At 59.6% G+C, this 57,671-nt stretch carries 46 protein-coding genes and 1 pseudogene (1 of these 47 running past the window's edge); 24 read left to right on the forward strand and 23 right to left on the reverse strand.

What is annotated here, in order from left to right:
• The 4 genes and pseudogenes from HX790_RS29485 to HX790_RS11360 all read left to right on the forward strand — a co-directional run.
• Positions 1–192 (forward strand): hypothetical protein (locus HX790_RS29485; protein WP_218174662.1); only part of this gene is annotated, 192 nt, incomplete at its 5' end.
• 1,095 nt (positions 193–1,287) lie between these two features.
• Positions 1,288–1,491 (forward strand): annotated as a pseudogene (locus HX790_RS29845) (HAMP domain-containing protein); the annotation flags it as partial.
• A gap of 153 nt (positions 1,492–1,644) precedes the next feature.
• Complete coding sequence (locus tag HX790_RS29850) at positions 1,645–2,349, forward strand: methyl-accepting chemotaxis protein (protein WP_370589494.1); 705 nt, start codon at positions 1,645–1,647, stop codon at positions 2,347–2,349.
• Positions 2,350–2,475: 126 nt separating this feature from the next.
• Positions 2,476–2,904 (forward strand): hypothetical protein, encoded by a 429-nt coding sequence (locus HX790_RS11360; protein WP_017138307.1) that lies wholly within the window; start codon positions 2,476–2,478, stop codon positions 2,902–2,904.
• Here HX790_RS11360 and HX790_RS11365 read toward each other — a convergent pair.
• Entirely contained in the window at positions 2,851–3,627 is a 777-nt protein-coding gene (locus tag HX790_RS11365; RefSeq protein ID WP_017138306.1) for a TatD family hydrolase, read from the reverse strand. The two genes, HX790_RS11360 and HX790_RS11365, sit on opposite strands and share 54 nt — an antisense overlap.
• 2 nt (positions 3,628–3,629) lie before the next feature.
• Positions 3,630–4,625, reverse strand: coding sequence for a catabolite repressor/activator (cra, locus tag HX790_RS11370; RefSeq protein WP_017138305.1), 996 nt, complete (start codon positions 4,623–4,625; stop codon positions 3,630–3,632).
• A gap of 294 nt (positions 4,626–4,919) precedes the next feature.
• Here cra and ptsP point away from each other — a divergent pair, with 294 nt between their 5' ends.
• The 4 genes from ptsP (at position 4,920) to HX790_RS11390 (ending at position 12,183) form a co-directional block, all read left to right on the forward strand.
• Positions 4,920–7,778, forward strand: a complete 2,859-nt coding sequence (gene ptsP, locus HX790_RS11375; RefSeq protein ID WP_176991548.1) for a phosphoenolpyruvate--protein phosphotransferase — start codon at positions 4,920–4,922, stop codon at positions 7,776–7,778.
• On the forward strand, positions 7,779–8,720 hold the full coding sequence (gene pfkB / locus HX790_RS11380) for a 1-phosphofructokinase (protein ID WP_017138303.1): 942 nt from the start codon (positions 7,779–7,781) through the stop codon (positions 8,718–8,720).
• Positions 8,721–8,731: 11 nt separating this feature from the next.
• Positions 8,732–10,450 (forward strand): PTS fructose-like transporter subunit IIB, encoded by a 1,719-nt coding sequence (locus HX790_RS11385; RefSeq protein WP_176991549.1) that lies wholly within the window; start codon positions 8,732–8,734, stop codon positions 10,448–10,450.
• Between the two features lie 191 nt (positions 10,451–10,641).
• Positions 10,642–12,183: an alkaline phosphatase gene (locus HX790_RS11390; protein ID WP_099548346.1), complete on the forward strand. Its 1,542-nt coding sequence runs from the start codon at positions 10,642–10,644 to the stop codon at positions 12,181–12,183.
• A gap of 128 nt (positions 12,184–12,311) precedes the next feature.
• On the opposite strand, the gene HX790_RS11395 is transcribed toward HX790_RS11390, so the two are convergent.
• Together HX790_RS11395 and HX790_RS11400 are read right to left on the reverse strand one after the other, a co-directional pair.
• Positions 12,312–14,837: a sulfite reductase flavoprotein subunit alpha gene (locus HX790_RS11395; protein WP_176991550.1), complete on the reverse strand. Its 2,526-nt coding sequence runs from the start codon at positions 14,835–14,837 to the stop codon at positions 12,312–12,314.
• A 136-nt stretch (positions 14,838–14,973) separates the two neighbouring features.
• The gene (locus HX790_RS11400; protein WP_176991551.1) at positions 14,974–17,259 is read right to left on the reverse strand and encodes a TonB-dependent siderophore receptor; all 2,286 of its coding nucleotides are present in this window, start codon (positions 17,257–17,259) and stop codon (positions 14,974–14,976) included.
• Between the two features lie 206 nt (positions 17,260–17,465).
• On the opposite strand from HX790_RS11400, the gene HX790_RS11405 reads away from it, so the two are divergent.
• From HX790_RS11405 to HX790_RS11420, 4 genes are all read left to right on the forward strand, one after another.
• Positions 17,466–18,146: a Fe2+-dependent dioxygenase gene (locus tag HX790_RS11405; protein ID WP_176991552.1), complete on the forward strand. Its 681-nt coding sequence runs from the start codon at positions 17,466–17,468 to the stop codon at positions 18,144–18,146.
• Between the two features lie 2 nt (positions 18,147–18,148).
• Positions 18,149–18,934, forward strand: coding sequence for a tetratricopeptide repeat protein (locus tag HX790_RS11410; protein WP_176991553.1), 786 nt, complete (start codon positions 18,149–18,151; stop codon positions 18,932–18,934).
• 65 nt (positions 18,935–18,999) lie between these two features.
• Positions 19,000–19,266 (forward strand): CopG family ribbon-helix-helix protein, encoded by a 267-nt coding sequence (locus HX790_RS11415; protein WP_017138296.1) that lies wholly within the window; start codon positions 19,000–19,002, stop codon positions 19,264–19,266.
• The gene (locus HX790_RS11420) at positions 19,266–19,541 is read left to right on the forward strand and encodes a type II toxin-antitoxin system RelE/ParE family toxin (RefSeq protein WP_080593787.1); all 276 of its coding nucleotides are present in this window, start codon (positions 19,266–19,268) and stop codon (positions 19,539–19,541) included. The genes HX790_RS11415 and HX790_RS11420 overlap by 1 nt, the downstream gene beginning before the upstream one ends.
• Positions 19,542–19,600: 59 nt before the next feature.
• Here HX790_RS11420 and HX790_RS11425 read toward each other — a convergent pair whose 3' ends face one another.
• From HX790_RS11425 to HX790_RS11445, 5 genes are all read right to left on the reverse strand, one after another.
• Entirely contained in the window at positions 19,601–20,764 is a 1,164-nt protein-coding gene (locus tag HX790_RS11425) for a type III PLP-dependent enzyme (RefSeq protein ID WP_017138295.1), read from the reverse strand.
• A 494-nt stretch (positions 20,765–21,258) separates the two neighbouring features.
• On the reverse strand, positions 21,259–22,416 hold the full coding sequence (locus tag HX790_RS11430; protein ID WP_017138294.1) for a betaine/proline/choline family ABC transporter ATP-binding protein: 1,158 nt from the start codon (positions 22,414–22,416) through the stop codon (positions 21,259–21,261).
• Entirely contained in the window at positions 22,413–23,066 is a 654-nt protein-coding gene (locus HX790_RS11435; protein WP_017138293.1) for an ABC transporter permease, read from the reverse strand. Before HX790_RS11435 ends, HX790_RS11430 begins: the two co-directional genes overlap by 4 nt.
• Before the next feature lie 11 nt (positions 23,067–23,077).
• Positions 23,078–23,974, reverse strand: coding sequence for a glycine betaine ABC transporter substrate-binding protein (locus HX790_RS11440; RefSeq protein ID WP_017138292.1), 897 nt, complete (start codon positions 23,972–23,974; stop codon positions 23,078–23,080).
• A 20-nt stretch (positions 23,975–23,994) separates the two neighbouring features.
• Positions 23,995–24,711, reverse strand: a complete 717-nt coding sequence (locus HX790_RS11445; protein WP_017138291.1) for an ABC transporter permease — start codon at positions 24,709–24,711, stop codon at positions 23,995–23,997.
• Positions 24,712–25,043: 332 nt separating this feature from the next.
• Between HX790_RS11445 and HX790_RS11450 the strand changes: the two genes are divergently transcribed.
• On the forward strand, positions 25,044–26,627 hold the full coding sequence (locus HX790_RS11450) for a peptide chain release factor 3 (RefSeq protein WP_017138290.1): 1,584 nt from the start codon (positions 25,044–25,046) through the stop codon (positions 26,625–26,627).
• 470 nt (positions 26,628–27,097) lie between these two features.
• Positions 27,098–27,361, forward strand: coding sequence for a hypothetical protein (locus HX790_RS11455; protein WP_017138289.1), 264 nt, complete (start codon positions 27,098–27,100; stop codon positions 27,359–27,361).
• A gap of 215 nt (positions 27,362–27,576) precedes the next feature.
• Here HX790_RS11455 and HX790_RS11460 read toward each other — a convergent pair whose 3' ends face one another.
• From HX790_RS11460 to HX790_RS11510, 11 genes are all read right to left on the reverse strand, one after another.
• Positions 27,577–28,548, reverse strand: a complete 972-nt coding sequence (locus tag HX790_RS11460) for a peptide ABC transporter ATP-binding protein (RefSeq protein ID WP_017138288.1) — start codon at positions 28,546–28,548, stop codon at positions 27,577–27,579.
• Positions 28,548–29,516 carry an ABC transporter ATP-binding protein gene (locus HX790_RS11465; protein ID WP_017138287.1) on the reverse strand — a complete coding sequence of 323 codons (969 nt, stop codon included), beginning with the start codon at positions 29,514–29,516 and terminating at the stop codon, positions 28,548–28,550. Before HX790_RS11465 ends, HX790_RS11460 begins: the two co-directional genes overlap by 1 nt.
• A 10-nt stretch (positions 29,517–29,526) precedes the next feature.
• Positions 29,527–30,438, reverse strand: coding sequence for an ABC transporter permease subunit (locus HX790_RS11470; RefSeq protein ID WP_017138286.1), 912 nt, complete (start codon positions 30,436–30,438; stop codon positions 29,527–29,529).
• 10 nt (positions 30,439–30,448) lie between these two features.
• Positions 30,449–31,459 (reverse strand): ABC transporter permease subunit, encoded by a 1,011-nt coding sequence (locus HX790_RS11475; RefSeq protein ID WP_026013789.1) that lies wholly within the window; start codon positions 31,457–31,459, stop codon positions 30,449–30,451.
• 77 nt (positions 31,460–31,536) lie between these two features.
• On the reverse strand, positions 31,537–33,135 hold the full coding sequence (locus HX790_RS11480; protein ID WP_017138284.1) for an ABC transporter substrate-binding protein: 1,599 nt from the start codon (positions 33,133–33,135) through the stop codon (positions 31,537–31,539).
• An 80-nt stretch (positions 33,136–33,215) separates the two neighbouring features.
• Entirely contained in the window at positions 33,216–34,610 is a 1,395-nt protein-coding gene (locus HX790_RS11485; RefSeq protein ID WP_017138283.1) for an OprD family porin, read from the reverse strand.
• A gap of 170 nt (positions 34,611–34,780) precedes the next feature.
• Positions 34,781–36,325 (reverse strand): ABC transporter substrate-binding protein, encoded by a 1,545-nt coding sequence (locus HX790_RS11490; protein ID WP_370589437.1) that lies wholly within the window; start codon positions 36,323–36,325, stop codon positions 34,781–34,783.
• Positions 36,326–36,689: 364 nt separating this feature from the next.
• Positions 36,690–38,318: an ABC transporter substrate-binding protein gene (locus tag HX790_RS11495; protein WP_017138281.1), complete on the reverse strand. Its 1,629-nt coding sequence runs from the start codon at positions 38,316–38,318 to the stop codon at positions 36,690–36,692.
• A gap of 258 nt (positions 38,319–38,576) precedes the next feature.
• The gene (locus tag HX790_RS11500; RefSeq protein ID WP_176991554.1) at positions 38,577–40,178 is read right to left on the reverse strand and encodes an ABC transporter substrate-binding protein; all 1,602 of its coding nucleotides are present in this window, start codon (positions 40,176–40,178) and stop codon (positions 38,577–38,579) included.
• A 142-nt stretch (positions 40,179–40,320) separates the two neighbouring features.
• Entirely contained in the window at positions 40,321–42,465 is a 2,145-nt protein-coding gene (locus HX790_RS11505; protein WP_176991555.1) for a hypothetical protein, read from the reverse strand.
• Positions 42,466–43,230: 765 nt separating this feature from the next.
• Positions 43,231–43,944, reverse strand: a complete 714-nt coding sequence (locus HX790_RS11510; RefSeq protein WP_017138278.1) for an SIMPL domain-containing protein — start codon at positions 43,942–43,944, stop codon at positions 43,231–43,233.
• Between the two features lie 205 nt (positions 43,945–44,149).
• Here HX790_RS11510 and HX790_RS11515 point away from each other — a divergent pair, with 205 nt between their 5' ends.
• The 3 genes from HX790_RS11515 (at position 44,150) to HX790_RS11525 (ending at position 47,789) form a co-directional block, all read left to right on the forward strand.
• Positions 44,150–45,412 (forward strand): ATP-binding protein, encoded by a 1,263-nt coding sequence (locus HX790_RS11515; protein WP_017138277.1) that lies wholly within the window; start codon positions 44,150–44,152, stop codon positions 45,410–45,412.
• Positions 45,405–45,965, forward strand: coding sequence for a response regulator transcription factor (locus tag HX790_RS11520; RefSeq protein WP_003171731.1), 561 nt, complete (start codon positions 45,405–45,407; stop codon positions 45,963–45,965). The genes HX790_RS11515 and HX790_RS11520 overlap by 8 nt, the downstream gene beginning before the upstream one ends.
• Positions 45,966–46,064: 99 nt before the next feature.
• Positions 46,065–47,789 (forward strand): ABC transporter ATP-binding protein/permease, encoded by a 1,725-nt coding sequence (locus tag HX790_RS11525; RefSeq protein ID WP_138449137.1) that lies wholly within the window; start codon positions 46,065–46,067, stop codon positions 47,787–47,789.
• Between the two features lie 193 nt (positions 47,790–47,982).
• Here the strand turns inward: HX790_RS11525 and HX790_RS11530 are convergent, their stop codons facing one another.
• The gene (locus HX790_RS11530) at positions 47,983–48,420 is read right to left on the reverse strand and encodes a YhcB family protein (protein WP_017138275.1); all 438 of its coding nucleotides are present in this window, start codon (positions 48,418–48,420) and stop codon (positions 47,983–47,985) included.
• A gap of 147 nt (positions 48,421–48,567) precedes the next feature.
• Between HX790_RS11530 and HX790_RS11535 the strand changes: the two genes are divergently transcribed.
• From HX790_RS11535 to zapE, 3 genes are all read left to right on the forward strand, one after another.
• Positions 48,568–49,197 carry an alpha/beta hydrolase gene (locus tag HX790_RS11535; RefSeq protein WP_099548364.1) on the forward strand — a complete coding sequence of 210 codons (630 nt, stop codon included), beginning with the start codon at positions 48,568–48,570 and terminating at the stop codon, positions 49,195–49,197.
• Between the two features lie 24 nt (positions 49,198–49,221).
• Positions 49,222–50,577: a tryptophan--tRNA ligase gene (locus HX790_RS11540; RefSeq protein ID WP_099548366.1), complete on the forward strand. Its 1,356-nt coding sequence runs from the start codon at positions 49,222–49,224 to the stop codon at positions 50,575–50,577.
• A 79-nt stretch (positions 50,578–50,656) separates the two neighbouring features.
• Positions 50,657–51,751 (forward strand): cell division protein ZapE, encoded by a 1,095-nt coding sequence (zapE, locus tag HX790_RS11545; protein ID WP_176991556.1) that lies wholly within the window; start codon positions 50,657–50,659, stop codon positions 51,749–51,751.
• Positions 51,752–52,463: 712 nt separating this feature from the next.
• Here the strand turns inward: zapE and HX790_RS11550 are convergent.
• Positions 52,464–53,384: a GlxA family transcriptional regulator gene (locus HX790_RS11550; protein WP_169986983.1), complete on the reverse strand. Its 921-nt coding sequence runs from the start codon at positions 53,382–53,384 to the stop codon at positions 52,464–52,466.
• 220 nt (positions 53,385–53,604) lie between these two features.
• Between HX790_RS11550 and HX790_RS11555 the strand changes: the two genes are divergently transcribed.
• The gene (locus HX790_RS11555) at positions 53,605–54,741 is read left to right on the forward strand and encodes an acyl-CoA dehydrogenase family protein (protein ID WP_169986876.1); all 1,137 of its coding nucleotides are present in this window, start codon (positions 53,605–53,607) and stop codon (positions 54,739–54,741) included.
• A gap of 134 nt (positions 54,742–54,875) precedes the next feature.
• Here the strand turns inward: HX790_RS11555 and HX790_RS11560 are convergent, their stop codons facing one another.
• The gene (locus HX790_RS11560) at positions 54,876–55,916 is read right to left on the reverse strand and encodes an NADP(H)-dependent aldo-keto reductase (protein ID WP_017138269.1); all 1,041 of its coding nucleotides are present in this window, start codon (positions 55,914–55,916) and stop codon (positions 54,876–54,878) included.
• Positions 55,917–56,164: 248 nt separating this feature from the next.
• Here HX790_RS11560 and rplM point away from each other — a divergent pair, with 248 nt between their 5' ends.
• From rplM to petA, 3 genes are all read left to right on the forward strand, one after another.
• Entirely contained in the window at positions 56,165–56,593 is a 429-nt protein-coding gene (gene rplM / locus HX790_RS11565; RefSeq protein ID WP_003171742.1) for a 50S ribosomal protein L13, read from the forward strand.
• Positions 56,594–56,607: 14 nt separating this feature from the next.
• Complete coding sequence (gene rpsI / locus HX790_RS11570; RefSeq protein ID WP_003216038.1) at positions 56,608–57,000, forward strand: 30S ribosomal protein S9; 393 nt, start codon at positions 56,608–56,610, stop codon at positions 56,998–57,000.
• Positions 57,001–57,265: 265 nt separating this feature from the next.
• Positions 57,266–57,671 carry the 5' portion of a ubiquinol-cytochrome c reductase iron-sulfur subunit gene (gene petA, locus HX790_RS11575; RefSeq protein ID WP_003216040.1) on the forward strand. Its footprint extends 191 nt past the window's final position, so only the first 406 of its 597 coding nucleotides appear in the window; it begins with the start codon at positions 57,266–57,268; its stop codon lies beyond the right edge, outside the window.

Here is a 57,671-nt window from a genome sequence, read left to right on the forward strand (position 1 = left end):
ATCAAGATCAAGATCAAAAGCGCAGATCAAAAGACCGCTGACTTCGTCATCGAAAAGGATGTAAGGGCCAGAGCAACAGCAACAGCAGAGCCATACTCGGTCAAATGTGGGAGCTGGCTTGCCTGCGATGGCATCAACTCGGTATGCCTGATACACCAAGGTGCCTGCATCCCCACATTGGGTCTGTGGTGAATTTCCAAGCCGTTAACCTTACGTTACAAAACTCCCTTTCAAATTGAGCTATACAGTCAGAGCGCCAAATAGTGGCTATCTGCCGCCGCCCTGCGCCTCAATAAAAATAAGAAAGGGAGCTCACCCGTGAAGCGCTTGCTCTATCCCGCTGTCGCCCTGATGAACCGCCTGAGTTTTGGCATGAAGTTCAGCCTGATCAGCGTGCTGTTCCTGCTGCCGATGCTGGCGACCAACTATTTTCTGGTGCGTGACTCCTGGTCGCAATTCCAGGGCACCCGCATTGAACTGCAAAGCCTCGATTTGCTCGGCAGCAGCCTGGCCCTGCGGCGCGATCTGGAGACCCTGAACAATCAGGTGCAGATCAACGCGGTGCTGGGGCAATCAGGTAAGGCCGGCGACCTCGAAGGCAAGATCAGTACCCTTGAGCAGAGCGTACTGAGCCGCCTGCAAAGCCTCAACGCCATGACCGTCGACCCTGAGCAAGCCAGCGCCTTCGAGGGCAAACGCGACGAGTTAATCGCCGCCTTCAAGGCTCAGCAGCAAGAAACCTCGCTGCTGAGCAAAAGCGCGCTGATCGGCAAATTACTCAACAAGGCGCAGATGTTGAGCCAGATCATCGCCAGCCAGTCCGGCTTGAGCCGCGACCCTCAGAGTGATTTGCGCCAGCTCAGTGAGCTGCTCACCAGCGTCACCGCGCAAGTCACCCAAACCCTCGGCGAGGGGCGGGCCATGGGCGCGTACTCCCTCGGCCAGGGCTTTCTCAATTCATCCTCCAGCACGCGCTTTGACGAACTGTTGCAACAGTTGGAAAAACTCCAGGCTGAATACGCCTTGAAGCTGCAGGATGCCCTGGGCGCCAGTACCGCCGCGCACACGGCGCTCGACAGCTTGGCCCAGGCCAGCAGTGCCAGCCTCAAACAAGGCAGCGAGTTGTTTGAAGAGCAGGTCGTCATGGCGCAAACCCTCGACGCGCCGTGGCAGGGGTTCTACGAAGATGTCAGCCGACTGATGGCCCAGACCTACCAGCTCAATGACACCACCCTGAGGTTCCTTGAGCAGCAACTGCAGCAGCGCCTGGCGCAAAACCGCACGCACATGGTGGTGCTGGTGTGTGCCCTGGTGGCGGTGTTCTTGCTGATCTTCTATTTGTATGCAGGCTTCTATGCCTCCACGCGCACCACCTTGCGCCGACTGGGCGCGATGATGGACAAGGTGGCGGCCGGCGACATGACCGTCACGTTTGTGGCCCACAGTCGCGATGAACTGGGCGACCTGGGCCAAGTGTTCAACGGCACTGTGGCCAAGATCCACGACTTGATCGAACGCGTGGGGCACACCGTTAGCCAGGTCGAGCTGCAAGCCGGCCAGGTGCAGGCCGTGTCTTCGCAAAGCAATCAGGCGGTGTCCGGCCAGCGCAGCCAGATTGAACAGGTGGCGACGGCGATGAACCAGATGTCTTCCACCGCCCAGGAAGTGGCACGCAGCGCGGCGGCGGCGGTCAACAGCGCCCATAGCGTCAACCACGAAACCGTCACCGGCCGTGGCCTGGTGCAATCCCAGCAGGGCAGCATTGCGCGCCTGGCGTCGGAGATTGATGAATCGGTGCGGGTGATCAATCAACTGGCCGCCGACAGCCAGTCCATCAGCAGCGTGCTGGAAGTGATCAAAAGCATCGCCGAGCAAACCAACCTGCTGGCGCTCAATGCGGCGATCGAGGCGGCGCGCGCCGGTGAGCAGGGGCGTGGTTTTGCGGTGGTGGCCGATGAGGTGCGCACCCTGGCCCGGCGCACGCAGCATTCCACCGAAGAAATCGAACAGATGATCAGCCGTTTGCACAGCGGTGTAGGCGCAGCGGTGAAGGCCATGGGCACCAGCCATACCATGGCCGATGGTACCGTGGCTCAGTCGGAAAAGGTCCAGCAGGCCCTGGAAAATATCCTTGGCGCCGTGGGCATGATCGTCGATCAGAACCAGCAGATCGCCGCCGCCGTCGAGCAGCAAACCGCAGTCGCGCAGGATATCGACCAAAACATCGTCGAAATCAATCGAGCCGGCGAACATGCGGCCCAGGGCGCGCAGCAGACCGAGGCCGCCAGCCGGCAGCTGTCGTTGCAGGTCATTGAACTGAAGCACTTGATCGGGGCGTTTCGTGTGTAAGACCTGCGCGTAGGAATAGGCTTGATGGTTTGTGGTGCCTGTCCTTATTTTTCGGTGTGCCTGTTTTGATCATGTGATTGGGTGAGAATTTGTTTCACCCAATCCGGGTACTCGGGAGGCAACGCGATGACGGCGGTTATCGGCATCAAAGGGCACTGCGCCCATTGCGACATCACCTTCGAACTCAAGCCCTGGCAATTGAACGCCATTGCCATCCGTGAGCCGTTTGATTGCCCGTATTGTCAGCGGGTCCTGGAGTTGAACTGCCCCAGGCAACTGCGCCAGTTCAAATCCTTGGACCACTGGGCCATGGTGCACCCCAGCATGATGGTACTGACCAGCGCGGTGCTGATCGTGGCGATGGTGGCCGAGTGGCTCGGCCTGATCAGTATGGTCGGGCAGCTCAACGTTTCATTGATAGTGGTACTTATGCACTTTCTGACGCTGCGTTACGTGCGCCACCGGCAGCGACTGACCTTGGATTTGCAGGTGGTCAACGTGCTACCAGTTGAACAGCTCGCACGCGTTGCGTGTGCTCGTTTCGGCCAGCACTGAAGGGCTGATGCCCATGCGTTCGGCCAAGGCGTCGCAGATAGCCGGCAGGTGTTGCGGGCTGTTGCGCTGGCCGGGGTACATGGCCGGCGCCATGTCCGGCGAATCGGTTTCCAGCACCAGCGCCTCAAGCGGCAGCTGGGTCAGCACCTTGTGCATACGCAGCGCCTGGGGCCAAGTGGCCGCGCCGCCCAGGCCCAGTTTAAAGCCGAGTTTGATGTATTCGCGGGCCTCCTCAACGCTGCCGGCAAACGCATGAATGATGCCGCCGCGCGGCAGGCGGATGCGTTTGAGGGTGGCGATCACTGCCGCGTGGCTGCGGCGCACGTGCAGCAGGGCTGGAAGCTGGAAATCCACAGCCAGTTTCAGCTGCGCTTCAAACAGGCTTTGCTGACGTTCGCGGTCCAACTGTTCGAGGAAGTAATCCAGCCCGATCTCACCGACGGCGCACAGTTGCCGATGGCCCTGTAGACGGGTCAGCCAATCACCCAACTCGATCAGGTCGGCGGGGCGATGATCCTCCAGATACACCGGGTGCAGGCCGAAGGCGGCAAATAAACTTTCATCGTCCTGCACCAGATCCCACAGCCGTTGCCAGTTCTGCTGATACACACCCAGCACCACCATGCGCTGCACGCCGAGTTGGCGGCTGTGGGCGAGGACTGCCCGGCGATCCGTGTCGAAATCCGGGAAGTCCAGGTGGGTGTGGGTGTCGATCAGCTCCACGCTCAAGCCTCGTGAATGCGCTGCTTGAAGGTCCGGCCGATGGCATGCACGCCGGGCTCATACTGTTCTTCTTCGATGGCCGCCAGGGCCAGGCGCAGGGCGGTGTCGGCGATCAGTTGATGTTGCTGGGCCATGGCGTTGACCGGCAAGGGCAGGAAGTCGAGCAGTTGGGTGTCGCCGAACGTGCCCAGGCGCAACGGCCGGGACTTGAGCGGGAAGTCATGCAACGCGTCGAACACACCTTGCAGCAGCACGTAGGAAGTCGTCACCAGCGCGTCAGGCAAATGCCCCAGGCGTTGCAGGAGTTCTTCCATCAGTTGGCGGCCACAGTCACGGCTGAAGGCTTCACCCTGCTCGATCAGCACGTCGCCCTTGAAGTCTCTCAAGGCTTCACGGAAACCGGCAGCGCGTTCCTGGCTGATGCTCAGTTCGGGGTGTGCGCCGATCAGCGCGATCTGCTTGGGCAGCGGCTGCAACAGGCTGCTGGTGAGTTGCTGGCAGGCCTGGCGGTCGTCGCTGACCACCGAGCAGAACTGCCCGGGTTCCATCACCCGGTCGATGGCGATCACCGGCAGGCCCTTGGCTTGCAGCTCACGGTAGCTGTCATCGCTGGCCGGCAAACAACTGGCCACGAACAGTGCATCGCAGCGCCGCGCGCGGAACAGTTGCAGCAGTTGGCGTTCGCTGTCGGCTTCATCATCGGAGCTGGCGATCAGCAGTTGGTAGCCGCGCGCCCGCGCGCCTTGTTCCAACAGCTTGGCGATGCGTGCGTAGCTGGGGTTTTCCAGGTCGGGCAAGATAAAGCCCAAGGTGCGCGTGTGCCGACTGCGCAGCCCGGCGGCCTGAGGGTTGGGCGTAAAGCCATGGGCTTCGACCACAGCACGCACACGCTCGACGGTGGCGCTGCTGATGCGTTGCTGTTCGGCCTTGCCGTTGATGACATAGCTGGCGGTGGTAACGGACACACCGGCCAGACGTGCGATATCACTGAGTTTCAAACCGGGATTTCCTTGTTTTTTAGAGCTTGCCCCGACATTTTGTCCAATCGTAACCGATTCCTGCACACGACTATTGTCTGAGCTCAAGTGCCGAGTGGTCCTTCAAGCTTGCATAATTAGCGCATAATCTGCCATAAATTCTAGATTAAACGTTTCAGCAAGCGTATTTTTACGATGTTCGCCACTGAGTGACTACTGCCAATTGACCACTCAGTCAGTTATTTATGAACGCGCCTGCGCTGATTTATTCAAAACAATACCTAGTGCCCACAGTGCACTAACTAGGAGAACGGCATGCTTGAGCTCACTGTAGAGCAGATTTCCATGGGCCAGGTGGCTGTGGATAAATCTGCTGCCTTGCACCTGCTCGCGGAAAAACTGGTGGCCGATGGCCTGGTCGCCGAGGGTTATCTGAGCGGCTTGCAAGCCCGTGAAGCCCAAGGCTCGACTTTTCTCGGCCAAGGTATTGCCATCCCCCACGGTACGCCGGAAACCCGTGACCAAGTGTTTTCCACGGGCGTACGCCTGCTGCAATTTCCCGAAGGGGTGGATTGGGGCGACGGCCAGATCGTCTACCTGGCGATCGGCATCGCGGCCAAATCCGATGAACACCTGCGCCTGCTGCAACTGCTCACCCGCGCCCTCGGAGAAACCGACCTGGGCCAGGCGCTGCGGCGTGCCGGCTCCGCCGAAGCCTTGCTGAAACTGCTGCAAGGCGCACCACAGGAACTGGCGCTGGACGCGCAGATGATCAGCCTGGGCGTATCGGCCGACGATTTTGAAGAGCTGGTCTGGCGTGGCGCACGCCTGTTGCGTCAGGCCGATTGTGTCAGTAATGGTTTCGCCGCCGTGTTGCAGCAAGTCGACGCGCTGCCGTTGGGCGATGGCCTGTGGTGGCTGCACAGCGAGCAGACGGTGAAGCGCCCAGGCCTTGCGTTCGTGACGCCGGACAAACCGATGCGTTACCTCGGCCAGCCCCTGAACGGCCTGTTCTGCCTGGCCAGCCTGGGTGAGGCGCATCAAACCTTGCTCGAACGCCTGTGCGCCTTGTTGATTGAAGGTCGCGGCCAGGAATTGGGCCGCGCTACCAGCAGCCGGGCGGTGCTTGAAGTATTGGGCGGTGAACTGCCGCCGGACTGGCCGAATGCGCGCATCACCCTGGCCAATGCCCATGGTTTGCATGCGCGGCCGGCGAAGATCCTCGCGCAATTGGCGAAAAGTTTTGACGGCGATATCCGCGTGCGCATCGTTGATGGCCCGGTGGGTGCCGTCTCGGTGAAAAGCCTGAGCAAGTTGCTGAGCCTCGGCGCCCGTCGCGGCCAGGTGCTGGAGTTTGTCGCTGAACCTGCGATTGCCGGTGATGCATTGCCCGCGCTGCTGGCAGCGGTGGAGCAAGGGCTTGGCGAAGAAGTCGAGCCGCTGCCGACCGTGAGTGCCCAACCTGCCATCCTTGATATTGAACCGGCGATCAGCGCGCCTGTGTCCGGCAGCCAGGTCCAGGCCATCGCCGCCGCGCCCGGCATTGCCATTGGCCCGGCGCATATCCAGACCCAGCAGGTCTTCGATTACCCGCTGCGCGGCGAATCTGCGGCCATTGAGCGCCAGCGCCTGCACGCCGCGCTCACCGACGTGCGCGCTGATATCCAGGGCTTGATCGAGCGCAGCCAATCCAAGGCGATCCGCGAGATTTTCATCACCCACCAGGAAATGCTCGACGACCCGGAGCTGACCGACGAGGTCGACACGCGCCTCAAGCAGGGCGAAAGCGCCGAAGCTGCGTGGATGAGCGTGATCGAAGCCGCGGCCAAACAGCAAGAGTCGCTGCAGGATGCCTTGCTCGCTGAGCGCGCCGCCGACCTGCGCGACATTGGCCGCCGGGTGCTGGCGCAATTGTGCGGCCTGGAAACCGCCCAGGAGCCAAGCGAGCCTTACATTCTGGTGATGGACGAAGTCGGCCCCTCTGACGTTGCCCGCCTGGACCCAACCCGCGTCGCCGGCATCCTCACCGCCCGTGGCGGCGCCACGGCCCACAGTGCCATCGTTGCGCGTGCCTTGGGCATTCCTGCTTTGGTAGGCGCCGGCGCGGCGGTGTTGTTGCTGGCCGCTGGCACACAGCTATTGCTCGACGGCCAGCGCGGCCGCCTGCATGTCGACCCCGACGCGGCCACCCTGCAACGCGCCACGGTCGAGCGCGACACTCGCGAACAGCGCCTGCAAGCGGCCTCGGCCCAGCGTCACGAACCGGCCATGACCCGCGATGGCCATGCCGTGGAAGTGTTCGCCAATATCGGTGAAAGCGCAGGCGTTGCGGCGGCGGTGGAGCAGGGCGCCGAAGGCATCGGGCTGCTGCGCACCGAGCTGATTTTCATGGCCCACCCGCAAGCACCGGATGAAGCCACCCAGGAAGCCGAATACCGCCGCGTGCTCGACGGCCTTGGCGGTCGCCCGCTGGTGGTGCGCACCCTGGATGTGGGCGGCGACAAACCGCTGCCGTATTGGCCGATTGCCGAGGAAGAAAACCCTTTCCTCGGTGTGCGCGGCATTCGCCTGACCTTGCAGCGCCCGCAGATCATGGAGGCGCAATTGCGTGCGCTGTTGCGCTCGGCGGACAACCGCCCGCTGCGCATCATGTTTCCCATGGTCGGCAGTGTCGATGAATGGCGAGCCGCCCGCGATATGACCGAGCGCCTGCGCCTGGAAATCCCGGTGGCCGACCTGCAACTGGGCATCATGATCGAAGTACCGTCTGCCGCTTTGCTCGCGCCGGTACTCGCCAAGGAAGTCGACTTTTTCAGCGTCGGCACCAACGACCTCACCCAGTACACCCTGGCCATCGACCGTGGCCACCCAACCCTGTCGGCCCAGGCCGATGGCCTGCACCCGGCCGTGTTGCAACTGATCGACATCACCGTGCGCGCCGCCCATGCCCATGGCAAATGGGTCGGCGTGTGCGGCGAACTGGCGGCGGACCCGCTGGCGGTGCCGGTGCTGGTCGGGCTGGGTGTGGATGAGTTGAGTGTGTCGGCCCGCAGCATTCCCGAAGTGAAGGCGCGGGTGCGTGAATTCAGTCTGAGCGAGGCCCAGGGCCTGGCGCAAAAAGCGCTTGCGGTGGGTTCGCCCGCGCAAGTGCGAGCCCTAGTGGAGGCCGTGTAAATGGCGAAGATTCTGACCCTGACGCTGAACCCGGCGTTGGACCTTACGGTACGCCTGGCACACCTGGAACCCGGTGCAGTCAACCGCAGCGAAACCCTGTTGACCCATGCTGCCGGCAAGGGTGTGAATGTCGCCCAGGTGCTGGCGGACTTGGGGCATGAAGTCACCGTCGGTGGCTTTCTGGGGGAAGACAACCCGCAAGCGTTTGACGCGCTGATCGCACGGCGTGGTTTTGCCGATGCGTTTATTCGCGTACCGGGCGAAACCCGCAGCAATATCAAGATCGCTGAACAGGATGGCCGGGTGACCGACATCAATGCGCCGGGGCCGCAGGTCAGTGAGCAGGCACAATTGGCCTTGCTCAATCAATTGACCCTGATCGCCCCGGGGCATGCTGCCGTAGTAGTCGCTGGCAGTTTGCCGCGCGGCGTCAGCGCGCAGTGGTTTCAGAGTTTGCTTGTGCATTTGAAAAGCCTCGGCCTGAAAGTCGTCCTCGACACCAGCGGCGAAGCCTTGCGCGCGGGCATCAAGGCCGGCCCGTGGTTGATCAAACCCAACACCGAAGAACTCGCCGAAGCCCTCGATTGCGCCACCGACTCCATCGCACAGCAGGCCCAGGCCGCCGAGCGTTTGCATGCTCAAGGCGTGGAGCATGTGGTGGTCTCCCACGGCGCCGAGGGCGTGAACTGGTTCAGCCCAGGCACCGCGCTGCATGCCACGCCGCCCAAGGTCAGCGTCGCCAGCACGGTGGGTGCGGGCGATTCGTTGCTGGCCGGGATGCTGCACGGTCTGCTCAGGTTTGATCTGCCGGAAACCACCTTGCGCCGGGCCACGGCGATTGCCGCCATGGCGGTCACGCAGATCGGTTTTGGCATCAGCGATGACGCGCAGTTGGCGCGCCTCGAAAGCGGCGTCCATGTGCGCACGCTGACAGAACAATAAGAGGGTTTGTGATGAAGTTAGCCATTGTTACCGCCTGCCCGAACGGCATGGTCACCAGTGTGCTGTGCGCCCGCTTGTTGGACGCCGCCGCGCAGCGCCAGGGCTGGAGCACCAGCACCGAAGTCGTAGATGTGCAGCACCCTGAGCGCCAGTTGTCTCAAGCCACAATCGATGCTGCCGAATGGGTGTTGCTGGTCAGTAGCACGCCGGTGGATATGCAGCGGTTTGTCGGCAAGCGTGTATTCCAGAGCACGCCGGCCCAGGCGCTGGCGGATGTCGACGCGGTGCTGCGCCGTGGTGCCGAAGAGGCCCAGGAATACGTCGCCAGCCAAGCGCCGGTGGCGGCGAAGAATGCCCCGCGTATCGTCGCGATCACGGCCTGCCCGACCGGCGTGGCCCACACCTTCATGGCCGCCGAAGCCTTGCAGCAAACGGCCAAGCGCCTGGGCTATGACTTGCAGGTCGAGACCCAAGGTTCGGTGGGCGCACGCACGCCGTTGAGCGCGCAGGCCATCGCCGATGCCGATGTGGTGTTGCTGGCGGCGGATATCGAAGTCGCCACTGAGCGTTTCGCCGGCAAGAAGATTTACCGCTGTGGTACCGGCATCGCCCTCAAGCAGTCCGAGGCCACGCTCAACAAGGCGCTGGCCGAAGGCGCGGTAGAAAACGCCGCCAGCGGTGCGGTCGGCAAAAAAGAAAAAACCGGCGTGTACAAGCACTTGCTCACCGGCGTGTCGTTCATGTTGCCGATGGTGGTGGCGGGCGGGCTGTTGATCGCCTTGTCGTTTGTGTTCGGCATCCATGCTTTTGAAGAAAAAGGCACCTTGGCTGCCGCCCTCAAAACCGTCGGCGACCAGGCCTTTATGCTGATGGTGCCGTTGCTGGCGGGCTACATCGCTTATTCGATTGCCGACCGTCCGGGCCTGGCGCCGGGCATGATCGGCGGCTTGCTGGCGGGCACCTTGGGCGCCGGGTTTATCGGCGGCATCCTCGCCGGTTTCCTTGCCGGTTACTGCGTCAAGCTGATCACCCGCGCGGTGCAATTGCCGCAAAGCCTGGAGGCGCTCAAGCCGATCCTGATCATCCCGCTGCTGGCAAGCCTGTTCACGGGCCTTGCGATGATCTATCTGGTCGGCCCGCCGGTGGCGCGGTTGCTCACGGGGCTGACGGATTTTCTCAGCACCATGGGCACCACCAATGCGGTGCTGCTGGGCATTTTGTTGGGCGGCATGATGTGTGTGGATTTGGGCGGGCCGATCAACAAGGCGGCGTATGCGTTTTCGGTCGGCCTGCTGGCCGCGTCCAGTGGTGCACCGATGGCGGCGACCATGGCCGCTGGGATGGTGCCGCCAATCGGCATGGGCATCGCCACCTTGCTGGCGCGGCGCAAGTTCGCCCAGACCGAGCGCGAGGCGGGCAAGGCCGCAATGATCCTGGGCCTGTGCTTTATCTCTGAAGGCGCGATTCCATTTGCCGCCAAAGACCCGCTACGGGTGATCCCGGCCAGCATCGCCGGTGGCGCGTTGACCGGCGCGCTGTCGATGTACTTCGGCTGCAAACTCGCCGCGCCCCATGGCGGTTTGTTTGTGTTGGTGATTCCGAATGCAATGAACCATGCGCTCCTGTATTTGCTGGCGATTGTGGCGGGCAGCTTGGTGACTGGGCTGGTGTATGCGCTGATCAAGCGTCCCGAGGCGGCGGAGCTGTCGGTCACTTCAGCCAAGGCCTGACACTGTTCAAAATGTGGGAGCTGGCTTGCCTGCGATTGCTTTCTGTCAGTCACCCTTTCAGTGACTGATTCACCGCTATCGCAGGCAAGCCAGCTCCCACCTTTGATCTCCAGTGTTCTTACGGTCGGTGTCACATCCGCTTCATGCTCCCGTGTTTAAGTTGCCCTTTTGATACTCAAGAGGGCACCTGCATGAGCCACTTCGATCTCGGCCGTCGCCGCGTGATGCAAGCCGTTGGCGCCGGTTTGTTGCTGCCGGGCCTGGCGCCGGCAGTGATCGCCTCGGTCAAGGACCGCCCCCAACTCACCGACGGCGTGCAGTCCGGCGACTTGCTGGGCGATCGGGCGATGATCTGGAGCCGCAGCGACCGCCCGGCGAAGATGGTGGTGGAGTGGGACACCCGCAGTGTGTTCAGCAACCCGCGCAAATTTATCTCGCCCCTGGCCGACAGCCGCACCGACTTTACCGCCCGCGTCGAACTCACCGGGCTGCCGGTCGATCAGGCGATTTTCTACCGTGTGCACTTTGAAGACGCCCAGACCGGCGTGGCCAGCGAGCCGTGGTTCGGCCACTTGCGCAGCGTGCCGCAGCAGCGTCGTGATATCCGTTTTGTGTGGAGCGGCGACACTGTCGGCCAGGGCTTCGGCATCAACCCGGACATCGGCGGCATGCGCATTTACGAAGCCATGCGCCTGCGCCTGCCGGACTTTTTTATCCACAGCGGTGACACCATCTACGCCGACGGCCCAGTGCCGGCCCAGCTGACCGTTGAAGACGGGCGCATCTGGCGCAACATCACCACTGAAGCCAAGAGCAAAGTCGCCGAAACCCTCGACGAATATCGCGGCAATTATCGCTACAACCTGCTGGATGAAAACGTGCGCCGCTTCAATGCCGAAGTGCCGCAGATCTGGCAGTGGGACGACCACGAGGTGATCAACAACTGGTCGCCGAGCAAGGTGCTCGATGAGCGTTACCAGACCAAGGACATCAACACCTTGGTCGGCCGCGCACGCCAGGCCTGGCTGGAGTATTCACCGATGCGCCGCCAGAGCGCCGATGGCGGTGGGCGCATCTATCGCAAGCTCAGCTACGGGCCGTTGCTGGATGTGTTCGTGCTGGACATGCGCAGTTATCGCGGGCCTAACGACGACAATCTGGGCGGCGAAAAGCCCTTTATGGGCCGTGAGCAACTGGACTGGCTCAAGCGCGAACTCAAGGCCTCCCAGGCGCAGTGGAAAGTCGTGGCCGCCGACATGCCTATCGGCCTCGGCGTGCCCGACGGTGAAGTCAGCCCCGGAGTGCCACGTTGGGAAGCCATCGCCAACGGCGACCCAGGCCCGGCCCAAGGTCGTGAGCTGGAGATTGCCGAACTGTTAGGGTTTTTGCGCGCGCAGCAGGTGCGCAACCATGTGTGGCTGACGGCGGATGTGCATTACTGCGCGGCGCATCATTACCACCCGGACCGCGCGGCGTTTCAGGATTTCGAGCCGTTCTGGGAGTTTGTGGCCGGGCCGCTGAATGCGGGGAGCTTCGGGCCTAATCAACTGGACAAAACCTTTGGACCGGAGGTGGTGTTCCAGAAGGCTCCGCCTGCGCAGAACACTTCGCCGTTTGCCGGTTTTCAGTTTTTTGGTGAAGTGCAGATTGACGGGCAGACGGCGGAGTTGACCGTGATCTTGCGTGACTTGGATGGGGTCTCGGTGTTCGAGCAAAAGCTGCAGCCCGCTTGAGGACGATCGTTCCCACGCTCTGCGTGGGAACGCCGCCATGGACGCTCCGCGTCGGCTTTTAGGGCGGTGACGCGGAGCGTCACGGGATGCATTCCCACGCAGAGCGTGGGAACGATCGGTATGAGGGCTTAGTACACATCCCGACGATAGCGGCCCTGCTCAATCAAACGCTCCACCGCTTCGCTGCCCAGCACCTCGTGCAGCACTTGATCCACACCCGTGGCCATGCCCTGCAAGCTGCCGCACACATAAATCGCGGCGCCTTCGGCCAGCCATCTACGCAATACGTCTGCCGATTCGCGCAGGCGGTCCTGTACGTAGATTTTCTCTGCCTGGTCGCGGGAAAACGCCAGGTCCAGCAGGGCCAGGTCACCGCTGGCCAGCCAGCCTTGCAGCTCGTCCTGGCACAGGTAGTCGTGGGCAATATTGCGTTCGCCGAACAACAGCCAGTTGCGCTGCTGGCCATCGGCGATGCGCGCTTTAAGCAAACTGCGCAGGCCGGCCAGGCCGGTGCCGTTGCCCAGCAGGATCAGCGGCACCGGCGCTTCGGGCAAGTGGAAGCCACTGTTGCGGCGCAGACGCAGGCTGACGCCGGAGCCGATGGCGGCGTATTCCGTCAGCCAGCCCGAGCCCAGGCCCAGGCTGCCGTCGGGGTGGCGCTCCTGGCGTACGATCAGCTCCAGCACGCCGTCGCTGGCGATCGAGGCGATGGAGTATTCGCGCATGCCCAAGGGCACCAGCGCGTTGACCAGCGCTTGTGCGTGCAGGCCCACCAGATGCGCGCGGTTGTCCGGCAGTTGGCGGGTGGCCAAAGCCTGGTTGAGGGTTTGCGCCAGGCCGTCGATCAACACACCATCGCTGCCGACCAGGCCCAGGCCTGCGAGGAAATGCTCGATGGCCCACGGGCAATTGCGCGGCAGCACTTCCACCAGGTCACCGGCCAGCCAGCTTTGCGGCGCGGGCGGCGTGAGGCCCAGCAGGTAGATGTCTGAGCCAACGCTGTCGCGGTTAAGCAGGGTGCGATGGGTGAGGGTCCAGTTTTCAAACTGAGGCGCTTGCCAGGCCGCTGCCGGTGCTTGGCCGGTGATTTGGCCCAGTTGTTGTTGCCACATCAGCAGCGCTTCGCTGTCGCCGCTGTCGACTTCCACGGGGGCGAACAATGGCGTGCCGCCCTGGTGGGTCAGCCAGAAATGCAGGCGCCGGGCAAAACCGCAGAAGTGTTCATATTGGCGATCACCCAGGGCCAGCACCGAGTAGTTCAAGCCTTTGAGCGACAGATCCTGGCCGAGCACGCTGCGCTCAAACCCCCGGGCGCTGTCTGGGGCTTCGCCGTCGCCGAAGGTGCTGACCACGAACAGCGCATGCTGCGATTGGCTCAGGTCGTGCTGGCTGACGCTGCCCAGCGGCTGCACTTTCACCGGCAAGCCGGCGGCCTGCAATTGCCCGGCGGTTTGCCAGGCCAACTGCTCGGCAAAACCGCTCTGGCTGGCAAAGCCGATCAGCCAGGCCGGCGCATCGCTGTGGTTGGCGCCGAGGCCTTTGCGGGCGTCGCGCACTTGGCGCTTTTTGCGGCGACGGTCCAGGTACAGCAGCCAGCCGGTGATAAAGAACAACGGCATCATCAGCGAACTGAGGGTGAGGAGGATGCGCCCGGTCCAACCGAAGTAGCTGCCGGTGTGCAACGCATAAATGCTAGTGAGCAATTGGGACTTGAGCGTCTTGCTGGCGTACGGGGCGTGGGTTTTGACCTCGCCGGAGGACGGGTCCAGGTTGATCTGGTTCAGCGCGCGGTCGTGGGGCGATGTGTTGAGCAGGTAATACACAATGGCTGGCTGCCCGGCGACGGCCGGCATGCGAATGTTGTAGGCGATCAAACCGGGGCCGGCGTTGGCGTAGATGCTGCTCCATATGGCGTCGTAGTTGGCCACCGGCGCCGGGCCTTCGGGCGGCGGGCCGCGTTTGCGCAGGCGCTCGTTTTGCGGCGCGTCGGACAGCAGTTTGTTCAGGCCCTGGCTGTACCAGTCGTAGGACCAATACAGGCCGGTGAGCGCCGAGAACAGATAGAACAACAGGCACCAGGTGCCGAACACCGAGTGCACGTCCCAGTTGAAGCTGCGGCCTTTCTTGCGCCAGTCCAGCGTCAGCCAGGCGCGCCAGCTTGCCACTTGGCGCGGCCAGCGCAGGTACAGGCCCGAGAGGCAGAAGAACACCAGGATGAGGCTGCAGGCGCCGGTGATGTTACGCCCGGTTTCGCCCATGGCGAGGAAACGGTGCAACTGCAAGATAAAGCCGAGCACATCCTGGCCGACGGCGTCACCCATGTAGTCGCCGGTGTAGGGGTCGAAGTAGCGCATCTGGCCACGCCGTTCGCCCGGCGGGGCGGTGAAGAACACACGCGCGGCGTTGCCGCTGTCGCTTTCCACCCACAGCATCGATACGGTCTTGCCTTCGGTGGCCTCAAGCTTGCGCACCAGTTCGGCAGGCGGCAGCACACCGGCTTCGCGTTTTTCGACCTTCAAGACTGTGGGGTTGAGCGCCCGCAGGATTTCATCCTGAAACGAGACCGCAGCCCCGGTTATCCCCATCAACGCCAGCACCAGCCCGGCAGTGATGCCGAAGAACCAGTGCAATTGGAACAGGGTTTTTTTCAACACGTCGGACCGCCTCGCTCATCTGGATGTCGTTGTCACGGCGCGCATTATGCCGTGGGTTAACGAGAAAAATTCTGTTTTACACGCAAAAGCCCCACGCATCCGATGCGTGGGGCTTTTGGCTGAACGTTGACCGGGTTTAGAAGTGGAAACTGGTGGTCAACAGCGCCGTACGCCCGGCGGCCTGGTTGGCAAAGTGCGCCGCGTAGGCTTTGTCGTAGTAGGTCTTGTCGGTCAGGTTTTGCACGTTCAATTGCAGGTCGACGTTCTTGGTCAGCTTGTAGCTGGCCATCGCGTCGTAGCGGGTGTAAGCCGGCACGTACACGGTGTTGGCAGGGTCGCCGTACACCTGATCGACGTAGAACGCGCCGCCGCCGATGGTCAGTTTTGGCGTGATGTCGTAAGTGGTCCACAGGCTGAAGGTGTTCTTCGGCGTGTTGGGCATTTGGTTGCCTTTGTTGGAGCCGGCCGACACTACGTTTTGACGGTTGCCGATCTTGCCTGGGTCGACCAGTTCGCTTTTCAGGTAGCTGTAGCCGGCAAACACCTGCCATTGATCGGTGAGCTTGCCGCTGGCCGACAGTTCCAGGCCATCGACACGGGATTCGCCGCCGTTTTCGAAGGTGTTGGAGTCCACCAGGATTCGCGTGTTTTTCTTCTCGGTACGGAACACTGCTGCCGTCAACGACAGGCGGTTGTGGAACAGGTCCCACTTGGTGCCCAGCTCGTAGTTGACGGTCTCTTCGGGTTTCAGGTCGCTGGTGTTGATGCCGGTGACGAAACCATTGGTTTCTTGCCCTTCACCCACCAGCCCGCCGACTGGCTGCGCCGAGGTGGCGTAGGAGGTGTAGATGCTGCCGTTTTCCAGCGGCTTCCAGACCAGACCCGCCTGCCAGTTGAAGAACTGGCTGTCGTCCTTGAGCTTGCTGCGCCCGGCTACGGCGTTGGTGTTGGCTTGGGTATCAAAGGTGTCGTAACGCACGCCGACGTTCAGCAGCCATTTCGGGTCCAGCTCGATGGTGTCGAACACATAGGCTGCGCGGCTGGTGGCCTTGGTGTTGGTGCCCATGTAGTTGCGTGCCACGCTGCCGGTCCAGGCGTCATCCGGTGTCGGGTTGCTCAGCGAGGTGCACTGGCCGCCCAGGCTGCCTTTGGCCACGGTGCAGGTCGGGTTGCTGTTCGGGCTGACGGTGTAGCTGCTGACGCGGGTTTCTTCACCGGTGAATTCCAGGCCGGTGGAGTACGAGTGTTTCATGCCCGCCAGTTGGAAGTTGCCGAACAGATCAGTCTGGTTGGTGGTGGTGTCGGTGGTTGACACGCGGGTGTTGGCGCGGCGCCACACGGTGCCGAAACGGCTGACGTTGCGCTGGCTGTCATCCGGCTGAGTGAGTACGTAATCCTGGCCGGTGCTGCCATGGCGCAGGGTGTTTTTCAGCGTCATGTTGTCGTTCAGGTCGTGCTCGATGGAGAACGTGCTGATGTCGGCGCGGGTCTTGCGGAAATCGCGGTCTTTCAAACCGTAGAAGTTGTTGCTGTCGCCGCCGTCGGTGGGTTTGTCATGCCCGTGGGCAGTGGCGGTCGGCGAGCTGTAGCCATACGGAATGCCCGAGTCAGGCAGGTCGTCGCTTTCCATGTGGTAGTAGCTGAAGTTGACGCGGGTCGGTGTGCCCAGGCCGAAAGTCAGCGACGGTGCCACGCCCCAGCGGTCGTAGTTGATGGTGTCGCGGCCGGCCACATTCTGTTCGTGGCTCATCAGGTTCAAACGGAACGCGGCGTTGTCGAGGAACTGACGGTTCACGTCGAGTACGTAGCGGCGGGTCTGGTCGGAGCCGTAAGTGAAACCGCCGTTGGTGAAGTCACGCGCCTGTGGCGTCTTGCTCACCAGGTTGATGCTGCCGCCGGCCGAGCCACGGCCTCCGAACGAGGAATTGGGGCCTTTGCTGACTTCGATCGACTCGATGTCGAAGATCTCGCGGCTCTGGCCGCCGGTGTCGCGCACGCCATCCAGGTAGGTGTCGCCCTGGGCGTCAAAACCACGGATGAACGGGCGGTCGCCCTGGGGGTTGCCGCCTTCGCCGGCGCCAAAGGTGATGCCCGGTACGGTGCGCAGGGCATCCTGCAGCGACGTGGCGGCAGTGTCTTTCAACACTTGCTGCGGCACCACGGTGACCGAGCGCGGGGTGTCCACCAGCGGCGCGGTGTATTTTTGCGACGAGGCTTTTTCGACCTGGTAGGAGGTGTTGTCCTGTTCCTGGCCGGTGATGCTGGTGGCGCCGAGGGAGATGCTGTTGCGCTCGCCTTTTGGTTCGGTGCTTTCGGCCGCTTGCGCCAGTTGGGCGGCAGAGCTGGCACTGAGTGCAACGCCGATGGCCGAAGCCAGCATGCGTGGTGAACTGGCAGGTGTTTTTAGCGTAGTGCGCGACATAACAAGTCCTTTCCCCAAGGAGGTGAGGCCGCGGAATATAGGGTCAACAAGACTTTCTATCAATTGCGATACATTACTATTCGCACTGAATTTACATTCTTTACACTTTTGCCTTACGGTTTTTACCCACTCATTCGTCCGCCGCGTTTTACAGGGCAGATAAGAATCAATACCATTAGCACCTCTCTGTTTTCAGGTATTGCCCCATGTTGCTGCATATTCCCGGCCTGTTCTCTCGCGAGGAGGTGCTGCGCATTCGCCAAGCCCTGGAAAACACTGAGTGGGCCGACGGTAAAATCACCGCCGGGCACCAATCCGCCAAGGCCAAGCACAACCTGCAATTGCCCGAAGGCCACCCGCTGGCCAAGGAAATCGGCGCGGCGATGCTGGAGCGTTTGTGGAACAACCCGCTGTTTATGTCGGCGGCACTACCGCACAAAGTCTTCCCGCCGTTGCTCAACTGCTACACGGCCGGTGGCAGTTTCGATTTTCACATCGACAATGCCGTGCGCCAGGCGCGCGGCAGCCACGAGCGGGTGCGCACGGATCTGTCGTCCACGCTGTTTTTCAGCGACCCGGAGGAATACGACGGTGGCGAACTGGAGATTCAGGACACTTTTGGCCTGCAACGGGTAAAACTGCCGGCGGGCGATATGGTGCTGTACCCCGGCTCCAGCCTGCACAAAGTCAACGCCGTGACCCGTGGCGCGCGCTATGCCTCGTTCTTCTGGACCCAAAGCCTGGTGCGCGAAGACAGCCAGCGCACGTTGCTGTTCGAAATGGACGGCGCTATCCAGCAACTGACCACGGACGTACCCGACCACCCGGCGCTGATCCAGCTCACCGGCACCTACCACAACCTGCTGCGCCGCTGGGTTGAGGTGTAAGCATGGGCTTTTTATTGCGCCGTGAAGAAGTGCTCAATGTCGAGCAACTGCAAAGCATGCTCGACGACTCCCCGGTGCGCGCTGCGCAGGCGATCCTCGTGGCGGCGAAGGAAGGCGTGGTCGACGCTCAAGCGTTGCTCGGGCAAATCCTGCTGGAAGGGCGCGGCATTGCACGCGATGAAGCGCTGGCACTGCGCTGGTTCCAGATCGCGGCCCATGGCGGGCATTGGATGGCGCGCAATATGACCGGGCGTTGCCTGGAGCATGGTTGGGGTTGCGCCGTCGATGAAGCAGCGGCTGCGCGCAATTATCGTCTGGCGGCAGAAGCTGGATTGGATTGGGGGCAGTACAACTACGCCAACTTGCTGGCGACCGGCCGCGGTGTTGCGCAAGACCGGGCGCAAGCGTTTGCGTTTTACCGGCTGGCCGCAGAGCAGGGCCATGCCAAGTCGATGAACCTGCTGGGGCGTTATCTGGAAGACGGCCAGTATTGCCCTCAGGATCTGGATGCGGCCGTAGCGTGGTATCGCCGTTCAGCCGAAGGCGGGGATTTTCGCGGGCAGTTCAGCTATGCGGCGGTGCTGGCTGATAGGGGCCAGATCGAGGAGGCGCTGGGTTGGCTGCGCCAAGCACTGGCTGGAGGGAACCTCAAGTTTTTGCGCACGGCGCACAAGGCGCTGTTAAATGCAGCGCAGCCGGAAATCCGGTCTTTGGCTAAAGATTTCGAGCAGCGAGTGGCTCAATTAAACGATGAGCGGCATGGGTTAGCAGTTGCTGCACCGCTCTAAATCACTATGATTGAAGCTGATTCAGATTTAATCATATGTTTCGCAATGCTGCGAAGAGAGGATTTATGGGCGCCGACACTAAAGTACTGACCGCTCACGTCCCCACCGCCTTGGCGCAAAAAGTCGATCAGATGGCGGCACGGATGGATCGTTCGCGGGGCTGGATCGTTAAGCAAGCGCTCGCCGATTGGGTCGATATGGAGGAAGCACGCAGCCGGCTGACACGAGAGGCCATGGCCGATGTCGATGCCGGTCGGGTGATTGATCAGCAAGCGGTTCAAGCCTGGGCGGATAGTTTAAGCACTGATTCGCCGCTGCCGGTACCTCGCTGATGGAGTTGAAGTGGACCAGTAAGGCCTTATCGGATCTGGCTCGACTTTTCGACTTCCTGGCCGTCGTAAATCGCATGGCGGCGGCGCGTACGGTGCAGTCACTTTCCCAAGCACCTTTGAGTTTGTTAAGTAACCCGCGCATCGGTGAACGCGTTGAAGAATTTGAACCGCGGGACGTAAGACGACTGTTGGTTGGTCATTACGAAATGCGCTACGAAATTCAAGAATCAACACTCTATATTTTGCGTTTATGGCACGTGCGCGAAGATCGTTGAAATGTGCAAGCCCGTAAAAAAACCCATGACATGTCATGGGTTTTTTGTGTGCAGCGTTCTTACACGTAGTAAGACTTCAGCGGCGGGAAGCCATTGAATTCAACCGCGCTGTAGCTGGTGGTGTAGGCACCGGTCGACAACCAGTACAAACGATCACCAATCGCCAGGTTCAGCGGCAGGCCGTACTTGTAGTTTTCGTACATGATGTCGGCGCTGTCGCAGGTCGGGCCGGCGATGACCACTTCTTCCATCTCGCCTTTCTTCTCGGTCCAGATCGGGAACTTGATGGCTTCGTCCATGGTTTCGATCAGGCCGGAGAATTTGCCCACATCCGTGTACACCCAGCGCTCGACGGCGGTGCGCGATTTACGTGCAACCAGTACCACTTCGCTGACCAGGATACCGGCGTTGGCGATCAACGAACGGCCCGGTTCCAGGATGATTTCCGGCAGGTCGTCGCCGAAATCTTCCTTGAGGAAGCGGATGATTTCTTCGGCATAGGTTTCCAGGCTGTTGGTACGGGTGATGTAGTTGGCCGGGAAGCCGCCGCCCATGTTGATCAGCTTGAGGTGGATGCCGTCTTCTTCCTTCAGGCGTTCGAAGATCACTTTGACCTTGGCGATCGCGGCATCCCATACGCTGATGTCGCGCTGTTGCGAGCCGACGTGGAAGGAGATGCCGTAAGGCACCAGGCCCAGGTCGCGGGCGAGGATCAGCAGGTCCATGGCCATGTCGGTCTGGCAGCCGAATTTGCGCGACAAAGGCCAGTCAGCCGTGGTCGAGCCTTCGGTGAGGATACGCACATACACTTTGGAACCTGGCGCGGCCTTGGCGATGTTGCGCAGGTCGGCTTCGGAGTCGGTGGAGAACAGGCGCACGCCTTTATCAAAGAAGTAGCGGATGTCTTTGGATTTCTTGATGGTGTTGCCGTAGCTGATACGGTCCGGGCTGACGCCACGGTCCATCACTTTATCCAGCTCGTAGATCGAGGCGATGTCGAAGCTCGAACCCTTGTCTTTCAACAGGTCGATGATCTCGACGGCCGGGTTGGCCTTGACCGCGTAATAGACTTTGGCGAATTCGAAACCGGCGCGCAGGTCATCGTAGGCCTGGCTGATCATCGCGGTGTCGATCACCACGAACGGGGTTTCTTGCTTGTCGGCGAACGCCTTCATTTTGTCAAAAGTGGCGCGCGCGAAATAATCTTCGACGTTGATCGACATGCTGGGAACTCCTAAGGGCAAACTGTAGTAATCAATGGGTGCAACTGAACGTCCTCCGTATCCCCACTTTGGTTCGCCTACTTCCCAAGGCATGTCGCCGAAAGCAAAAAGGCCATGGGATAACCGCGTCCCTTGGCCTTGCTGTCTCGTCGTCAGTACTTGAGCCGGATGGATCGTTTCCAGCATGGACGTTCGGCGCGAACTTTAGGACGTGAGGGGCCATAGATCAACTAAAAATGTCGCGTTTTTGCACGCGTTCGTCGCGGGACCCGGTGCAGCTACTTATGTAACCGACAGGTGTGACGGATTGATGTTCCCCCGGGAGTGTTATTTGAGGGGAATTTGGAGCGCTTTGTGGCGAGGGAGCTTGCTCCCGCTGGGGCGCGAAGCGGCCCCAAAATCAGTCAACCCCGGTTACCTGAAACTATTGAGTCGTCTGTTCTGGGGCTGCTGCGCAGCCCAACGGGAGCAAGCTCCCTCGCCACAGAAGTTAATCAGGCCAGTGCTGTCTCGGCAGGCGACACGATACTGGTCTTGCCCCCGCGCGACTTACCGGAACTCAGGTACTCGGCAATCGACTCTTGCGTCACTTCACCGAGGAACACCCGCTCGGCGTCCATCACCGGCAACCACGAACGGTTGAACTCATACATACGCGACAACAGGATGCGCAAATGCTCGTCGTACGCCGCCGTGGCGTTGAACTCGCGCAGGTACTGCCCGCAGGTACCGGTCTGACGGTGCAGGTCGCGACGTCGTACATACCCCAGTGCCTTGTTCTCGGCGCAGGTGACCACCACATAACGGCGGTCAGTTTCATCCATCAGCTCCAGCGCATCCGCCACCGGAGTTTCCGGGCTCACCGACGGGGCGTTGTCGGCTGCATCTTCGGCTTTCACCAAGAGCAGGCGCTTGAGGGTGCTGTCCTGACCGACAAAGTTACTCACGAACTCGTCAGCCGGGTGCGCTAGCAAGGTGTCCGGATGGTCGATCTGCAGCAGCTTGCCGGCGCGGAAGATCGCAATCTTGTCGCCCAGCTTGATGGCTTCATCAATGTCGTGGCTGACCATGATCACGGTCTTGTTCAGCGCCCGTTGCATCTCGAAAAACTCGTTCTGGATCATCTCGCGGTTGATCGGGTCGACCGCACCGAACGGTTCGTCCATCAGCAGCAACGGTGCATCGGCCGCCAACGCGCGGATCACGCCAATGCGCTGTTGCTGGCCACCCGACAGTTCACGCGGGTAGCGATGCAGGTACTGTTTGGGTTCGAGCTTGATCATGCTCATCAACTCGCGGGCGCGGTCATGGCATTTCTGTTTGTCCCAGCCGAGCAGCTTGGGCACGACCACGATGTTTTCCTCGATGGTCATGTTCGGGAACAGGCCGATCTGCTGGATGACATAGCCGATGTTGCGACGCAGGGTCACTTCGTCGAGGTCGGTGGTGTCCTCGCCGTTGATCAGAATCTTGCCCGAGGTGGGCTTGATCAAGCGGTTGATCATTTTCAGCGTGGTGCTCTTGCCGCAGCCCGACGGGCCGAGGAATACGCAAATTTCGCCTTCGTTGACGGTCAGGCTTACGTCGTTCACGGCGGAGACAGTCTTGCCGTTGCTTTGAAAAGTCTTGGTCAGGTTTTGAAGTTCGATCATTTGAGCAGTCCTTTTGGAGTCAGCGAGCGTTGCAGCCATTGCAGAAGCAGGTCGGCGAAGATGGCCAGGAGACTGACCAGCACGGCGCCCACGATCAGCATCGACATGTCGCTGCGGCTGATGGAAGCCAGAATAAGTACACCCAGGCCACCGGCGCCGATGGTGGCGGCGATGGTCATTACACCAATGTTCATCACCACGGCGGTGCGCACACCGGCGAGGATCACCGGCACGGCAATCGGCAGTTCGACCATGCGCAGGCGCTGGCCGAAGGTCATGCCGATGCCTTTGGCGGCTTCGCGAATACCCGGCTCCACGCCCGTGAGGGCGAGGTAGGTGTTACGCATGATCGGCAGCAGTGAGTAGAGGAACACCGCGGTAATCGCCGGCATCGGCCCCAGGCCCTGGCCGAACTTGGAGTAGAACGGCAGCAGCAGGCCGAACAGCGCGATGGACGGCACGGTCAGCAGCACCGTGGCGCTGGCTTGCAGCGGGCCGGCCAGGGTCGGGAAGCGGGTCATCAGCACGCCGAGGGGCACGCCGACGACAATCGCGAGAATGACCGCAATGCCGACCAGGGTGATGTGCTGCCAGGTCAGTTGCAGGACAAGTGCCCAATCAAGATGGGAAAAGGCGTTCAGGAATTCCATGTCTTCTCCTCTTATTGGCTGATGGGATGTTGGCGCAGAAAATCTGCGGCCACGGCGGATGGGCTTTCATGGTCGACGTCGACCCGTGCGTTCAACTGGCGCATGGTGGCGTCGTCAAACAGCGCAGCCAGCGGCTTCAGGTCGGCGGCCAATTGCGGGTGGGCGTCGAGATAAACCTGACGCACCACGGGCGCTGCGGTGTAGTCCGGGAAGTAGTGCTTGTCGTCTTCCAGCAGCTTCAATTTGAAGGCGTTCAGGCGACCGTCGGTGGTGTAGACCAACCCGGCAAACACCTGGCCATTACGCAGCGCGGTGTAGACCAGGCCGGCGTCCATCTGCCGAGTGTTTTTACGCGTGAGGTTCATGTCATACAGCTTGACCATGCCGGCCATGCCGTCGGAACGGTTGGCGAACTCGGTGTCCAGGGCTACCAGGCGGTTTTCCTTGGTTTTTTCCGCCAGGGCTTGGGTCAGGTCGCTGATGCTATTGACCTGCGGGAACTCCTTAGCCACGTTCTCCGGCAATGCCAGGGCGTAGGTGTTGCTGAATTTCGACGGCGACAGCCAGACCAGGCCTTTTTTCGCGTCGAGTTCTTTCACCCGAGCGTAAGACTGTTCGCTGTCGAGCTTCTCGTCGATATGGTTGTAAGCCACCAGCGACACGCCGGTGTACTCCCAAATTAAATCAAGCTGCCCGCTTTCCTGGGCACTGCGCGCCAGGTTACTGCCCAGGCCGCCGGTCACACGGGTGTCGTAGCCCTTAGTGCGCAGGTACTGGGAAGTGATTTCGGCGAGCAGGGTCTGTTCGGTGAACACCCGGGCGCCGATGCGAATCACCGGTTTTTCGGCGGCTTGCGCAATGCCTGCAAACAGCAGGACGCAGCTCAATATCAAAGTCAGTTTTTTCATGTGATTTCCTTTGCCAAGCCTTAAGACGCACGCACTCCGCGTTCCAGCCAGAGGCGGCTGGCCATGGTCACCAGACCGTCGAGCAGCAATGCCAGCAGCGCGGTGCACGCGGCGCCGAGCAGCAGTTGCGGCTGATTGTTCAGGGCGATGCCGGGGAAAATCAGGCTGCCCAGGCTGTTGGCGCCAATCAGGAACGCCAGCGGGGCGGTGCCGACGTTGATCGCCAGGGCCACGCGCACACCGCCGATGATGATCGGCACGGCGTTGGGCAGTTCCACGCGAAACAGCACCTGGCGCGGCGTCATGCCGATGCCGGTGGCGGCTTCTTTGAGTGAGCCTTGAACGTTTTTGAGGCCTTCGTAGGTGTTGCGCACGATGGGCAGCAACGAGGCGAGGAACAACGCGAAGATGGCCGGGCCACTGCCGATGCCGAGGACGCCGAGGGCGATGGCCAATACGGCCAGGGGAGGGACGGTGTTGCCGATGTTGAAGATCTGCATGAAGCGTTCTGCGCGCCCGACCATGTTCGGTCGGCTGAGCAGGATACCGGCGGGGATGCCCACAACGAGGGCGGCCAGCATGGAGACTAGAACGAGGATCAGGTGTGCTTGCAGGTAAAACAACAAATCGTCGCGGTACAGTTCGATCGTGTTGATGCCGATCCAGTGGACCAGCAGGGCCAGGAGTGCGACGACAACCGCACCTCCTATCAGCCCTTTGCCATAGCGAATAGCCACAGGCGGACTCCTTTTTTTCTTTTGTCGGCGAACACATTCTCCGGCGGCAATGCCATTGCTGGCTGCCTTCGAATGTGTTCGCGAAAAGCAGCTCGCCGATACCGGCAACGCGGTATGCGATCGAGCCATGAGCGCAGCCTCGTCAGGCTAACTTGCTGATTTTTCAGCCCCTGTTCCGAGTGCGGTAGCAGGGGAGTGGACGTCTCTACCTTTTAAAAGGTTCCATACTTGGCAGCATTTAGCCACCCCCAATCGGGTGAACGGTGGTCCGGCGCCTGGGGTTTGCGCTATACTCGCCGCCCTTTTTTGACTCACCTGCCAGGCGATTTCCCATGACCCACCAGGCCGCCGAAGTCGCGAAACGCCGCACTTTCGCCATTATTTCCCACCCCGATGCAGGTAAAACCACCATCACCGAGAAGCTGTTGCTGATGGGCAAGGCAATCGCTGTGGCCGGCACGGTGAAATCCCGCAAATCCGACCGCCATGCGACATCCGACTGGATGGAAATGGAAAAACAACGGGGTATTTCCATTACCACGTCGGTCATGCAGTTCCCGTATCGCGACCACATGGTCAACCTGCTCGACACCCCCGGCCACGAAGACTTCTCCGAAGACACCTACCGCACCCTCACCGCGGTGGACTCGGCCTTGATGGTCCTCGACGGCGGTAAAGGCGTTGAGCCACGGACCATCGCGCTGATGGACGTGTGCCGTCTGCGTGACACGCCCATCGTCAGCTTCATCAACAAACTCGACCGCGATATCCGCGACCCAATCGAGTTGCTGGATGAAATCGAAGCCGTCCTGAAGATAAAGGCCGCGCCGATCACCTGGCCGATCGGCTGCTACCGCGACTTCAAGGGTGTGTACCACCTGGCCGACGACTACATCATTGTCTACACCGCTGGCCACGGTCACGAACGCACCGAAACCAAGATCATCGAGAAGCTCGACTCGGACGAAGCCCGCGCCCACCTGGGTGACGAGTACGACCGTTTTGTCGACCAGCTGGAACTGGTGCAGGGCGCCTGCCACGAGTTCAACCAGCAGGAATTCCTCGACGGCCAGCTGACGCCGGTGTTCTTCGGTACTGCACTGGGCAACTTCGGTGTCGACCACGTGCTCGACGCCGTGGTGGACTGGGCGCCGAAACCCCTGGCCCGGGTTGCCAACGAGCGCACCGTGGAACCGGTCGAAGAGAAATTCACCGGCTTCGTGTTCAAGATCCAGGCGAACATGGACCCCAAACACCGCGACCGTATCGCCTTCATGCGCATCTGCTCCGGTAAATACGAAAAAGGCATGAAGATGCGCCACGTGCGCACCGGCAAGGACGTGCGCATCGGCGACGCCCTGACGTTCTTCTCCTCCGAGCGTGAGCAGCTGGAAGAGGCGTTTGCCGGCGACATCATCGGTTTGCACAACCACGGCACCATCCAGATCGGCGACACCTTCACCGAAGGCGAAGCCCTGGGCTTCACCGGCATCCCGCACTTCGCCCCGGAACTGTTCCGCCGCGTACGCCTGCGTGACCCGCTCAAATCCAAGCAACTGCGCCAAGGTTTGCAGCAGCTGGCGGAAGAGGGCGCCACCCAGGTGTTCTTCCCTGAGCGCAGCAACGACATCATCCTCGGCGCCGTCGGTGTGCTGCAGTTCGATGTGGTCGCCAGCCGCTTGAAAGAGGAATACAAGGTCGAGTGCTCCTACGAGCCAATCACCGTGTACTCCGCGCGCTGGATCGATTGCAGCGATAAGAAGAAGCTGGAAGAGTTCTCCAACAAGGCCGTAGAAAACCTGGCGATCGACGGCGGTGGTCACCTGACCTACCTGGCACCGACGCGGGTCAACCTGGCGCTGATGGAAGAGCGCTGGCCGGATGTGAAATTCCGGGCGACGCGCGAACACCACTAAGGTCTGTGCGGTACACCAAAGGGCGAAGCTGTCATGGCTTCGCCCTTTTTTGTGTGCGCGACGCTGGTCCATTGTGGGAGCTGGCTTGCCTGCGATGGCGGTCTGTCAGTAACCCTATCAGTGGCTGGCCCACCGCTATCGCAGGCAAGCCAGCTCCCACATTTTGATCTTCATCTGTCCGGGCCATTGGCGCGAATCCCGCATCCGGTCTAGCGTTTTCAAATACTTCACCCACTCACCGACGGATCCGGAGGCGACCTTGCGTATAACTCAACGTGCCGTCCAGCTGATGCTGCTGGCAGCCCCAGGCTCAGCCCGCGCCCAAGGAATATCAAGAAAACCCCTACAATGACGGTGAGGACAGGATACGTGAGTCCTGATTGGCATAAACCCGAGAACGGAACTAGCTTCATTCACAGCGCCGGTCGAACGCTGGCGCACGTGTTTCACTGACTGGACGGAAATCGACCATGACTATCTTTCAACGTTTGGTGCTGTTGCTGAAAGTGTTGGTGATGTTATCGCTGGGCGCTTCTTCGGCGTGGGCCAGTACGGCTGTGCAGAGCCAGGCCCCAGGCTATGTGGCGGCGAAGACGGCGCAGGTGGGTGGTTTGCAGTTGGCCAAGAGCGAGTCTGAGGCCGGTGATGAAGACCAGGGCGGCTCAAAGGATGATGATGACCAGCAAGCGCCGCCAGATGACGATGACAACTCTGAAGGTGACAGCGATACCTGAGTCGAGATGAAAAAAAGCCCCGCCTGCCGGACTGATGCGCAATCCGACGGGTGGGGCGGTAGAACTCCTCTAAGTCGATCGTTCCCACGCTCCGCGTGGGAATGCATCCTGTGACGCTCTGCGTCACGCCTTAATCGAGCGACGGGACGCAGAGCGTCCTGGGCGGCGTTCCCACGCAGAGCGTGGGAACGATCCACTGTCTCGCCCTACAAGGCTTAAGCCACAAACTGCTCCGCATAGTGGCAAGCCACCTGACGGTTATCCAACGCTCGCAACTGCGGCTCCTCACTGCTGCACCGCGCCGTGGCATACGGGCAACGCTTGTGGAACGCGCAGCCAGGCGGCGGGTTCAGCGGGTTGGGCAGTTCGCCGACGATCTTGATCTTCGGCTTGTTCGGGTCCGGGTGGATGGTCGGGGTGGCCGACAGCAGCGCCTGGGTGTAGGGGTGCAGCGGGCGCGCGTAGATGTCTTCCTTGGGGCCGACTTCCACGGGGCGGCCGAGGTACATCACCATCACGTCGTCGGCGACGTGTTGCACCACCGCCAGGTTGTGGGAGATGAACACGTAGGCGGTGTTGAATTCCTGCTGCAGGTCCATGAACAGGTTGAGTACCTGGGCCTGGATCGACACGTCCAGCGCCGAGGTCGGCTCATCCGCCACCAGCACTTTAGGCTGCAACATCATGGCGCGAGCCAGGGCGATGCGCTGGCGCTGGCCACCGGAGAACATGTGCGGGTAGCGCTGATAATGCTCAGGGCGCAGGCCCACTTGCTTCATCATGGCCTGCACTTTCTCGCGGCGTTCGGCGGCGGACAGGTTGGTATTGATCAGCAGCGGCTCGCCGAGCTGGTCACCGACCTTCTGGCGCGGGTTCAACGAGGCGTACGGGCTCTGGAACACCATCTGCACGTCTTTGCGCAATTGCTTGCGCTGGGCCTTGTCGGCGCCGGCGACTTCCTGGCCGGCGATTTTCAAGGAGCCGGACGACGGCTCTTCAATCAGCGTGAGCGCACGGGCCAGGGTGGATTTGCCGCAACCCGACTCGCCTACCACGGCGAGGGTCTTGCCGGCTTCCAGTTCAAACGACACACCATTAAGCGCGCGCACCAGTGCATGGCCCTTGAACAGGCCACGGGACACTTCGTAGTGACGGGTGAGGTCGCGGGCGGTAAGAACGACGGCCATTACGCCACCTCCTGGTTCAAGGGGTAGAAGCAGCGCGCGAGGCTGTTGCTTTTCGGATCAAGGCCGGGGCGCTGGGCACGGCAGGATTCCTGCACGTACGGGCAACGTGGCGACAGCAGGCAACCCTGCGGGCGGTCATAACGACCAGGCACGATACCCGGCAGCGTGGCCAGGCGCGTGGCGCCCAGGCTGTGCTCGGGAATGGCCTTGAGCAGTGCCTCGCTGTACGGGTGCGCCGGAATGTCGAACAGTTGCGGCACCTGGCCGACTTCCACGGCCTGGCCGGCGTACATCACGCACACGCGCTGGGCGGTTTCAGCCACGACCGCGAGGTCGTGAGTGATCAGCACCAGGCCCATGTTCTGCTCTTTTTGCAGGGCCAGCAGCAGTTCCATGATCTGCGCCTGGATGGTCACGTCCAATGCCGTGGTCGGCTCATCGGCGATCAGCAGCTTCGGCTCGCCGGCAATCGCCATGGCGATTGCCACGCGCTGGCTCATACCGCCGGACAGTTGGTGCGGGTAAGCATCCATACGGCTGGCGGCGCCTGGGATTTCTACCTTTTCGAGCAGTTCGATAGCGCGTTTGCGGGCTTGCTTGCCGGACATTTTCAGGTGCAGGCGCAGCACTTCTTCGATCTGGAAACCCACGGTGTAGCTGGGGTTCAGCGCGGTCATCGGGTCCTGGAACACCATCGCCAGGTCTTTGCCGACGATCTGGCGACGCTGGCGGTTGCTCAGCTTGAGCATGTCCTTGCCGTCAAAGTTCAGCGCGTCGGCAGTAACGATACCGGGGTGCTCGATCAGGCCCATCAGCGCCATCATGGTCACGGATTTACCCGAGCCCGACTCGCCAACGATCGCCAGTACTTCGCCTTTGTCGACGGAAATGTCGAGGCCATCGACCACCGGCACGGCGGTCTTGTCGCCGAAGCGCACGTTGAGATTCTTGATTTCTAACAGTGACATGGGAATCTCCTCAGGCGGCGTTCTTGAGTTTCGGGTCCAGCGCATCGCGCAGGCCGTCACCCATCAAGTTGATTGCCAGCACGCTGAGCAAAATGGTCAAACCAGGCAAGCTCACCACCCACCAGGCGCGTTCGATGTAGTCACGGGCCGAAGCCAGCATGGTGCCCCACTCAGGGGTTGGCGGTTGTACGCCAAGGCCAAGGAAGCCCAGGGCCGCAGCATCGAGGATCGCCGAGGAGAAGCTCAAGGTGGCCTGTACGATCAGCGGCGCCATGCAGTTGGGCAGCACGGTGATGAACATCAGGCGTGGCAGGCCGGCGCCGGCGAGGCGGGCGGCAGTCACGTAGTCGCGGTTCAGTTCGCCCATTACCGCAGCGCGGGTCAGACGGACATAAGACGGCAGCGACACGATAGCGATGGCGATGACGGTGTTGATCAGGCCAGGGCCGAGGATTGCGACGATGGCAACAGCCAGCAGCAGCGATGGCAGGGCCAGCATGATGTCCATCAAGCGCATGATGGTCGGGCCAAGCACGCGTGGGAAGAAACCGGCGAACAGGCCCAGCAGGATGCCCGGGATCAGCGACATCACCACCGACGACAAGCCGATCAGCAACGACAGGCGCGAACCCTGGATCAGGCGCGAGAGCAGGTCACGGCCCAGCTCGTCAGTACCCAACAGGAACTGTATTTGCCCACCTTCCAGCCAGGCCGGTGGGGTGAGCAGGAAGTCGCGGTATTGCTCGCTGGGGTTATGTGGCGCAACCCACGGGGCGAAAATCGCGCAGAACACGATCAGCAACATAAACAGCAGGCCGGCAACCGCGCCTTTGTTTTTGGAAAAGGCTTGCCAGAATTCTTTGTACGGGGACGGGTACAGCAGGCTTTGATCGACTGCTACCGCTTGAGTAGGTGTGCTCATGGTCATGATCTCAGCGCTGGTGACGGATGCGTGGGTTGGCGAAGCCGTAGAGGATATCCACCACGAAGTTCACCATGATCACCAGGCAGGCGATCAGCAAGATGCCGTTTTGCACCACCGGGTAGTCCCGCGCGCCAATGGCTTCGATCAGCCATTTGCCGATGCCGGGCCACGAGAAGATGGTTTCGGTCAGGACCGCACCGGCCAGCAGGGTGCCGACTTGCAGGCCGACCACGGTCAGTACCGGGATCAGCGCGTTACGCAGGCCGTGCACGAATACCACGCGCGCCGGCGACAGGCCTTTGGCCTTGGCGGTGCGGATGTAGTCTTCACGCAGTACTTCGAGCATCGACGAACGGGTCATGCGCGCAATCACCGCCAGCGGGATGGTGCCGAGCACGATGGCCGGCAGGATCAGGTGGTGCAGGGCATCCCAGAACGCGTCCGGCTCGTCAGCCAGCAAGGTGTCGATCAGCATGAAGCCAGTGCGCGGCTCGATGTCGTAGAGCAGGTCGATACGCCCGGAAACCGGGGTCCAGCCCAGGCTCACCGAGAAGAACATGATCAGGATCAGGCCCCACCAGAAGATCGGCATCGAATATCCCGCGAGGGAGATGCCCATCACCCCATGGTCGAACAGGGATCCTCGTTTAAGGGCCGCGATCACCCCGGCCAACAGGCCCAGGATACCGGCGAACAACAGGGCGGCCATGGACAGTTCCAGGGTCGCAGGGAAGAGGGCGGTGAATTCGGTCCACACGCTGGTGCGTGTGCGCAGCGATTCGCCGAGGTCGCCGTGGGCGAGCTTGCCTACATAGTCAAAGTATTGCGCATAGAGCGGCTTGTTCAGGCCAAGGCGTTCCATTGCCTGTGCGTGCATCTCGGGGTCGACACGGCGTTCGCCCATCATGACTTCTACGGGGTCGCCGGGAATCATGCGAATCAACGCAAACGTCAGCAACGTGATGCCGAAAAACGTGGGGATCAATAACCCCAATCGGCGGGCAATAAAACTAAACATCTTGTTGTGTACCTCAATCAGCCGGTTAGGCAGGTTCGGCACCGTCAATGTCGACGGTGCCGAGCGTCTTCTCTTATTTACTTCACCTGGGTGGTGGCGAAGTTATTTGTGGTCAGAGGGCTTTGGGTAAAGCCTTCGACGTTTTTGCGCATGGCGGTGAACATTTTCGGGTAAGCCATGGGAATCCATGGTTGGTCTTTTTCGAAGACATCCATGGCTTGTTCGTAGAGTGTGGCCCGTTTCGAGGGTTCCTCGATGGCGCGCGCTTTGTCGATCAAGTCTTGAAACTCTTTGTTACACCAGCGGGCGTAGTTTTCGCCGTTTTTCGCTGCATCGCAACTCAGGTTTGGCGTGAGGAAGTTATCCGGGTCCCCGTTATCCCCTGCCCAACCGGCGGAAACCATGTCGTGCTCGCCGTTTTTGGCACGCTTGAGCATCTCGCCCCATTCCATCACTTTGATGTTCACTTTCAGGCCGATCTGCGCCAGATCCGCCTGCATGCGCTGGGCGCCGAGCATCGGGTTGGGGTTGGTCGGGCCGCCGCCATTACGGGTGAACAGAGTGAACTCGGTGCCTTCCGGTACGCCGGCTTCCTTGAGCAGGGCGCGGGCCTTGTCGAGGTCACGGGTTGGGTTTTTCAGCTTGTCGCTGAAACCCAGCAGCGTTGGCGGGTACGGGCCGGTGGCATCAATGGCATTGCCTTTGCCGTACAGGGATTCGTTGTAGCCTTTTTTGTCGAACGCGATGTTGATCGCGTGACGCACCCGCGCGTCGCTCATGTACTTGTGAGTGGTGTTCAGCGCAGTGTAGGCGGTGGTCATCGCCGCCAGCTCCGCAACCTTCAGGTTCGGGTCAGCCTTCATGCTCGGCACGTCATCCGGTTTCGGATACAGCGCGATCTGGCACTCGTTGGCCTTGAGCTTCTGCAGGCGCACATTGTTGTCGGTGGTGATCGCTAGGATCAGCGGGTCAGCTGGCGGTTTGCCACGGAAGTAGTCCGGGTTGGCCTTGAAACGCACCTGGGCGTCTTTGGCGTAACGGGTGAAGATGAACGGGCCGGTGCCGATGGGCTTGGCGTTCAGGTCATCGGTCCTGCCGGACTTGAGTAACTGGTCGGCGTATTCGGCGGAGTGAATCGAGGAAAACGCCATGGCCAGGTCGGCCAAAAACGGTGCTTCAGGACGGGTCAGGGTAAAGACGACGGTGTGATCGTCGGTCTTCTCTACGCTCTTGAGCAGTTCCTTGAAGCCCATGCTTTCGAAATACGGGTAGCCCACGAGAGACTTGTTGTGCCAAGGGTGATTCGGGTCCAGCTGGCGCTGAAAGCTCCAAAGCACGTCGTCGGCGTTCATGTTGCGCGTGGGTTTGAAGTAGTCGGTGGTGTGGAACTTTACATCGTCACGCAGGTGGAAGGTGTAGGTCAGGCCATCAGCGCTGATCTCGGGCAGGGCCTTGGCCAGTGCCGGTACAACTTCGGTGGTGCCGGGCTTGAAGTCCACCAGGCGGTTGAACATGGTTTCAGCGGCGGCGTCGGCGGTTACTGCGGTGGTGTACAGAACCGGGTCAAAACCTTCCGGGCTGGCTTCGGTGCAGACCACCAGCGGTTTGGCTGAAACGCCGATCGCAACGCTCAACAGCGCAGCGGCAATGGCAGCTTGTAGCGGGAGCATTTTCATTCAGAGCCCTCTGCAATCGATTAAACCAGACAAGCGTAGACGGCGGGCTCGTGATGAGCCCGCCGTCTACCTGGCGCTAATTAAAGAATGTTGAACGGGATGGTGGTGACCAGGCGGAACTCACGGATGTTGCCGTCAGCCTGGTTGGCGCTGGCACGGTGAGTCACGTAGGTACCACGGATGGTGGTGGCCTTGAGTGGGCCGCTCTGCAGGGCGTAGGAAGTACCGATGCCGTATTCCTGGTGTTTCTCGCCATCCTGATTCTGGATGCCGTTGTAAGCGAAGCCTTTCACGCCGCCGTCGCCGGTGTAGTGAGTGCCGTCGATGCCCCAGCCGCGAGCCGAGTAGATGTTGAACTTCAGGCCAGGCACGCCGTATTCGGCCATGTTGAGGCCGTAAGCGACCTGGAACGATTTCTCGTTCGGGCCGTTAAAGTCGGACGTCAGGGAGTTGGCCAGGTAGATGCCGTTGGTTTCGTGCAGGTAGTCGAAGTACTCGTTACCGTTAACTTCCTGGTACGAGAAGGTCAGGCTGTGAGCCTGGTGAGTCAGGCCCAGCGACAGCGAGTAGGTGTCGTTGTCGATCTTGCCCATCAACTTTTTGCCTTCGTCGACGGTCTTGTAGTAGTTCAGGCCGGTGGTCAGGGCCAGGGTCTGAGCATCACCCAGTTCGTGGGTGGCGCCGAAGTAGTACTGGTTCCAGAAGTCTTTGACTTGAGCGCCAAAGAAGCTGGTTTTCAGGCTCTTGAACGGCTGGTAGTTCACGCCGGCGGTGTAGACGTGATCCGCTTCCTGGCCATTGCCGTATTCACTGCGGAATTTCGACAGGCTCTGTTCGGTACGTGGCGACACGCGGTCGAAGTAAGCGCCCTGGAACGACAGGTTGCTGAATTCTTCGCTGTTCAGGGCGAAACCTTCGAAGCTCGATGGCAGCGCACGGTTGCCGATGGTGTCGACGATGCCGCTGCTGAAGTTCTGGCGACCGGCGGTCAAGGTGGTGTTCGACACACGGAACTTCACGTTGGCCAGGCCCAGTTTGCTCCACTGGTCGACTGCATCACCGTTGGAGTCGGCCAGGGTACGGTTGGAACCACCCTTGATGTCGCGCTTGCTGCGGTCCAGAACCAGAGCGTTGTAGGCCGCGACTTCGGTAGCGACGCCCACGGTGCCTTGGGTAAAGCCCGAGCTCAGGTTGAGGATGGTGCCCTGTACCCAGTTGGTACGGTAAGCGTCAGTGCGCGCTTCGCCGTGCTTCTGGTAGGTGAACTTGCCGCCACGGAACTTCTGTTCGTTGGAGAACCAGTTACGGGTGGTACCGCCCAGGCTTGCGCCGTCGACAAAGCCTTTGGCCTCGCTTTGGGCACTGGTGCCGGCCAATGTGGTTGGAACGAAGTCCTGGCTCTGGGTTTCAGCGAAGGCGGTTGCCGTGATGCTGCTGATGGCCAGGGCCAGAAGCGCTTTGCTGCTCAGTTTCATGGGTGGAGCTCCTTTGGTTCTCTTTTTAATGCCGGTCTTTTTAGGTGAACCGGCTATTGGGTGTGTAACTCGTTCAAGCTATTGCAAACGTTTGCCGTAGGATAAATCCCAACAAAAGGCTGCACGTTTGCTACGGAGCCGATTTGGCTCCGCACCATCCGGTTATTTTCTTATGGGTTGAAACTGACGCCCGAGAACACGTTGCGGCCGAAGGGGCTGACTTTGAAACCTTCGACTTTGGCGCTTAACGGCTGGTTGACCGTCGAGTGGGCGACTGGCGTGATTGGCACTTGCTGTTTAAGCAATTGCTGCGCCTGTTTGTACAGAACAGTCCTTTGTTCGCGGTCGGTCACGACCTTGGCTTGCTTGATCAGCTTGTCGTACGCCGGGTCACACCACATGGAGTAGTTGTTCCCGCCGATGGCGTCGCAGCTGTAGAGGGTGCCCAGCCAGTTGTCCGGGTCACCGTTGTCGCCGGTCCAGCCGATCAGGCTGATATCGTGCTCGCCGTTTTTGGTGCGCTTGATGTACTCGCCCCATTCGTAGCTGACGATCTTGACCTTGAGGCCGATCTTGGCCCAATCGCTTTGCAGCATTTCGGCCATCAGCTTGGCGTTGGGGTTGTACGGGCGCTGCACCGGCATGGCCCACAGGGTGATCTCGGTGCCTTCTTTAACGCCGGCGGCCTTGAGCAGTTGCTTGGCTTTTTCCGGGTTGTAGGCGGCGTCCTTGATGCTGTCGTCGTAGGACCACTGGGTCGGCGGCATGGCGTTGACCGCCAGTTGGCCCGCGCCCTGGTACACGGCATTGAGGATGCTTTGCTTGTTCACCGCCATGTCCAGCGCCTGGCGCACTTCGAGCTGGTCGAAAGGTTTGTGGCGCACGTTGTAGGCGATGTAGCCGAGGTTGAAACCTGGCTTGGTCAACAGTTGCAGGTTCGGGTCGGCCTTGAGCGCGTCGACGTCAGCGGGGCGCGGGTGCAGGGTCACCTGGCACTCGCCAGCCTTGAGCTTCTGCACCCGCACCGAGGCGTCGGTGTTGATGGCGAAAATCAGTTGGTCCAGCTTGACGCGGCTCGGGTCCCAGTACTGCTTGTTGCCCACATAACGGATCTGCGAGTCTTTCTGGTAGCGCTGGAATACGAACGGGCCTGTGCCGATCGGCTTCTGGTTGATGTCGCTGGGTTTACCTTGTTTAAGCAACTGTTCGGCGTACTCGGCCGACAGGATCGAGGCAAAGCTCATGGCGATGTTTTGCACAAACGCGGCATCAACCGTGTTCAGGGTCATCACCACGGTGTAAGGGCCGGTCTTCTCGACCTTGGCGATGTTCTTGTTCAGGCTCATCCCGTTGAAGTATGGAAACTCGGTGGGGTAGGCCTTGCGAAACGGGTATTCAGGGTCGAGCATGCGGTTGAAGGTGAACAGCACGTCGTCGGCGTTGAAGTCGCGCGTCGGCTTGAATTCCTTGTTGCTGTGGAACTTCACCCCTTCACGCAGGTGAAAGGTGTAAGTCAGGCCGTCTTCGGAAATATCCCACTTGGTTGCCAGCCCAGGCACCACGTCAGTCGCGCCTTTTTCGAATTCAACCAGGCGGTTGTACAAGGGCTCCGCCGCGTCGTTGTCGGTGGCGGTGGTGTACTGCGCGGTGTCGAACCCGGCCGGGCTGCCTTCAGAGCAGAACACCAGGCTCTTCTTTTCGGCGGCTTGGCCCATCGTGGCCACAGCCAGCAGGCTGGTGCCAAAAATTGCGGATAGAACAGTGGTATGGCGCATGACGATCCCGATCCTTGTTTGTTGTTGTCATCAGCGAACAATCACCCAGGCGTCAGGCCTGGGAGACATCACTGATCCCACATACAGCAAGTGCCTTTCCTAGGTTGGAGCCTCTGCTGTCCTACGACGGTATGGGTCGCGGAGCTTGCAGTAAATGCGCCAAAACGGATTGACCTTGTAGGCAACGGATGCACATGTCGCAGTTCATTGCTGTAGGACGGCAATGTTGCGGATGTGGTCTGTTTCCTACGGTCTGGGCGGATGCAATAACGGCGACGTTATGAAACGTCGCCGCTACTGAGCCTTACTTGCCGCTTACGCTAACGCCGTAGAAGGAGTTCAAGCCAAACGGGCTGATCTTGAAGTCCTGCACGGTGTTGCGCATGGGTTGATACACCGTCGAGTGCGCGATAGGTGTCATCGGGACTGCATCTTTGAGGATATGTTGCGCCTGCTTGTACAGCTCGGTGCGTTTGGCGACATCCGATGTGGCTTTGGCTTCTTTGACGATGCCGTCGAATTTCTTGTCGCACCATTTGGAGAAGTTGTTACCGGACAGCGAGTCGCAGCCGAACAGCACGTTCAGCCAGTTGTCCGGGTCACCATTGTCACCGCTCCAGCCAATGATCATGGCCTGGTTCTCGCCGCCTTTGGAACGCTTGATGTACTCGCCCCACTCGTAGCTGACAATGTTGACCTTCAGGCCGATCTGTTTCCAGTCGTTCTGCAGCATCTCGGCCATCAGCTTGGCGTTCGGGTTGTACGGACGTTGAACCGGCATGGCCCACAGGGTGATTTCGGTGCCTTCCTTGACGCCCGCTTCCTTGAGCAAAGCCTTGGCTTTGGTCACATCATGCGGGGCATCCTTGATGGTGGTGTCGTAGGACCACTGGGTCGGCGGCATGGCGTTGACGGCCAGTTGGCCTGCGCCCTGGTACACGGAGTCGATGATCTGCTGCTTGTTCACCGACATGTCCAGCGCTTCACGTACACGCAGGTCAGACAGTGGGTTGGCGGCGGTCTGGCCCTTGAGCACCGGCATAACGTTGTAAGCGATGTAGCCCAGGTTGAAACCGGCCTGGTGCGGCAGTTTCAGGTCCTTGTCTTCACCCAGCGCCTTGAGGTCGGCTGGACGCGGGAACAGGGTCACCTGGCATTCGTTTTTCTTCAGCTTCTGGATACGCACCGACGGGTCAGTGGTGATGGCGAAGATCAGGTTGTCGATCTTCACGTCTTCAGGCTTCCAGTAATCCTTGTTGCCGGTGTAACGGATGTTGGAGTCTTTCTGGTAGCTCTTGAACACGAACGGGCCAGTGCCGATTGGCTTCTGGTTGATGTCCTGTGCCTTGCCTTCTTTCAACAGTTGGGCGGCGTATTCAGCCGACTGGATCGACGCGAAGCTCATCGCCAGGTTCTGGATGAAAGCGGCGTCCACAGTGCCAAGGGTGAACTTGACGGTGTGGTCATCGACTTTCTCGATGTTCTTGATGTTGGTGTCCATCCCCATGTCCGTGAAGTACGGGAACTCGGTGGGGTAGGCTTTGCGAAACGGGTCGTCCTTATTGATCATGCGGTTGAACGTGAACAGCACGTCATCAGCATTGAAGGTACGGGTCGGCTTGAAGTACGAGGTGGTGTGGAACTTCACGCCATCACGCAGGTGGAAGGTGTACGTCAGGCCATCCGGGGAAACGTCCCAGCTGGTGGCCAGCCCAGGAATCACAGCAGTGCCGCCGCGTTCGAACTGGGTCAGACGGTTGAACATGGTTTCGGCCGAGGCATCGAAGTCTGTTCCGGTGGTGTACTGGCCTGGGTCGAAACCGGCCGGGCTCCCTTCGGAGCAGAACACCAGGTTAGTCGCCGCTTGGGCGAATGGAGCTGCGGCCATAAGGCCAGCACTCACTAAAAGCGGAAGGACTGCGTGTTTAAGCATGTTGGCCTCATGATTTGTTGTCATTTTTGGTGGTGAGGGCGACCTCGTGAGTCGGCCTGCGGATACTTATGCAGGGGCCATACCCATTGCAAGATGCTGAACCGTTGCGAGAGGCAAACTGTGGTACGAACGTACAGGAATGTCGCATTTATGAAAGTTTGTACATAAATGCATATATATAGAGGGTTTTTTCGGTGCATTGTGCGCACCAAAAAGGCCCAGCCGAGGCGTCTGGCGCACTCGGTTGGGGCGATGATGTTACTTATCTAGACTGACACCATAGAACGGCGTAAGCCCAAACGGGCTGATCTTGAAGTTTTGCACTTCCTTACGCAGTGGCTGGAAAACCGTCGAGTTCGCAATAGGTGTTATAGGTACTTGTTCCTTAAGTATTTTTTGCGCCTGTTGATACCACTTGATGCGTTGCTCGCGGTCGTTGCTGACCTTGGCCTGTTGCACCAGCTTGTCGTAGGCCGGGTTACACCATTTGGCGTAGTTACTGCCCTTGACGGCGGCACAACTGTAGAGCACGCCGAGCCAGTTATCCGGGTCGCCGTTGTCGCCGGTCCAGCCATAAATCATGGCGTCATGCTCGCCATTTTTGGCGCGCTTGATGTATTCGCCCCATTCGTAGCTGATTATGTTGGCCTTGATACCGACCTTCGCCCAATCCTGCTGGATCATTTGTGCCGACATGCGTGCGTTGGGGTTTGAAGCGCGCTGTACCGTCATGGCCCACAAATTGATGGTGGTACCTGGTGCAACCCCTGCTTCTTTTAGTAGCGCCCGGGCCTTGGTCGGATCGTACGGCGCATCCTTGATAGTGGGGTCATAAGACCACTGCGCCGGTGGCAGTGCGTTCTGCGCCAATTGTCCGGCGCTCTGGTAAACGGCCTTGATGATCGCGGGCTTGTCGATGGCCATGTCCAGCGCCTGGCGCACTTTGAGCTGGTCCAGCGGCGGATGCGTCACGTTGTAGGCCAGGAAGCCCAAGTTGAAACCGGCCTGTTGCAGCACGCGCAGGTTGGGGGCTTGTTTCATTATTTCAATGTCGGACGGACGCGGGTAACCGCTGACCTGGCATTCACCGGCCTTGAGTTTCTGCAGGCGCGCGGCGGCGTCCGGGGTGATGGCGAATACCAGATTGTCGAGCTTCACATCCTCGGGCTTCCAATACTGCTTATTGGCCACGTAGCGAATCTGCGAATCTTTCTGGTAGCGCTTGAACACAAACGGGCCTGTGCCCACCGGCTTCTGGTTGATCTCTTCGGCTTTGCCTTCTTTGAGCAATTGAGCGGCGTATTCGGCTGATTGCACCGAAGCGAAGCTCATGGCCAGGTTCTGTACGAACGAGGCATCGACATTGTTCAGGTTGAACTGCACGGTGTGGTTGTCGAGTTTCTCGACGTTTTTGATCGTGGTGTTCAAACCCATGTCGGTGAAGTAAGGCGATTCTGACGGGTAAGCCTTGCGGAACGGGCTGTTGGCATCGAGCAAGCGATTGAACGTGAACAGCACATCATCCGCATTGAAGTCACGGGTAGGGGTGAAGTAGTCGGTGGTGTGGAATTTGACGCCATCGCGCAGGTGGAAGGTGTAGGTCAGGCCGTCTTTGGAGACCTCCCAGCTTGTTGCAAGGCCAGGCTCTACCTCGGTGCCACCGCGCTTGAACTGGGTCAGGCGGTTAAAGACGGTTTCGGCTGAGGCATCGAAATCGGTGCCGCTGGTGTACTGGCTGGGGTCGAAGCCGGCGGGGCTGGCTTCGGAGCAGTAGACCAGGGTAGTCGCCGCCTGAGCGGTCGGCATCAAGGCCAGGAGGCCGGCGGCAAGGAGCAACGGTTTTAAGGTGATTCTTTCCATGGAGACCCCTGAAGTGGTGGGCATATAAAAGCTGCCCAAACGGAAGCGACGGTCACCGAGGTTACCGCCGTTCAGGGTTATCAGGTAGAGACTCTGGTTCACTTAATGCAGTCAGATGATGCCCTTCGGCAGGTTCTCGCTGTTATGGTTGTGGGAAGGTCATTGGCTTATAAGTAAATGCCCACCATGAAAACGGATTCCAATAGGGATTTTTCTTTACGGGTTTGAAGTTTATGGTTTTCGCCAATTCTTTGGCGACGTATTTTTCAGCTTCGTCTCTGGCCAATGCCCTATCGGCATCAGTCAGCGGGGAGTTCTGAGTTTGTTTTAGGGCTTTCAAATATTCTTTTTCTACTTTTTCAATCGCGGCATTTATTTCTTCCGGCACGAGGTTGCCTGTGAGCGTGCCACGATAGCCTTTGACAGGGCGCTGTATGAGCCTCTGAAACTCAGCCGCGAAGGAGGCATCTCCACCACTTGCAGAGTCACATGTCAGCAGCCGTATATTGTCAAACGTCTCCGGGTGAATACCTGCGTCTTTAAGTGTCTGAAGTAGCTCTTCGGGCGTATGGAGTTTTCCGGCATATGAAACTTTCGCGATACCAGTAGCAGGGTCGACGCTCCCATGGACGAGTATGTTGAGTCGTTCTGCACTGCCTTTTTTGTTGAAATCGGTAAATGTGTAGAGTTTTTTGTCAAGGATGTTTAGGTCATTGAGTTCTCCACTCAGAATTACGTTTTTTTCAGGCGTAGAAAAAAGAGCCTCGCCGGTCGGTAAGTCTTCAATGGACCTTAGAATCGAACGTTTACTGTTTTGCGCTTCGATTGTCGGGGGCACGCCTTCTGTCTCAATGGCCGGTGGCGTACTCGGTTCGTTTGGCGCGGCGTGGGTGGCGGGGTGTATATCGCTTTCGCTCGACACTTTTATGTTTCGCTCAAAATTAAAACTCTTGGTCTGCTCATTGTATTTCCAGCCGTAAACTTCGCTGCCCGCGGTAGTAGGTCCGATGGGGGCTTCACCCAACCCTGCATCCGTCCCAATTTGTGCAACTTCGTGCGCGAGTTGCAGGGCAGATATCACCGCGGCAGCAGTGCCGCCAACGCGATCGCTGGCTGTCATACCCGTGGCGGCGTCATGAATGCCAAACACGATATTGCCCGTATTGCCGACAACGGGGACGTAACCGAAGGTATTGCCCCACGCCTCTTTCGCGGCCTTCCACGATTGCTTCGAGGCACCAAACACCTGCGTCTGATCGTCCGATTTTGCATTTTTGGTGTTCATCTCCTGATAGGCGTGGGCAATACCGGAGTTAAGGCTTCCAAACTTTAAATAATAGTGTGAATTTCGCGACTGGGTATAATTAAAAGTCTCCTCCACCGGTACAACTTTTTCGCTGGTTTTACCGGCCCGCCCCGGGTAGGTGGCACCTTTACCGATAATCAAATTTTCGAGTACATCGCCCGCCGGGGGCCAATGAGTATTTTGGCCGCCCTGCCTGTCCTTGGAGTTGAAACTCCGTAGCAACTCATTACGGTTTTCTTTTGCCCAACTGGCAAATTCATCATCGCCGTCTATTTTACTGACCTTGCCGTTCTTCAACTCAATCATCAGGCCTCTATTGGGCCGGTGATCATAATCGCCATGGTAGTTTTTGTAAGGGATAAACGCATACCCGGCGAGCGGATAGCCGTAGATATTTGGAATAACCACGTTGCCGTTTTTGTCTAGTGTTCGGTCGATGGCTTCTTGTGCCTTAGCCCCGAGCGCCTTATAACTTTCCTTGTCGTTGCGCAGACTGTGCAAGGTGCCCCGCACTACATAGGCATCGGCCAACCCTGAGCGCTTCGCCAGTGCGCCCGAATGATCCGCCATGGGCTTGATTATCTCGTTTTTCCAATGATGCTGAAGCTTGGCGCCCATCGACTCCAAGTCGTTAATTTTATTTCGGTCTTCTGGCCTGATTTGCATGCTTTGGGCATTAATCACGCCGCCTCCCGCGGGTCTATCGTGCTTAAGGGCTCCGGCTGCAATCTCCCATGCAAAGTAGGTGCGCTCGTCTTTGCTGGTCAGGTGAGAAGCACCATTAAGCTCCTTGGTGTAAGCGGTGAACGTCACCGTGATTGTTTCATGCGGGTCATACCCGGCTGCCAGCAAACCGCCACTGAAGTAACCTGCGGGTTCCATGTATTGACGGGCATCTTGGAATTTAATATTCCTTTCGCCTTCGCTACCGTGTTCCACAAGCTTTAACTTCCACCTTACGCGATCCGCATAGTCACCCATACGTGCCTCCCGTTCTTGCAGGGAGGCGTTCGCCGGGGGGGGAGTGACGCTCCACCCATAAATGACTCCCTGGATATTACCCGGTTTAAGATCGTCGAAGGGCGAGTGTCCATGAAACCCACCGCGATAAAACGGCTGGCCCCTCGGTAAACCTCTTGAATTTCTATCCGGAGGGGATAGATCGCGAGTGACGCGATTGCCCATGTGTGCTTGTTCTGGATAGTTTGAATCCAAGGGAGTAGTTGGTGTAGCGCAAGCGTGCAGCGAAGAGGGTGCCATTGTTTGCATGGTCGGCTCGATTTACTGAGTGGGTTGTGAACTTAACTGTCGATCCTCACTGGGCAGCAGGCGGCCGCAAGTTTACGCTGCGGTGCAATAGCAGGCATCGCACAGAGAACGTCGAATAAACACGTTGCTTGTTAAGTTAAGGCAGCAGTGATGATCACTCAGTGGGGGGCTGGACGCGTCGAGTTCCACTTTACACCCTGGTTGAGCACGTAAAGTTGATGCTTAAACTTATTCCGACTGTGCAGAAGAAAAGTTTTACATGAAGGTACTGTCAACTGTTGCATGGCAGTTTGAGTGGGAAAGCTTTCCACTTGAAATTTTACGGTCGTCGTTAATGAAATGTTGCTGTATGGCGTTCGAGCGCGGCGATGTGAGTTGTGATTTTGCGATGTCGGTGTGGGGCTGTTGGGCGACATAAGCGCGGTCAAAAAAAAGCGCAGCCTGTCAGGCTGCGCCGTTTCTAATATCGCAAAGGGTTTAGTGCAAGACCTCAATCACCCCATCAGCGCTCATGTTGACCTGGCTGGTGCCGGCTTCTACTTCTGGCGTTGGCGCCGAATCCGCCATGGCCGCCTTCATCATCATCCCGCCATTGCGGGCGTAAGGCATCGGGTAACCATTGGTGTTGAAGTTCAGGTTGACGATCTTGTAGCCCTTGCCACCCAACGCGTCAGTTGCGAGCTGGGCACGGGCCTTGAACGCGGCGACCGCATCCTTGAGCAACGCATCTTCGCTGGCCTTGCGCGTGGTGTCGGCGATGGCGAAGTCCATGTTTTCCATTTTCAGGGTGTTCAACAGCTCGCCAGTGAGTTTGGACAGTGCCGGGAAGTCGGCGCTTTCCAGACGCAGTTCGGCGCGTTCGCGCCAACCGGTGATCTTCTGGTTCTTGCTGTCGTAGATCGGGTAGCTGTTGCGGCTGCCTTGGCGCAGGGTTACGGCTTTGACTTCACGTGCCTGGCCCAACGCCTTGTTCATGGTGTTGGTGATTTCGGCAGCAAGCTTGGCCGGGTCGGCATTTTGCGATTCGGTGTACAGCGTGACGATCATCTTGTCGCGAGCAACCTCCTGGCTGACCTCGGCGCGCAGGGAAATCTGGTTGTAGTTCAGCCCTTCGGCTGCCAAAGCGGGGAGGCTGGCAAGGGTGGCGACGCCCAGGGTGATAACAGCTGCACTGCGAGTGAAACGAGACATGGAAGCTCCTTAAGGTGTTCGTATCGGGTATGACTGTAGACGGTGGCATCGGGTTCTTCGGGTTTACACATTCGCTACAAGTTGTGATGGCGCCGACGAACGGTCGTTTGGCCGGCCTGCGTCAAAGAGCCACACGCGCCGTGCCAGCGGGTCTGCTTCGTTTATACTCGTGCCGATCCGCCTGCAGCGCTCACCGGGAGAGCTCATGCTCGCCGCCGTAAAACTGACTTCCGCCACACGCCAGAACCTCTGGCGCCTGACGTTCATCCGCACCCTGGTACTGGCCGCACAGGCCGGCTCCGTCGGGCTTGCCTATTGGTTCGACCTGCTGCCGCTGCCGTGGCTGCAACTGGGTGTGACCCTGGCGTTTTCCACTGTGCTGTGCGCGTTCACGGCCATCCGCCTGCGTACCACGTGGCCTGTGACCGAGCTGGAATACGCACTCCAGTTGGCCTGCGATCTGTTTATCCACAGTGTGTTGCTTTATTTCTCTGGTGGTTCCACCAACCCGTTTGTTTCTTACTACCTGGTGCCACTGACCATCGCCGCCGTGACCTTGCCATGGCGCTATTCGGTAGTGCTGTCGGGTATTGCGCTGACGCTCTATACCTTGCTGCTGGCGCAGTTCTATCCGTTGCAAACCTTTCCCATCGCCCGCGAAAACCTGCAGATCTACGGGATGTGGCTGAGCTTCGCGCTGTCTGCTGCAGTGATCACGTTCTTCGCTGCACGCATGGCCGAAGAACTGCGCCGTCAGGAAGAGCTGCGCGCCATTCGCCGCGAAGAAGGCCTGCGCGACCAGCAATTGCTGGCCGTCGCCACCCAGGCCGCAGGTGCCGCCCACGAGTTGGGCACACCACTGGCGACCATGAGCGTGCTGCTTAACGAAATGACCCAGGACCATCACGACCCGGTGTTGCAAGAAGATCTCGGCGTGCTGCGTGAACAGGTCAAGCAATGCAAGCAGACCTTGCAGCAACTGGTGCGCGCCGCCGAAGCCAATCGCCGCCTGGCGGTGGAGATGCAGGACGTGACCCAGTGGCTCGACGAAGCCCTGAATCGCTGGCACCTGATGCGCCCCGAAGCCAGTTACCGTTTTCATCTATTAGGGCAGGGCAGTGTGCCGCGCATGGCGCCGCCGCCGGACCTGACCCAGGCCTTGCTCAACCTGCTGAACAACGCCGCCGACGCTTGCCCCGAAGGCTTGGGCGTGCAGCTGGACTGGGACGCCGAAAACGTCACCATCAGCATTCGTGACCACGGCGCGGGCGTGCCGCTGGCCATTGCCGAACAAATCGGCAAACCCTTCTTTACCACCAAGGGCAAAGGCTTCGGCCTCGGCCTGTTTTTGAGCAAGGCCAGCGTGACCCGCGCGGGCGGCTCAGTGAAGCTCTATAGTCATGAGGAAGGTGGCACGCTCACCGAGCTGCGCCTGCCCCGTGTCGCACGAGGAGATATCGATGAGTGACGAGATCCAAGTCGAAGGCGAAGAACTGCCGCACCTGTTGCTGGTAGATGACGACGCCACCTTTACCCGCGTGATGGCGCGCGCCATGAGCCGTCGTGGCTTTCGCGTGAGCACCGCAGGTTCGGCTGAAGAAGGCCTGACCATCGCCCAGGCCGACCTGCCGGACTACGCCGCGCTCGACCTGAAAATGGATGGCGACTCCGGCCTGGTGCTGCTGCCCAAGCTGCTGGAGCTCGACCCGGAAATGCGCGTGGTGATCCTCACCGGTTACTCCAGCATCGCCACCGCCGTCGAGGCCATCAAGCGCGGCGCCTGCAACTACCTGTGCAAGCCGGCGGATGCCGACGACGTGCTGGCTGCGTTGCTCTCAGAGCACGCCGACCTCGATACCCTGGTGCCGGAAAACCCGATGTCGGTGGACCGCCTGCAGTGGGAACACATCCAGCGCGTGCTCACCGAACACGAAGGCAATATCTCCGCCACTGCCCGTGCCCTGGGCATGCACCGTCGCACCCTGCAACGCAAGCTGCAGAAGCGTCCTGTACGGCGCTGAACAAAGTCTGAACAATCTGCTTCAGGCTGCACAGCGCGCTGAACCGATCGTCTATGATCGGTTCAAACGCCTGTCACATTTTCTTACAGAGCCTGAACGATGAATCAGAACGCTGAGTATTCCGCGGTCAACGACGCGGTGCGTGGGCAATTCTTGCGCCGAACCTGGGCGATGATCACACCGTATTGGCGTAGTGAAGAGAAGGGCAAGGCCTGGTTGTTGCTGGCTGTGGTGATTGGTCTGACGCTGTTCAGCGTGGCGATTTCCGTGTGGCTTAACCACTGGTACAAGGATTTCTACAACGCCCTGGAAAAAAAGGACACTGCGGCCTTCTGGCAACAGATCATCTATTTCTGCGGCATCGCTGCAGTGGCTATTCTCGGCGCGGTCTACCGCCTCTATCTGACCCAGATGTTGACCATTCGCTGGCGCGCGTGGCTCACCGAAAAGCACTTTGCACGCTGGCTTAACAACAAGAACTACTACCAGTTGGAGCAGGGCGGCTACACCGATAACCCGGACCAGCGGATTTCCGAAGACCTCAATAGCTTTACCTTGAACACATTAGCTCTGGGTTTGGGCCTGCTGCGCAATGTGGTCAGTCTGGTGTCGTTCTCGATTATCTTGTGGGGCGTGTCGGGCAGCATCGAAGTGTTCGGTATCACCATCCCCGGCTACATGTTCTGGTGCGCATTGCTGTATGCCGCCGTCGGCAGTTGGCTGACGCACCTGATCGGCCGTCGTTTGATCGGCCTTAGCAACCAGCAGCAACGGTTCGAAGCAGACTTGCGTTTCTCCATGGTGCGCGTGCGGGAAAATGCCGAAAGCATTGCTTTGTACAATGGCGAGTCAAACGAGAATCAACGTTTGAGTGCGCGGTTCGGCAAGGTCTGGCACAACTATTGGGACATCATGAAGGTGTCCAAGCGCCTGACATTCTTCACCGCAGGCTATGAGCAGATCGCGGTTGTCTTTGCATTTATCGTGGCGGCACCGCGCTATTTCGCCGGCAAGATCGAACTGGGCGAGCTGATGCAAATCAACTCGGCGTTCGGCAATGTGCAGGGCAACTTCAGCTGGTTTATCACCGCTTACTCCGACCTCGCCAGCTGGCGTGCCAGCAGTGACCGTCTGCTGAGTTTTCATGAGGCCATGAGCCGCAACGAACAACGTGCTCCGGCCATCGATGTGCGCCCGCAAGGCGAGCAACTGGTGGTCAAAGACCTGGGCATGGACCTGGCCGACGGCCGCCACCTGCTCACCGACGCCGACATGACGGTAGAGCCTGGCCAGCGTGTGATGCTCAGTGGGCGTTCCGGTAGCGGTAAAAGTACATTGCTGCGCGCCATGGGCGACTTGTGGCCGGCGGGCCACGGCAGCATTTGCCTGCCGGCGGCGCGTTATCTGTTCCTGCCGCAAAAGCCTTACTTGCCGATTGGCAGCCTGAAGGCCGTGTTGAGTTATCCACAAGACGACAGCACCTACCCGGCCGAACGTTATGCACAGGTCCTGGAAACCTGCCGCTTGCCCCATCTGGTCAGCCGTCTGGATGAGGCCAACCATTGGCAACGCATGCTCTCGCCCGGTGAGCAGCAACGTCTGGCCTTTGCGCGTGCCTTATTGTTCGCGCCGCAGTGGCTGTACATGGACGAAGCCACCTCGGCGATGGATGAAGAGGATGAAGCGAACCTGTATCAAGCGCTGATCGATGAACTGCCGGGGCTGAGTATCGTCAGTGTCGGCCATCGCAGCAGCCTCAAGCGTTTTCATGGGCGGCATGTGCGGATTGAGGGTGGGCTGTTGCAGGAGCAACAACCGGCTTAAGGTCTTACGCGGTCAATGTGGGAGTCGGGCTTGCTCGCGATGGCGGTGTGTCAGGCAATGGAAGCTTTGCTGATACACCGCTATCGCAGGCAAGCCAGCTCCCACAGTTGACCGGTGTCGCCTGCTTGATTGAGGCCCACAAAAAAGCCCGGCTGATCATCGATCAACCGGGCTTTTTAGTGTTTGAAAAAACTTACTTCTTCAAACCGTAATGCTCATCCAGCATGCCTGGGGCGTTCGGCGTTTTTGGCGCGTAGTCCCGTGGCGGCTCCTGGTTTTCCCGCGGTGGCGTCAGGCGCTCCCGTGGGGCTTGCGGTGCATCGGAATGCAACGCGGCCAGCAGGCGCTGGCGGGTGATGTCGTCGAGGGCGAGGCGGTTGGCGCCATCGGCGAGATGATCCTGTACTTCCTGGTAGCTCTGGGTGAGCTTCTTGACCAGGGTCGCGGTGCTGTTGAAGTGGGTAACAACCTCGTTCTGATAACTGTCAAAACGTTCCTGAATGTCATCCAGCTGACGCTGCGTGCGGTTAGGCGCGGCATTCGGCAGCAGGCGGGCAACCAGGAATCCAATGGCGACACCGGCAACCAGGGCAAGAGTCGGCAACAACCAAACTAAGAGCGAGTGTTCCACGAGTCCTTCCTCTATAAACGGCTTTGCTTTACGTTAACGGCTCAAACCTGCGCTGTATACCGCGATTAAGCTCGCAATGATGCCATGCACAGACTTTTAGCTAGACGAGTCGACCCTTTGAGAGGTCACGGAGTTCATTCCTTGCTCATGCGTGAAACCCCCGTTTTGATCGCTGGCCCGGTGGGCCAATTGGAAGCCTTGTACCTGGATCACCCCGAGCCACGTGGCCTGGCGCTGATCTGCCACCCTAACCCGGTGCAAGGCGGGACCATGCTCAATAAAGTCGTTTCGACCCTGCAACGCACTGCCCGCGATGCTGGTTTGATTACTTTACGTTTCAATTACCGTGGCGTCGGCGCGAGTGCCGGAACTCACGACATGGCTACCGGTGAAGTAGACGATGCCGAAGCGGCGGCCACCTGGCTGCGGGAAAAGCACCCCGACCTGCCGATCACCCTGCTCGGGTTTTCGTTCGGCGGTTATGTTGCAGCCAGTCTCGGCGGCCGCCTGGAAGCCAAGGGCGAAAAACTCGCGCACCTGTTCATGGTCGCCGCTGCCGTGATGCGCCTGCGCGATAGCGACGTGCTGCCCCAAGGCTGCCCGTTAACCCTGATCCAGCCGGAAACCGACGAAGTGGTCGACCCACAGACCGTGTACGACTGGTCCGCCGCCCTGAAACGCCCCCATGAGCTGCTGAAAGTGGCAGAATGCGGACACTTTTTTCATGGCAAGCTCACCGACCTCAAGGATCTGGTGCTGCCGCGCCTCTCGAATTGATAGCAGTCTGATAAGCGATTACCCATGACGACTCGTACCCGTATTCTCACCGGCATCACTACCACCGGCACGCCGCACCTGGGCAACTACGCCGGTGCGATCCGCCCTGCGATCCTCGCCAGCCAGGACGCGAATGCCGATTCCTTTTACTTCTTGGCCGACTACCACGCCCTGATCAAGTGCGATGACCCGCAGCGCATCCAGCGCTCGCGCATGGAAATCGCCGCGACCTGGCTCGCCGGTGGCCTGGATGTGAACCGGGTGACCTTCTATCGCCAGTCCGACATCCCGGAAATCCCTGAACTGACCTGGCTGCTGACCTGTGTTGCCGCCAAGGGCCTGCTCAACCGCGCCCATGCCTACAAGGCCTCGGTGGACAAGAACGTTGAAGCCGGCGAAGACCCGGACGCGGGCATCAGCATGGGCCTGTACAGCTACCCGGTGCTGATGGCGGCGGACATCCTGATGTTCAACGCGCACAAGGTGCCGGTCGGCCGTGACCAGATCCAGCACGTGGAAATGGCCCGCGACATCGGACAGCGCTTCAACCACCTGTTCGGCAACGGTAAAGAATTCTTCACCATGCCTGAGGCGTTGATCGAAGAAAGCGTCGCCACTTTACCGGGCCTCGATGGCCGCAAGATGTCCAAGAGCTACGACAACACCATCCCGTTGTTCACCAGCGCCAAGGACATGAAAGACGCGATCTCGCGGATCGTCACCGACTCGCGTGCGCCCGGCGAAGCCAAGGACCCGGACAATTCGCATCTGTTCACCTTGTTCCAGGCGTTTGCCAGCAAGGCTCAGGAACAAGAGTTCCGCGCCGATCTGCTGCAAGGCCTGGGCTGGGGCGAGGCGAAGAGCCGCCTGTTCCAACTGCTCGACAGCCAACTGAGCGAGCCGCGTGAGCGTTACCATCAGTTGATGTCGCGCCCCTCGGACATGGAAGACCTGCTGCTGATCGGCGCCAAGAAAGCCCGCGCCGTGGCCGCGCCGTTCCTTGCCGAGCTGCGTGAAGCCGTGGGCCTGCGCTCGTTCGTCAACCAGGCCGCCGCGCCGGTGGTGGCCAAGAAGAAAGCCGCGAAGGCTGCGCGCTTCGTGAGCTTCCGTGAAGACGACGGCAGCTTCCGCTTCCGCCTGCTGTCGGCCGATGGCGAGCAATTGCTGTTGTCGCGCAACTTTGCCGACGGCAAAGCGGCGGGCGCAGTGACCAAGCAACTGCAAAGCGGCGACGCGCTGGACGTACGCACTGAGGCCACAGGCTTCAGCGTATGGCTGGACGGTGCTGCCGTGGCCGACAGCGCTGAATTTGCCGACGAAACGTCGCGTGATGCTGCCATTGCCGCCTTGCGCGTTGCGTTGACCCCCATCGAGGATTAACCCGACCAAGGGTTGATTGCCATTATCCAGGGCCGTCGTTACAGTGACGGCCCGTTTTTGTTGCCTTGCTAACGAAATTATGACGCCCCTAGAACGATATCAAGCTGATCTGAAACGCCCTGAATTCTTCCATGACGCGGCCCAGGAAAATGCGGTGCGTCATTTGCAGCGCCTGTACGACGACCTGGTCGCGGCCTCGCACAACAAGCCAGGGATGTTCAGCAAGCTGTTTGGCAAGAAAGACCACACGCCGGTCAAAGGCCTGTATTTCTGGGGTGGCGTGGGCCGCGGCAAGACTTATCTGGTCGACACCTTCTTCGAAGCGCTGCCGTTCAAGGAAAAGGTCCGTACGCACTTCCACCGCTTCATGAAGCGTGTACACGAAGAGATGAAGACCCTGCCGGGCGAGAAAAACCCGCTGACCATTATCGCCAAGCGCTTCTCCGACGAAGCGCGGGTCATCTGCTTCGATGAGTTCTTTGTCTCCGACATCACCGACGCCATGATCCTCGGCACCTTGATGGAAGAGCTGTTCAAGAACGGCGTGACCCTGGTCGCCACCTCGAACATCGTTCCCGATGGCTTGTACAAGGACGGCCTGCAACGCGCACGTTTCCTGCCGGCCATCGCGCTGATCAAGCAGAACACCGAAATCGTCAACGTCGACAGCGGCGTCGACTACCGTTTGCGTCACCTTGAGCAGGCCGAGCTGTTCCACTTCCCGCTGAACGAAGCGGCGCATGAAAGCCTGAAAAAGAGCTTCCGCGCGCTGACGCCGGAATGCACCCAGGCGGTGGAAAACGACAAGCTGATAATCGAGAACCGCGAAATCATCGCCCTGCGTACCTGCGATGACGTGGCCTGGTTCGAGTTCCGCCAGCTGTGCGACGGCCCGCGTAGCCAGAACGACTACATCGAGTTGGGCAAGATCTTCCACGCGGTGATCTTGAGCGGCGTGGAGCAGATGAGCGTTACTACCGATGACATCGCGCGGCGGTTCATCAACATGGTCGATGAGTTCTACGACCGTAACGTGAAGCTGATCATCTCGGCCGAAGTCGAGCTCAAGGACCTCTACACGGGCGGTCGCTTGAACTTCGAATTCCAGCGCACCCTGAGCCGCTTGCTCGAAATGCAGTCCCACGAGTTCCTGTCGCGTGGGCACAAGCCGTAAGCGATGTGCATGAAATGACCAAGGCCTGCAGTGATGCAGGCTTTTTTTATGGATGTTCTCCAGAACAGTGGAGATCACCTGTGGGAGCCGGGCTTGCCCGCGATGGCGGTGGGTCAGAAACAAATGTACTCACTGATACACCGCTATCGCAGGCAAGCCAGCTCCCACATGGGTTTGTGGTTACCTTGGCTTACGCGGCCTGCAGCGATGCAGGCCTTTTTTATGCATGTTCTCCAGAACAATGGAGATCCCCTGTGGGAGCCGGGCTTGCCCGCGATGGCGGTGGGTCAGGAACAAATGTACTCACTGATACACCGCTATCGCAGGCAAGCCAGCTCCCACATGGGTTTGTGGTTACCTTGGCTTACGCGGCCTGCAGTGATGCAGGCCTTTTTTATGGGTGTTCTCCAGAACAATGGAGATCACCTGTGGGAGCCGGGCTTGCCCGCGATGGCGGTGGTTCAGGAACAAATGTACTCACTGATCCACCGCTATCGCAGGCAAGCCAGCTCCCACATGGGTTTGTGGTTACCTTGGCTTACGCGGCCTGCAGTGATGCAGGCCTTTTTTATGGGTGTTCTCCATAACAATGGAGATCAAATGTGGGAGCCGGGCTTGCCCGCGATGGCGGTGGGTCAGGAACAAATGTACTCACTGATACACCGCTATCGCAGGCAAGCCAGCTCCCACATGGGTTTGTGTTTACTTTGGGTCAGGCGGCTTGCTGGAACTGCTGGCGATACTGGTTCGGCGACAGCTCGGTGTGCTGCCTGAACAGCCGCGCGAAGAAGCTCGCATCGTCGTATCCCACTTCATAGCTGATGGTCTTGATGCTCTTGCGGCTGCCTGAAAGCAGGCCTTTGGCCGTCTCGATGCGCAGCCTTTGCAGGTAATGCAGCGGCTTGTCGCCGGTGGCCGTCTGGAAGCGGCGCATGAAGTTACGGATGCTCATGCCGTGTTCCCGGGCGACGTCTTCGAAGCGGAACTTGTCGGCAAAGTGCTCTTCGAGCCAGTGCTGGATCTGCAGGATGATCACGTCCTGGTGCAGCTTCTGCCCGCCAAAACCGATGCGCCCTGGCGCGTAGCTGCGCTGCACTTCGTAAAGGATGTCGCGGGCCACGGCCTGGGCAATGTTGGCGCCGCAGAAGCGTTCGATCAGGTAGATGTAAAGGTCGCACGCCGAGGTGGTGCCGCCGGCGCAGTACAGGTTGTCGGCGTCGGTGAGGTGCTTGTCCTGGTTGAGCTGTACCTTGGGGAAACGCTCGCTGAAGGCGTTGAAGAAGCGCCAGTAGGTGGTCGCCTCCTTGCCATCGAGCAACCCGGCTTCGGCGAGCCAGAACACCCCGGTGGCTTCGCCGCACAGCACCGCGCCACGCGCATGTTGCTCGCGCAGCCAGGGCAGCACTTGCGGGTAACGGGTGCACAGCGCGTCGAAGTCGTCCCAGAAGGCCGGCAACACGATGATGTCGGCGTTTTCCAGGCCGCCGTCCACCGGCATGATCACATCGCTGAAGCTGCGTACCGATTGCCCGTCGGGGCTGACCAGGCGCGTTTCAAATGCCGGGGTCAGGCCCAGGCCTTGCTGCTTGCCGTAACGCAGGCTGGCGAGGTGGAAGAAATCCTTGGCTTGCATGAGGGTGGAAGCGAATACCCGATCAATGGCCAAAATGCTGACGCGCCGCAAGGGCGTGGAGATTTGGTTAGACATAATTTCATTTATTCTTATAGGGGAAAGTGGTCACCAGACGGCTGGATCGTCTTATTTTTTGTCGCATGTGTCCAGTGTCCTGTGACGCCTTCGCGGCATAGGCTCTGTGGGCTGGTCTTTGTCCGACAATCCACGCAGGTGACCCATGATCCCCAGAACCTTGTTCAGCTCGGAGCACGAACTCTTCCGCGAGAGCGTGCGTACCTTCCTCGAAAAACACGCCGCGCCGTTCCATGGGCAGTGGGAAAAGCAGGGTTACATCGACCGTAACCTGTGGAGCAAGGCGGGGGAGGCGGGGATGCTGTGCTCCCATCTGCCGGAAGAATATGGCGGGCTGGGCGCGGACTTTTTGTACAGCGCGGTGGTGATCGAAGAGATCAGCCGCCTGGGCCTTACCGGCATTGGCTTTTCCCTGCATTCGGACATCGTCGCGCCGTACATCCTGCATTACGGCAGTGAGGCACTGAAGCAAAAGTACCTGCCCAAATTGATCTCCGGCGAGATGGTCACGGCCATTGCGATGACCGAACCGGGCGCCGGCTCTGACTTGCAGGGCGTCAAGACCACCGCCGTGTTGGACGGCGACGAGTATGTGATCAACGGCTCCAAGACCTTCATCACCAACGGCTATCTCGCCGAGCTGGTCATTGTCGTGGCCAAGACCGACCCCAAGGCCGGCGCCAAGGGCACCAGCCTGTTTCTGGTGGAAGCCGATACGCCGGGCTTCGACAAGGGCAAGCGCCTGGAGAAGGTCGGCATGAAGGCCCAGGACACCTCGGAACTGTTCTTTCAGGACGTGCGCGTGCCCAAGGGTAACCTGCTGGGCCAGGCAGGCATGGGCTTCGCCTACTTGATGCAGGAGCTGCCTCAGGAGCGCCTGACGGTAGCGATTGGCGCGCTGTCATCCGCCGAAGCTGCGCTGCAGTGGACCCTGGACTACACCCGCGAGCGCAAGGCGTTCGGCAAGGCGATTGCCGACTTCCAGAATACCCGCTTCAAACTGGCGGAGATGGCCACCGAGATTCAGATCGGCCGCGTGTTTGTCGACAAATGCATGGCGCTGCACCTGGAAGGCAAGCTTGATGTGCCCACCGCCGCGATGGCCAAGTACTGGGCCACGGACCTGCAGTGCAAGGTACTCGACGAGTGCGTGCAATTGCACGGTGGCTACGGCTTTATGTGGGAATACCCGATTGCGCGGGCTTGGGCGGATGCGCGGGTGCAGCGCATTTATGCGGGGACCAATGAGATCATGAAGGAGATTATTGCGCGGGCGCTTTGACGCCCATCGGATCGTTCCCACGCTCTGCGTGGGAATGCATCCGGTGACGCTCTGCGTCATACCTTCAAGCGCGGACGCGGAGCGTCCAGGGCGGCATTCCCACGCAGAGCGTGGGAACGATCATTTCGGCTCAATCAAGGCGCTGGGTTCGGATGATCCTTCTGAATCGCCTCAATCCCTTCCAGCACTTCCTTGGACAGCTTCAAATCAGCACTGGCAATGTTGCTGTCCAGCTGCTCCAGGCTCGTGGCCCCAATAATATTACTGGTCACAAACGGCTGTTGCGTCACAAATGCCAGCGCCATCTGCGCCGGGTCCAGGCCATGTTCCCGCGCCAGGGCCACATAACGGCTGCACGCGGCTTCCGACTGCGGGTTGAAGTAGCGGCTGAAACGGCTGTACTCGGTGAGGCGCGCCTTGGCCGGGCGTGCGCCATTTTCGTATTTGCCGCTGAGCATGCCGAATGCCAGCGGTGAATAGGCCAGCAAGCCGCATTGCTCGCGAATAGCCACTTCCGCCAAACCCACTTCAAAGCTGCGGTTGAGCAGGTTGTAGGGGTTCTGGATCGACACGGCGCGGGTCCAGCCACGGGCTTCGGCCAGGGCCAGGAACTTCATGGTGCCCCACGGGGTTTCGTTGGACAGGCCGATGTGGCGGATCTTGCCGGCTTTTACCTGCTCGTCCAGCGCTTCGAGGGTTTCTTCCAGCGGGGTCAGGTCGTCTTCGTCCTTGTGCTTGTAGCTCAATTGGCCAAAGAAGTTGGTGCTGCGCTCCGGCCAGTGCAACTGGTAGAGGTCGATCCAGTCGGTTTGCAGGCGCTTGAGGCTGGCATCCAGGGCGTCGACGATGTGCTTGCGGTTGTGGCGCAGGTGGCCGTCGCGGATATAGTCGATGGTATTGCCGGGGCCGGCGATCTTGCTGGCGAGGATCCAGTCGGCACGGTCGCCGCGGCTCTTGAAGTAATTACCGATATAACGCTCGGTGGTGGCATAGGTGTCGGCCTTGGGCGGCACCGGGTACATTTCTGCGGTGTCGAGGAAGTTGATCCCTGCGGCCTTGGCCCGTTCGATCTGTGCGAAGGCCTCTGCCTCGCTGTTCTGCTCACCCCAAGTCATGGTGCCCAAGGCGATCGCGCTTACGTTCAGATCGGTGCGGCCCAGCTGTCGATAATCCATCGGGTACTCCTTCGGGGAAAACAATCATAAAAGCAGGTTGAATTTTTTTTCGCAATCTGCATAATTGCCCACCTCTTTCTGCAGTGGAAGTGATGCGCCGCCTGCCGAAGAATCTTGCCGTTGAACGGACGCGCCGACCCGAGCCCCCGATAGCGTCTGTATCCGGCTGCCTTTGACTTGTCAAAGTACGCACTATTCAGTAAGATCCGCCGTCTAATTTACAGGGCGGCCCCTGAGGCTATTAAAGAATGACAACTTTTACTGCAAAACCGGAAACAGTTCAGCGCGACTGGTTTGTCGTCGACGCCGCTGGTCAGACCCTGGGTCGTCTGGCCACTGAAGTCGCCAGCCGTCTGCGTGGCAAGCACAAGCCTGAGTACACCCCTCACGTTGACACCGGTGACTACATTGTCATCATCAACGCCGAGCAGGTACGTGTTACCGGCAACAAAGCGCAAGACAAAATGTACTACCGTCACTCCGGTTTCCCAGGCGGTATCAAGTCTTCGAACTTCGAAGGCCTGATCTCCAAGAAGCCTGAAGCCCCGATCGAAATCGCGGTCAAAGGTATGCTGCCTAAGGGCCCACTGGGTCGCGATATGTTTCGCAAGCTGAAAGTCTATGCGGGCGCTGTACACCCTCATGCTGCTCAGCAGCCCCAAGAACTGAAGTTTTAACGGAATAGTTCATTATGTCGGCGACTCAAAATTACGGCACTGGCCGTCGCAAAACCGCTACCGCTCGCGTTTTCCTGCGTCCGGGTACTGGTAACATCTCGATCAACAACCGCACTCTGGAAAACTTCTTCGGTCGCGAAACTGCCCGCATGGTAGTTCGTCAGCCGCTGGAACTGACCGAGACTGTTGAAAAGTTCGACATCTACGTCACCGTTATCGGTGGCGGTGTAAGTGGTCAAGCTGGCGCAATCCGCCACGGTATCACTCGCGCTCTGATGCAGTACGACGAAACCCTGCGTGGCGCTCTGCGCAAAGCTGGCTTCGTAACTCGCGATGCTCGTGAAGTTGAACGTAAGAAAGTCGGTCTGCGTAAAGCGCGTAAGCGTCCGCAGTACTCGAAGCGTTAATTCGCTTTACGTTCCACAAAAACGCCCAACTCCTCACGGAGCTGGGCGTTTTTTATTGCCTGCGATTTATGCATAAATTTCGCCGTGACAACTTGCCACATCCGTAGACGCCCTATACTACAAGGCCTGGAGGCTGAGCCCAGGGCAATTCCCTTGTCATACGTGGGGCTTTTCATTACCATCCGACAAAATTTTTATAAGTAAAGATTCAACACTTAGTAGACGCCTGATTTAACAGGCCAAAAAGCTGATGGGAGAGGACTGAATGAGCAATGACGGCGTGAATGCAGGCCGGCGTCGCTTCTTGGTAGCAGCCACATCCGTGGTGGGTGCTGCAGGAGCGGTGGGGGCTGCGGTCCCGTTCGTGGGGTCATGGTTTCCCAGTGCCAAGGCGAAAGCCGCAGGTGCACCGGTGAAGGTGAATGTCAGCAAGATCGACCCAGGCCAGCAGATGATTGCTGAGTGGCGCGGTCAGCCGGTCTTCATCGTTCGTCGTACTGAGGAGATCCTGGGGAATCTGAAGAAAATCGAAGGTCAGCTGTCTGACCCCGACTCGAAGAACTCCGACCAGCCCGCCTACGTCGATAAGGAAATCCGTTCGATCAAGCCAGAGATCCTGCTGCTGATCGGTATCTGCACCCACTTGGGTTGCTCGCCTACCTTCCGCCCGG

The organism is Pseudomonas sp. IPO3747 (genome assembly GCF_013385245.1).
GTDB lineage: Bacteria > Pseudomonadota > Gammaproteobacteria > Pseudomonadales > Pseudomonadaceae > Aquipseudomonas > Aquipseudomonas edaphica.

What these genes read in the sequence shown, in the direction of transcription:
- HX790_RS29850 (WP_370589494.1), top strand. Translation starts at nt 1,645, where the DNA reads ATGTCTTCCACCGCCCAGGAAGTGGCACGCAGCGCGGCGGCGGCGGTC.
- HX790_RS11360 (WP_017138307.1), top strand. Translation starts at nt 2,476, where the DNA reads ATGACGGCGGTTATCGGCATCAAAGGGCACTGCGCCCATTGCGACATC.
- ptsP (WP_176991548.1), top strand. Translation starts at nt 4,920, where the DNA reads ATGCTTGAGCTCACTGTAGAGCAGATTTCCATGGGCCAGGTGGCTGTG.
- pfkB (WP_017138303.1), top strand. Translation starts at nt 7,779, where the DNA reads ATGGCGAAGATTCTGACCCTGACGCTGAACCCGGCGTTGGACCTTACG.
- HX790_RS11385 (WP_176991549.1), top strand. Translation starts at nt 8,732, where the DNA reads ATGAAGTTAGCCATTGTTACCGCCTGCCCGAACGGCATGGTCACCAGT.
- HX790_RS11390 (WP_099548346.1), top strand. Translation starts at nt 10,642, where the DNA reads ATGAGCCACTTCGATCTCGGCCGTCGCCGCGTGATGCAAGCCGTTGGC.
- HX790_RS11400 (WP_176991551.1), bottom strand. Translation starts at nt 17,259, where the DNA reads ATGTCGCGCACTACGCTAAAAACACCTGCCAGTTCACCACGCATGCTG.
- HX790_RS11405 (WP_176991552.1), top strand. Translation starts at nt 17,466, where the DNA reads ATGTTGCTGCATATTCCCGGCCTGTTCTCTCGCGAGGAGGTGCTGCGC.
- HX790_RS11410 (WP_176991553.1), top strand. Translation starts at nt 18,149, where the DNA reads ATGGGCTTTTTATTGCGCCGTGAAGAAGTGCTCAATGTCGAGCAACTG.
- HX790_RS11415 (WP_017138296.1), top strand. Translation starts at nt 19,000, where the DNA reads ATGGGCGCCGACACTAAAGTACTGACCGCTCACGTCCCCACCGCCTTG.
- HX790_RS11420 (WP_080593787.1), top strand. Translation starts at nt 19,266, where the DNA reads ATGGAGTTGAAGTGGACCAGTAAGGCCTTATCGGATCTGGCTCGACTT.
- HX790_RS11425 (WP_017138295.1), bottom strand. Translation starts at nt 20,764, where the DNA reads ATGTCGATCAACGTCGAAGATTATTTCGCGCGCGCCACTTTTGACAAA.
- HX790_RS11430 (WP_017138294.1), bottom strand. Translation starts at nt 22,416, where the DNA reads ATGATCGAACTTCAAAACCTGACCAAGACTTTTCAAAGCAACGGCAAG.
- HX790_RS11435 (WP_017138293.1), bottom strand. Translation starts at nt 23,066, where the DNA reads ATGGAATTCCTGAACGCCTTTTCCCATCTTGATTGGGCACTTGTCCTG.
- HX790_RS11440 (WP_017138292.1), bottom strand. Translation starts at nt 23,974, where the DNA reads ATGAAAAAACTGACTTTGATATTGAGCTGCGTCCTGCTGTTTGCAGGC.
- HX790_RS11450 (WP_017138290.1), top strand. Translation starts at nt 25,044, where the DNA reads ATGACCCACCAGGCCGCCGAAGTCGCGAAACGCCGCACTTTCGCCATT.
- HX790_RS11455 (WP_017138289.1), top strand. Translation starts at nt 27,098, where the DNA reads ATGACTATCTTTCAACGTTTGGTGCTGTTGCTGAAAGTGTTGGTGATG.
- HX790_RS11460 (WP_017138288.1), bottom strand. Translation starts at nt 28,548, where the DNA reads ATGGCCGTCGTTCTTACCGCCCGCGACCTCACCCGTCACTACGAAGTG.
- HX790_RS11465 (WP_017138287.1), bottom strand. Translation starts at nt 29,516, where the DNA reads ATGTCACTGTTAGAAATCAAGAATCTCAACGTGCGCTTCGGCGACAAG.
- HX790_RS11470 (WP_017138286.1), bottom strand. Translation starts at nt 30,438, where the DNA reads ATGAGCACACCTACTCAAGCGGTAGCAGTCGATCAAAGCCTGCTGTAC.
- HX790_RS11475 (WP_026013789.1), bottom strand. Translation starts at nt 31,459, where the DNA reads ATGTTTAGTTTTATTGCCCGCCGATTGGGGTTATTGATCCCCACGTTT.
- HX790_RS11480 (WP_017138284.1), bottom strand. Translation starts at nt 33,135, where the DNA reads ATGAAAATGCTCCCGCTACAAGCTGCCATTGCCGCTGCGCTGTTGAGC.
- HX790_RS11485 (WP_017138283.1), bottom strand. Translation starts at nt 34,610, where the DNA reads ATGAAACTGAGCAGCAAAGCGCTTCTGGCCCTGGCCATCAGCAGCATC.
- HX790_RS11490 (WP_370589437.1), bottom strand. Translation starts at nt 36,325, where the DNA reads ATGGGCCAAGCCGCCGAAAAGAAGAGCCTGGTGTTCTGCTCTGAAGGC.
- HX790_RS11495 (WP_017138281.1), bottom strand. Translation starts at nt 38,318, where the DNA reads ATGCTTAAACACGCAGTCCTTCCGCTTTTAGTGAGTGCTGGCCTTATG.
- HX790_RS11500 (WP_176991554.1), bottom strand. Translation starts at nt 40,178, where the DNA reads ATGGAAAGAATCACCTTAAAACCGTTGCTCCTTGCCGCCGGCCTCCTG.
- HX790_RS11505 (WP_176991555.1), bottom strand. Translation starts at nt 42,465, where the DNA reads ATGGGTGACTATGCGGATCGCGTAAGGTGGAAGTTAAAGCTTGTGGAA.
- HX790_RS11510 (WP_017138278.1), bottom strand. Translation starts at nt 43,944, where the DNA reads ATGTCTCGTTTCACTCGCAGTGCAGCTGTTATCACCCTGGGCGTCGCC.
- HX790_RS11515 (WP_017138277.1), top strand. Translation starts at nt 44,150, where the DNA reads ATGCTCGCCGCCGTAAAACTGACTTCCGCCACACGCCAGAACCTCTGG.
- HX790_RS11520 (WP_003171731.1), top strand. Translation starts at nt 45,405, where the DNA reads ATGAGTGACGAGATCCAAGTCGAAGGCGAAGAACTGCCGCACCTGTTG.
- HX790_RS11525 (WP_138449137.1), top strand. Translation starts at nt 46,065, where the DNA reads ATGAATCAGAACGCTGAGTATTCCGCGGTCAACGACGCGGTGCGTGGG.
- HX790_RS11535 (WP_099548364.1), top strand. Translation starts at nt 48,568, where the DNA reads ATGCGTGAAACCCCCGTTTTGATCGCTGGCCCGGTGGGCCAATTGGAA.
- HX790_RS11540 (WP_099548366.1), top strand. Translation starts at nt 49,222, where the DNA reads ATGACGACTCGTACCCGTATTCTCACCGGCATCACTACCACCGGCACG.
- zapE (WP_176991556.1), top strand. Translation starts at nt 50,657, where the DNA reads ATGACGCCCCTAGAACGATATCAAGCTGATCTGAAACGCCCTGAATTC.
- HX790_RS11550 (WP_169986983.1), bottom strand. Translation starts at nt 53,384, where the DNA reads ATGCAAGCCAAGGATTTCTTCCACCTCGCCAGCCTGCGTTACGGCAAG.
- HX790_RS11555 (WP_169986876.1), top strand. Translation starts at nt 53,605, where the DNA reads ATGATCCCCAGAACCTTGTTCAGCTCGGAGCACGAACTCTTCCGCGAG.
- HX790_RS11560 (WP_017138269.1), bottom strand. Translation starts at nt 55,916, where the DNA reads ATGGATTATCGACAGCTGGGCCGCACCGATCTGAACGTAAGCGCGATC.
- rplM (WP_003171742.1), top strand. Translation starts at nt 56,165, where the DNA reads ATGACAACTTTTACTGCAAAACCGGAAACAGTTCAGCGCGACTGGTTT.
- rpsI (WP_003216038.1), top strand. Translation starts at nt 56,608, where the DNA reads ATGTCGGCGACTCAAAATTACGGCACTGGCCGTCGCAAAACCGCTACC.